Source organism: Pedobacter caeni (genome assembly GCF_900129215.1).
Taxonomy (GTDB): Bacteria; Bacteroidota; Bacteroidia; order Sphingobacteriales; family Sphingobacteriaceae; genus Pedobacter; species Pedobacter caeni.
The window spans coordinates 57672-115342 of the sequence record NZ_FQUQ01000010.1 but is presented as its reverse complement, the minus strand read 5'-3'; the positions used below and the strand labels follow the sequence as shown (position 1 = coordinate 115342).

Here is a 57671-nt window from a genome sequence, read left to right as displayed (position 1 = left end):
AGGGTATAAGTAGTTTTTATCATGTTAGAAAAATCTTGGACTAAGTAAACGTTTGTCTTTTCCAGGGAAGGTCATACCAATGGTAATCTCATGTGTTCCATTCTGGATGCTGCTCAATTTGCTTGTGATGTAATCATATGAGTAACCGATTCTGAACCTTTCGCTCACGTAAAATTGTGTGATGGCCGATATAGAGTTCTGCTGGCTCAGGCTCTGTCCTTTAGTATAGTCCTTTTCCCATAAGGAAATGCCCGTGCGGTAGGATCCACCCAGCCAGAAGCGGTCGCCGAAGATGACCATGGCACTCAGATCCAGACTCGTGGGCCCTTTAAAGTCTTCTTTAACCAACAGACTCGGTCTTAACTTCGTGTCTTCAGACAGGTTCAGCAGGGTTCCTGCGATCAGGTAAAAATGGCGCTTACGCTTCAGGTTACCCGCCGGATTTGAATCCCATTTAAAGATCTCGTTGGATTTATTCCCCGAGAACATGTCCATCACAGAAGCTCCTACATACCATTTAGGACTGCTGTAATACACCCCAAAGCGCATGTCCGGAATAGAGCTGCTGATCTTCCCGATTGGCAATTCCCTATCGTCCGGATCTTTTGCCCTCAACTTGTTGCCATCCAGTCCGAATTGCGTTAATCCAAGGCCAATTCCGAAACTCAGGCGCTGTGTATCTTCCGCATCCAACCTCAGCCGGTAGGCATAATTTGCATAGACCGAGGTCGAAGATTGTGCACCTAGTTTATCAGCAGTCAGCTGTAAGCCCAAACCAATATTTTTGCGTGTTGGGTCTGCAACTCCATCAATAGAAAGCTGCCCCGTTTGGGGAGCTCCATCCAGTCCGCTCCACTGACTTCTTAAAGCCATTTGAGCGAACCATTCTTCTTTGTATCCTGCATAGGCAGGGTTAACACTCAGCGAGTTAAAGATGTACTGGGAGAACTGAATATTTTGCTGGGCCTTTGCCGGAAGCAACGCTGCAACCGTTAATCCAAATGCCAGTACTCCTTTTTTTATAATGTCCTTATTCATGATTTCTGATCAACTATCTTTTTATTAATACCCATCCTTTATAAACCTCCAGTTTGCTGTCCTTTTTCAATCGGATCAGGTAGTAATAGGTTCCTTCATTTAATCCCTCTCCGGTCCAGGTATTCCTGTAATTGCCATTGCGGTATACTTCATTTCCCCATCTGTTGAAGACGGTCAGTTCGGCACTATTGAATTCTTCAAGACCTACAATCACGAACTCATCGTTCTTTCCGTCGCCGTTAGGAGTGATCACATTCGGGATAAAGAAGCCTTTGATGGTGATGTTTGCTGTGGCTACATTAGTCCAGTTTCCGTTTGCATCTTTTACTTTGTAGGTAAAGCTGTCCTTTCCGGTGAAGCCACTGTTAGGCACATAAACTACGGTACCATCCGGGTTTTTCTTCAGCACGCCGTTTTTCGGCTGTTCAATGATTTCTACTGTTGGCCTTTCGAACGCAGCGCCATCCGTTTTATCATTGTTCAGTAAAGGAATCTCTACTTCTTTATTGAACGGTGTCTCTGCCACATCATCAATAGCCACCGGCTTAGAAGGACTAACCTCCACTTTTACAGTTGCAGGATTAGAAATCTGTCCGTTTTTATCGGTTACGGTATAGACAAACTCATCTGTTCCGGTAAAGCCAGGGTTTGGCGTATAGGTTACCGTTCCGTCTGGGTTTAAGGTCAATGTTCCATTTTTCGGCTGGGTAATGATCTTTGTACTTCCAGGAACGATCGGGCTGTTTCCAGGCTCGTCATTTTTCTGTACCTCAATTTTAACCGGTTTATTTTGCTCTGCTTTTGCAAGATCATCCTTCGCTACCGGTGGTTTGGCCAAAGGAATCACCGTTGGGTTATTATTTCCTGCATCTGTTCCGGATATTGCAGAGACCTCTTTGCCTTTAGGGTCTTTTGCAGTTACCGTTGCCTGGTTGGTTACTTTACCAGCGGCAATATCTGCAGCCGTAATGGTATAGTATTCCTTATGACTGATGCTTTCGCCCGGAGCTAAGGATCCCGGAACCGGAATTGCTGAGGCTCCCAATAAAGGATCGTTTAAGCTGATTCCTGTTAAGGTGGTATTTCCTGTGTTTTTGATGATGAACGTATATTCAATCTTATCGTTCAGGACAAAGGCACCTTGTTCGCCACTTCCTGTGTTGGTAATTTTCTTTACCAGGTTGATTCCGGATACCTGCTCCGTTGGGGTAACGGTACAGTCTTTACACCCTGGATCTACTGGTGCTCCCGGTACTGGTGAAGGGTCTTTTGACTCTGCATGTACATCTCCACCTTTAGGATCTTTACCATCTGCTTTGGCCAGGTTACTTACAGATCCTCTGTCCAGATCGGCCTGTGTCAGGGTATGTTTAGCAGTAATGTTTACTGTTGCATTCGGTGCCAGACTGGCAATGTTTGCCGGACTGATGCTTCCTGCATCTGCATTATCATCGGTAATGATGATATTTTTGAGGGTAACGTTTCCTGTATTTTTCAATACCAGTTTGTAATTGATCACATCACCTACTTTATTATGCGTTCCTGCAACAGCAGTTTTCGATAAGCTAAGTGCTCCTTTTTGATCTGTTGGAGTAATCGTACAATCTTTACAGCCTGGATCTGTTGGTGCTCCCGGTACTGGTGAAGGATCTTTCGATTCTGCATGTACATCCTTTCCTTTAGGATCTTTACCATCTGCTTTGGCCAGGTTGCTCACAAATCCTCTGTCCAGATCTTCCTGCGTAAGGGTGTGTTTAGCACTAATGTTTACCATTGCATTCGGTGCCAGGCTGGCAATAGTTGCCGGGCTGATGCTTCCTGCATCTGCATTATCATCTGTAATCAGGATGTTTTTGAGCGTAACGTTTCCTGTGTTCTTCAATACCAGGTTGTAATTGATCACATCACCTATTTTATTATGTGTTCCTGCGACAGCAGTTTTCGATAAGCTAAGTGCTCCTTTCTGATCTGTTGGAGTAATCGTACAATCTTTACAAGCAGGGTCTGTTGGTGCTCCCGGTACTGGTGACGGGTCTTTCGATTCTGCATGTACGTCTCCGCCTTTAGGGTCTTTACCATCGGCTTTGGCGATATTACTTACAAATCCTCTATCCAGATCCGCCTGTGTCAGGGTATGTTTAGCGGTAATGTTTATTGTTGCATTCGGTACCAGGCTGGCAATAGTTGCCGGGCTGATGCTTCCTGCATCTGCGTTATCGTCGGTAATGACGATGTTTTTCACCGTTACGTTTCCTGTGTTTTTCAATACTAAATTGTAACTGATGACATCACCTACTTTTTTGTGATCTCCTGCGACAGCAGTTTTCGATAAAGTGATGGCTGGTTTTTGATCTGTTGGCGTAATGGTACAGTCTTTACAAGCAGGGTCTGTTGGTCCACCGGGAACTGGTGAAGGATCTTTCGATTCTGCATGTACATCCTTTCCTTTAGGGTCTTTACCATCGGCTTTGGCCAGGTTACTTACAAATCCTCTGTCCAGGTCTGACTGTGTCAAGGTATGTTTGGCGGTAATATTTACCGTTGCATTCGGTGCCAGACTGGCAATATTTGCAGGACTGATGCTTCCTGCATCGGCATTATCATCCGTAATGATGATATTTTTCACTGTTACATTTCCTGTGTTTTTCACTACCAGGTTGTAATTGATGATATCGCCTAACTTTTGATGTGTTCCTGCAATAGCAGTTTTCGACAAGGTGATGGCTGCCTTTTGTACAGTTGGCACAGTTACTTCCGGTACTTTAGGGTTTGTCGGATCTTTTGGATCGGTAACTGTTGCCTTATTCACAATTGTTTCCACATTTGTTAAATCCGCAGCAACTTTTAGTGTTAACAAAACTGTTTTGGTTTGTCCAAAAGGAACATCGATGGTCCAGCTCACCTGGTTTCCATTTTTTGAACCGTTCTGATCAGCACGAACAAAGCTCGTACCTACCGGAAGATCATCCGTGATGGTTAGCCCGATCAGGTCTTCACCACCAGTATTGACCACATCAATCGCATACACCAATTCTCCTTCTGCAGGCACTTCTCCATTAACAAGTCCGGAAACTACCCTTTTTGCACTCGTAAAACTACGTTTTGCATCTGTAGGCACTTCCACCTCAGGAGTTACAGGCGTAACCGGTTTTGTCGGATCTGTAACTGTTGCTGCATTTTTGATCGTTGCAACACCAGTCAGGTTATCCGCCACCTTCACCTGGAAGCTCACTGTTTTGGTTTCGCCAAAGGCTAAATTAACCACCCAGTTGAGGGTACTACCTGTCAGGCTACCTCCAAGATTGGCAGTTCCATCAACGTAGGTGGTATGATTTGGAAGGTTGTCCGCAATGGCGATATTGGTCAATGCGGTACTTCCTGTATTTTTTACTTCAATGTTATAAGTGATGATAGATCCGGCAACAATCTTATTGTTTTGTAATCCTCCACTGATCTTTTTAATTGCAGTAAAGCTTCTGACCGGATCTGTTGGCACTGTTACTTCAGGAGTAACCGGAGTTAATGGTTTTGTCGGATCCGTTACTGTTGCTGTGTTTTTAATATCAGCAACGCCAGTCAGGTTATCCGCCACCTTCACCTGGAAGTTTACGGTTTTGGTTTCGCCAAAGGCTAAATTAACCACCCAGTTAAGAGTACTACCTGTCAGGCTACCTCCAAGATCGGCAGTCCCATTAACGTAGGTGGTATGGCTTGGGATGTTATCCGCAATGGCGATATTGGTCAAAGCGGTACTTCCTGTGTTTTTTACTTCAATACTATAAGTTAAGATAGATCCGGCAACGATCTTATTGTTTTGTAATCCTCCACTGATCTTTTTAGTTGCAGTAAAGCTTCTGACCGGATCTGTTGGCACTTCCACTTCCGGAGTTACCGGAGTTAATGGTTTGGTCGGATCTGTTACTATTGCCGCATTTTTGATCGTTGCAACACCAGTCAGGTCATCCGCCACCTTCACCTGGAAGCTCACTGTTTTGGTTTCGCCAAAGGCTAAATTAACCACCCAGTTGAGGGTACTACCTGTCAGGCTACCTCCAAGATCGGCAGTTCCATCAACGTAGGTGGTATGGCTTGGAAGGTTATCCGCGATACCAATATTTGTCAAAGCGGTACTTCCTGTATTTTTTACTTCAATGCTATAAGTGATGATAGATCCGGCAACGATCTTATTGTTTTGTAATCCTCCACTGATCTTTTTAGTTGCGGTAAAACTTCTGACCGGATCCGTTGGCACTTCCACTTCCGGGTTTACCGGAGGGAGATCTGGATCGGTTACTGTTGCGGTATTTTTGATAGCAGTAACACCTGTCAGGTCTTTTGCCACTTCTACATCGAAGTTTACGGTTGTGGTCTGACCAAAAGGAACATCAACCGTCCAGTTTAAGGTATTTCCTGTAAGTGCTCCTCCATGATCTGAGGTCTTATAAGTTGTATGTGCAGGAATCACATCAGAGATCCTGACTCCTGTTAAATCAGTACTTCCGGTATTCTTTACTTCAATACTATAAGTAATGGTAGATCCGGCAACGATTTTATTGTTTTGTAATCCTCCACTGATCTTTTTAGCAGCTGTAAAGCTTTTCACCGGATCAGTTGGCACTTCCACTTCCGGATTTACCGGAGTAGGTTTTGTCGGGTCGGTTACTGTTGCGACGTTTTTAATAGTAACGACACCTGTCAGGTTATCCGCAACCTTTACTTTGAAAGTTACGATTTTAGACAGACCCACCGGAACATCAACCAGCCAGTTTAGGGTACTTCCGGTTAACACACCTGAATTATCCGCTGATGCGGCAACATAGGTGGTATTGGCTGGTATGTTATCCGCGATTGCAATGTTTGTCAATGTGGTACTTCCGGTGTTCTTTACTTCAATGCTATAAGTGATGGTAGAGCCGGCAACAATTTTATTGTTTTGTAATCCTCCACTAACAATTTTTGTTGTCGTAAAGCTCCTGGTAGGATCTGTTGGTACTTCTATCTCTGGATTTACCGGAGGAAGGCCTGGACCCGTTACTGTTGCAATGTTTTTGATGGCAGTAACACCTGTCAGGTCTTTTGCCACTTCTACATTGAAGTTCACAGTTTTAGTTGTACCAAAAGGAACGTCTACGGTCCAGTTTAAGGTATTTCCTGTTAGGATGCCTCCGTTATCTGAGGTCTTAAAGGTGGTATGACCAGGAATCACATCGGAGATTTTAACTCCTGTTAAATCAGTACTTCCGGTATTCTTTACTTCAATACTATAAGTGATGGTTGATCCGGCAACGATTTTATTGTTTTGTAATCCTCCGCTAACAATTTTTGTAGTCGTAAAGCTTTTCACCGGATCAGTTGGCACTATTACTTCAGGATTTACCGGAGTTAATGGCTTTGTTGGATCGGTTACTGTTGCGATATTTTTTATTTCAGCAACACCTGTCAGGTTATCCGCAACCTTTACTTTGAAAGTTACGATTTTAGACAGACCCACCGGAACATCAACCAACCAGTTTAGGGTACTTCCGGTTAACACACCAGAATTATCTGCTGATGCGGCAACATAAGTGGTATTGGCTGGTATGTTATCCGCGATCGCAATACTTGTCAGTGCAGTACTTCCTGTATTTTTTACTTCAATACTATAAGTGATGGTAGAGCCGGCAACGATTTTATTGTTTTGTAATCCTCCGCTAACAATTTTTGTAGTCGTGAAGCTTCTGGTAGGATCTGTTGGCACTTCCACTTCCGGGTTTACCGGAGGGAGACTTGGATCGGTTACTGTTGCGGTATTTTTGATAGCAGTAACACCTGTCAGGTCTTTTGCCACTTCTACATCGAAGTTCACAGTTTTAGTTGTACCAAAAGGAACGTCTACGGTCCAGTTTAAGGTATTTCCTGTAAGGGCTCCTCCGTTATCTGAGGTTTTATAAGTTGTATGTGCAGGAATTACATCGGAGATCTTAACTCCTGTTAAGTTCGTACTTCCGGTATTCTTTACCTCAATGCTATACGTGATGGTAGAGCCGGCAACGATTTTATTGTTTTGTAATCCTCCACTGATCTTTTTAACAGCTGTAAAGCTTTTCAGGGGATCTGTTGGCACTGTCACTTCCGGGTTTGCCGGAGTTAATGGTTTTGTCGGATCTGTAACTGTTGCGATGTTTTTAATCTCAGCAACACCTGTCAGGTTATCCGCAACCTTTACTTTGAAAGTTACGATTTTAGACAGGCCCACCGGAACATCAACCAGCCATTTCAAGGTACTTCCGGTTAACACACCTGAATTATCAGCAGATGCAACAACATAAGTAGTATTTGCTGGTATATTATCCGCGATCTCTATGTTTGTTAATGTAGTACTTCCGGTATTCTTTACTTCAATACTATAAGTGATGGTAGAGCCGGCAACGATTTTATTGTTTTGCAATCCTCCGCTAACAATTTTTGTAGTCGTAAAGCTTCTGGTAGGATCTGTTGGTACTTCTATCTCTGGATTTACCGGAGGAAGGCCTGGACCTGTTACTGTTGCAATGTTTTTGATGGCAGTAACACCTGTCAGGTCTTTTGCTACTTCTACATTGAAGTTCACAGTTTTAGTTGTACCAAAAGGGACATCTACGGTCCAGTTTAAGGTATTTCCTGTTAGGATGCCTCCGTTATCTGAGGTCTTAAAGGTGGTATGACCAGGAATCACATCGGAGATTTTAACTCCTGTTAAATCCGCACTTCCGGTATTCTTTACTTCAATACTATAAGTAATGGTAGAGCCGGCAACGATTTTATTGTTTTGTAATCCTCCGCTAACAATTTTTGTAGTTGTAAAGCTTTTCACCGGATCTGTTGGCACTATTACTTCAGGATTTACCGGAGTTAATGGTTTTGTTGGATCGGTTACTGTTGCGATGTTTTTTATTTCAGCAACACCTGTCAGGTTATCCGCAACCTTTACTTTGAAAGTTACGATTTTAGACAGACCCACCGGAACATCAACCAGCCATTTCAAGGTACTTCCGGTTAACACACCTGAATTATCAGCAGATGCAGCAACATAAGTAGTATGTGCTGGTATGTTATCCGCGATCTCTATGTTTGTTAATGTAGTACTTCCGGTATTCTCTACTTCAATACTATAAGTGATGATAGAGCCGGCAACGATTTTATTGTTTTGCAATCCTGCAGCAACTTTCTTAATTGCAGTAAAACTACGGACCAGGTCTACAGGCACCACCACTTCAGGTGTTAAAGGAGTTGTAGGATCGATCGGATCAACCACACTGGCCACATTCTTAATTGATGTGATGCCTGTTAAGTCTGAGCCAACAGTTGTTGTAAATTTCAATTTTAGCTCTCCATTAGCAGGAACAGTAAGGTTGGTCCAATTAATTGTTGTTCCGGTTAGCGATCCGCTATGTGAAATAGCAGTGGCACCAATTAGTCCTGCCGGAAGTACATCACTGACATTTACGCCTGTTTTATCCGTACCGTTTGTATTTTTTAATATGATGTTATAAATCAGTACATCTCCTGCTTTTACTTTAGCCGGATTCCCTTCTATGCTTTTTGTAGCAGTGATTTTGTTGATGATAGTAGCTGTGTTATTTTTCTTGATGTTATTACAAGGGATAAAAAGGCCACTTAGCGGATCGTACTCCTTGCATTCAAAGTAAGGATCAGTTGGAGGGATATTTGGATCCGGGTTAGTGGCATCTATATCCGTCACATCTCTGGGACGCATAATTGTGGCCCATACCTCCATATTTCCGGAAACCATTGTTGACCCAACAGTTCCAGTGAAAACGTATTGACCTACACATCCGTTAGGCAATGTCAACGTAGACTTGCACAATCCCGTTGTAGGGTCGAAGACCACAGGAACGGTCTCTGTACCGCATGCCGATACATATTCCATTTTGGTCACGGTGAAACCTGCAGGCACTTTAAAACTAAAAGGCGCACCAGTTACATCACTTGGACCATTATTCTTTACAACAACAGTATATGCCAGCTCATCACCTTTCCCCACAATAGTCTTTGATGGGGTAATACTGGTCACTTCCAGATCTGCTACTTTTACCGCTACAGTAATATTTTTTGTTTCTTCCGCTCCAAGGATAAAAGACCAGGTATCCATTGACTTTTCATTACCAAAACTAGAGCTCCCTGTCCCGCTATTGCCACCACCGGAGCCGCCGCCATTGACATAAGTTCCCCATCTGTGACCTTCAGTACCTCCGCTTGAGGTTCCGTTTGGTAACACATTCTGGCTGGCATTAATAGGATTCGATTTTTCAGCAGCGGGTCCGGTTTGTGAAATATCAAAATCATTCCAATACACATAATCTGATTTAACAGTAGTATTGTCTATATCCAGCAATTGTAATTTGATCCCTTTGGGATTAATTTCCATATCAATGTATGGGAAGTGTACCTCCGCCCCCTGAAGCTGAACTACTAATTTAGCGGGAACTGAGCCACTAGGTAATAACTGTCCTGCACCGTCTTTTCCATCCCATAGCACTTTGTTGGTTCCGATAATGGCATTACCTTCCATTACTCTTGTGACAAAAAAATTAGGATTAGGCGCAGTGTAAGGACTTGAAATCGTAATTTTATATCTTCCTGAAAGATTCGCATCGAATTTAATATTTCCGCCTTTATTACTTACTTGCCCATCAGTCCCATCAACTCCGATTATACCGAGATTATCGACCTTTGGTTCAAGCCTGTTATTCTTTAACCAGGTTTGTTGCCCGGGAACGGCACCATTTGCGCTCAAAGGAAGATCATTTCCCGGACGTACATAAAATATTTTATGAGTGATATCTGATTGTGTATCCTCTGCTCTGGGATCCTGAACTAGAGCACCAAGGTCCTTTGATTTATCTAAACTTTTGTAAATAGGATCTCTTTTATTATCCAAAAACCCTTTATTATTAACGAAAAAGGTGAAACCAACTCCATTATTTCCATTGTTATCCACTTTATAGACGTAGCCGTCTTTCGTTAATACCTGCATCAGCCCATAAAAGCCGTTATTCTCTGCAAACGAGCTTCCACTGATGTGTAAATTGAGCACATTAGCATACACCCTTCCCGGTAACCAGGCTGTATTGGTTGGATTTCGAACAGATACATCCCAGGCAGCAATTAATTCAGTATTGCCCCCCTGAGTCCAGTTATCATCAGCTAAAACTGCAGTAACACTGGGTGTAGCTGTGCTGGTTTCACTTCCCGTAGGCAAGAACTCTATTTTCCAAATCCCTTCCTGGGTAGCATTCCTGCTAAATGCAGTGTAATAACTCCCTCCAGACTGGCCGTCAAATCTAGGTCCTGCATTTTCTTCCGTGCGACTAGCAATTTTACCAATCGCATCATTAGCAGAAGTACTCGTTGTTCCATCTGGAGCTGTTAGCCGTATCCTTCCATTACCAACACCCTGAGCACTGGAAGAGGCATAAATCACTTCTCCTGCTTTCAGATAGGCATAATGAACTCCTAAAGATTTAAACGGCCATGATGCCATTGAGCTTCCAGTAGTCCCCGTATAACTATTGCTATACAAAAAAGCCCGTCCCCCTGTTCTTTTTCCCTGAGGATAAAGATCCTTTGAGCCGTCTGCATAACTGTTAAAGTTAACTGCAAATAAAAAGCACATCAGTAATGATGCAAAATGAAAAATTCTGGTAAAGTGTTTCATGCGATAATTTTTGTCCCTATTCTGCGTTGTATCAGAATGGGCGCAAAGATGTATGAAACAAAGCCCTATAATGTGTCTGAAAAGTGGGAAGCACGACACGCCATTTAACTGGCACACCCGAAAAGAGGGTTTTACCCGCTATTTTGCTGGTCTTTATATTCTGAAGGTGTGCAGCCCATGTTCGCCTTGAAATAACGGTTAAAAGAGGTTTTGGAATTGAAGCCACTTCGGAAACCGATCTCTTCTAATTTAAAATCCAGGCTTTCATCTTTCAATAAAAGGCAGGCATAGTTCACCCGGAAGACATTCAGGTACTGGTAAAAATTTTTACCAATACGGACACTGAACAATTGAGTAAGGTGGTGTTTTGGGATGTTCATCAGACGGGCTAATTTCTCCAGTGTCATCTCTGCATCCAGATAGAGTTCATTGTCGGTCATCATTTTTTCGAGACGTAATTCGTAAGTCGCCAGAAGCTCCTCAGCAATTGCTGATTTCCGGTAAGGCAGGTTGTCTGCCTGGCTTTTATCTGCATATATGATAGGCTGCGACAGGATTTGTGTTCTAGTTTCTTTCAAAATCCTATCCACCTGATAGCGAAACGCGAAAATCACAACAACGAGCATCACAAAATAAACGATCATTCTGGTCAGAAAGGCGCTGACTTCCCCTCTCGGGAGTGCACCCGAATAACTGAGTGTTATGAATAATAAAGCCACGATAAAAACAAGGAGCAGGACACTAAAAACAACCTTTTTCCCTTCATGTGCGTATTGCTTATCATCTCTGTCATTGTAAAACAAAAGCAGCCCCGAATAGCTGATCATTGAAATTCCGACAAAAATATAGAGCCACCGAAGAATCTGCAGACAATATGCAGTCCGAAAGGCAGGAAGCAGCAAAAGCATCAGGTAAACAACCAAACCAATACCCACAGGTATCAGGTGCAGAACAACCCTGGTTCTGCCCGGCAATTTGCCGGAGAGGGCATAAAATGAGAAATAACAAAGTGGCCCATAGAGCAGACCAAACGGAGCCCCAATATCCACATAAGGCTTCAGGGAAAAGAACAATTCACACATCAGCACAAAAACCGCGTGAAAAAAAATGACCGCCACACCAACGTTAATCATCTGATCAGAAGGTCCTGCTTCTCCAGCATGGAAGCTCAGATACATCGTAGTCAACGACAACACAATAATGCAGCATACTATTGCTTCTATCATCTGGTCTTGTTAGAGGTTACGGTATTCAGATGGCGTACAACCTACCTGTTTTTTAAAATACCTGTTAAAGGAAGTTTTGGAGTTGAACCCACTTTTATAAGCAAGCTCTTCCAATGTCAGGTCTACCACCGACTTATTGATGAGCTTACAGGCATAGTCAATTCTAAAACGATTGACATAATGATAAAAATTCTCCCCCACCCTTACACTCAATACCTGAGTAAGGTGATGTTTAGGAATTCTTAACTCTTTGGCAAGGGATTGCAATGACAGTTCTGCATTCAGGAAAATCATCTGCCGGATCATAAGCGCATATAGTTTTTGCTCATAACTATCCAGAAGCGCTTCTGAAAGGGTACTTTTCTGATAGCGCTTAACTTCTTCTTTATCCTCCATCTCTGTTCCATTCTCTCCTGTCCCAATGGAGACAAAGCTATTGATCGTATATCGAAAAACAAGGAATACCATAATAAATAAGATCACGTAAATCAAACTTCCTACCGGAACACCATTCCTGTTATCTCCATAAAAGATGTTATTATAAGTAAAAATGATAAAAATCATGGCACAAATGAGCGCCAGAAAAGCGAGCAGCTGAACCAGTTTCTGCTGTGGCTTATACGCTCCCGCGCCATTTCCATGATTAAAAAAGAGAATATATAATGCATAAAAGAGCAAAAACAGTGTTTTTATCGTAAAATGAGAAGCCCTGATCCAGGGAGCATCAAACCATACGGGATAAACACACCGGAGCACATAAAAAATAATTGCCAATAGAAATGGCATCAGGTGAGCCGTTACTTTCCATGGACTAAACTTTCTATCCGAGATCGCATGTGCCGCAAAACACAGCACAGGACCATCAAGAAAGACAAAGGGTAAATAGAGAAGAAGATCCCCTTCCAGGGAAACCTCTTCGGCAGCAAACAGGTAAGTAACGTTAAGCAGGATACTTACCACCAGCAAGTTCATGATTTGCTGAAAAAGAGCATGGCTATTTTTTTTATAGCCAAGATATAACGTTACCAACGTTAATATCAAAATGCAGCAGAGAACGTATTTTACCATTTTTATATCATAACTCGTATCAAAAAAACATCCAATACCATAGTAAGGACATATTTTTTAATATATCCTGTCTCCATCTTAATCTTTAATTAATCTGTGGTGCCGGGAAGGCGCAATTATCCGCCCCAAAGATATTGTTAGAAAATCAAAACTTCGGGTCACTAGTGTGGGACATTAAACACCCCATGTGGGAGGAACGCCCCTTTTTGGGAAAAGTTAACTCATTAACTGGGTATTTTTCACCTCCCGATAATCAGAAGGAGTGAGTCCTGTTTTTTCCTTAAAGTACCTGTTGAAAGATGTTTTTGAATTAAATCCGCATTCATACGCCAGAGATTCTATCGTAAACTGGTCATCGGCCTTCTCCAGAATATCTATCGCGTGATTGATGCGGTATTCTGCAATCACCTGATAAAAGCTCTTTCCAAGGTGGACATTGAGGAGCTGGGAAAAGTGGTGCTTGGGAATATTAGTCTCCTTAGCCAGCAGCTCTAAAGAAAGGGTTGGTTTAAGGTAGATTTTTGAGTTCCTGAGGTGTTCATGTAATTTATGTTCGTAAACATTCAGGGTTTCTTCTTCCAGCGATGATTTAGCGTAACGCGAAGGCATGAACGCGGTATGGTCAGCCTGCAATTCCTTCTTTTGCAATAAAAGATAGCGGGACAAGAAGGCCATCAGCATCACCTGGGTACAATATAACAGCATCAAAGGATTAAATGCAAACTGAAGCCCTACCCCAAAAGAAGCGATCGCTAACAAGGCAACCATGAAGGCCCAGACCCCTTCAATGAGGATGAGCTGATTGATCAACCTGTCTTTTTCCGGATCAGCAGGAGGCTCAGTCCTCATTTTATATCCTACAAAAATGGAATAGAAAATTAAAGAAAGAGACAAGATCAAATGATGAAAGGAATTGATCTGTAAACGGCGGCTGTTCCATAACATCTCTTCGGGCAGACCATAGGTGAGCCTGGTATACAACAAGCTGAGCAACAGAAAAGGAATACAATGGATCAGGACCTGACTGGCAGAGATGCGTTTCTGTAGTGATGTGGAATACAAAAAATACAGTAAAGGCCCATACAAAAGTGCCATAGGACTTGCAATTTCATGGGGCAACCACTGGCTAATCAAATAATGATGCGTTAATTTATAGGTACAATGCAGAAAAGAAAGACAAAGGATAAGCCGAAGGCATTTGTTGAAATTATTCTGTGGTTTGCTTATACTGAGGACATACCCCACTATTAGAATATGAAAAACTATAATTAAGAGTATAAGTTTCATGATTTCGAGCGCAACATCTGATTTATAAGCAAACTTACACAATAATATTCAATGAGTTAACCATATTTATTTACATGGAAAGTCGCGCTTTGAAATTGACGTGCTCATCCACACGAATCAACGATTAAAACTCAACCTACGCAAACGGTTGTGCTAAATAAAACCTCTGACTGAATGCTGATAAGCTAACCCGGTTTTTACTTATAAGATATTTATCCAGAAAAACGCCTGTTTTCCCGGAAACCATTTTAGCCTGGTCAAAATCTCCCGACTCTTCTTATACCTGAAGCCAAATACCTGAATAATTCCTGGCATAAAATCCCTCATCCTCCTCAAAAGAACAAAATCTTTTTTTTTCGACATGAAGACCATCAGGTCAGAAAAAAGCCCGAATAAGCATCATTAACCATTTATATATCTGAATGTTAAACTAAAAAACAGCCTGAAAAATTAAATAAATCAGTCCAGTCATCAATGCCATTACAAATCTATATCGCCACAAAAAAACAGATCAGATTATCAGTAAGTTATCCACTAAAAGACCTCTAATGACATTTATTTGACACAACTAATTCTATTAAACCTACTTTTGCACCCGTAAATTTTACAGTTAATTAACATCTATTTAACAACAAAACACATTTATGAAAAAAGTATTACTATTTTTAGGTATGGCGATTTGCGGAGTAGCAGCAAATGCACAAGATTTCAAACCTGCTGCAGGTGACGTTACTACTGAATTCGGATTAACAGGTGGTATCAACAACACAGATTTCAAATTAAACGATGGCGCTGCTTTATTGCGTTTCCGTTATTTCAACAAAGAAAAAGTTGCTTACCGTTTGGGTTTCAATGTAAGCTCAAAAAATGAAAAAACCAATGCTTACGGAGTTGGTGCTAGCGACGGAAAAAAAGGTACTTATACTGAATCAGCAACTAACGTATTGATCAACTTAGGTATCGAGAAACATTTCACTGGTACTGATCGTTTATCTCCTTACGTAGGTGGTGATATTCTTTTCGGAACAGGATCAGCAAAAACTACTGCAGATAACACTACCGCTAAAGGTGCTGCTTATGTTGACGGAGTTTACAATGAAGTTAAAGGTCCAGGTTACGTATCTATCGGTCTTCGTGGAGTTGTAGGTGCTGATTATTATATCGCTAAACGTTTATATTTAGGTGTTGAAGCTGGTTTAGGTCTTGTTTACGAAAAAGAAGGTAAAACTAAAATCAAATCTACTGTTGCTGGAGTTACTACTTCAACTGAACAAAAATCTGCTGGAAGCTCTTTCAACATCAAACCAAGTGTAATCACTGGTGTTCGTGTTGGTTTCGCATTCTAAATAAAAAACTGATCTGATCAGTTTTTCAATAGAGAAGGCTGTCCGGATGTGATAAAATTCATTACATCCGGACAGCCTTCTTATTTCAGCCACTTTCTGAATACTTCGGCTATTTCATCCTCCACTACAGGCTTCGACAGGAAATCATTCATTCCAGCCAGGATACATTTCTCCTTTTCCCCTTTTACATTTCCGGCCGTTAAGGCGATGATGGGTACTTCTTTCAAAAAGAGCTTCTCCCGAATATATGCAGTGGCTTCATAACCGTTCATTTCCGGCATTTGCACATCCATCAGAATGAGGTCAGGAACCTGAAGTTTGCAATGGTCCAGACATTGCATTCCATTTGAAGCCTCATGAACCTTGGCATTCGGGGCGATCCTTTTGACGATGGTTTTAGCAAGCAGCATATTGATCCCGTTATCTTCGGCTATCAGTACATGGATTGGCTTTCTGCTCGCTTCAGTCTGCTCTGCCAGCTGCTGGTCGCTACCATCTTTTTTGATCTGGTATAAATGAGATAAAGCATAATACATATCCTTCATTTTGACTGGCTTCACCAAACGACAATTGATGTCGAGTTCATCACATGCACGGACCACTCTCTCGTCATCAGAAGAGCTAAACAGCAATACTACAGGTTGTGTATCCGCATTATTATTAAACTTTTCCCGGATCTGCCTGATGGTTTCAATACCATCCATTTCCGGCATATGGTAGTCCATCAGGATCACATCAAAATGTTCCCCTTTACTGAGCAATGTGATGGCCTGGAAACCATCTTCTACAGTCACTGACACAATTCCTCTCAGCAAGAGCATCTGTTCCAGAATTGTTCTGTTGTTTCGGTTGTCATCTACTACCAGCACCCTTTTGACCAGCGACAGATCACCCCACTCCAGCGGTTCCCCTTCTTCAGAATTAAGCCGTATATCAAAGAAGAAGGTACTGCCTGCTCCAGGACTGCTGATCATTTCCAGTTTACTTCCCATCAGGCCTAACAATTGATTGGAGATCGTCAGTCCAAGACCCGTACCTCCATATTTTTTAGTGGTAGAACCATCTTCCTGAGAAAAGGCCTCAAATATCTTATGTTGTTTAGCTAACTTAATCCCTATTCCGGTATCCCTCACCTGAAAACGAAAACAGGTCTCACCTCTTTTAGCTTCCGTTAAAGCGGTGATCTTTAATTCAATTTCTCCCTCGTTCGTGAACTTAACCGCATTACTCAGCAAGTTAATCAGCACCTGTTTTAGCCTGACTTCATCTGTCCATATGAATCGGGGTAAATTCTCGGATATGTTCAGTAACATTTCCAGCCCTTTGCTTTGTGCCTGATAAGTATTGATGTCTACCGCCTGACTTCCCAATTCATAGAGGTCACATTTCTCGATATCGAGCTCCAGTTTTCCTGATTCGATCTTAGAAAAATCAAGAATATCATTAATGATACCCAATAAAGCATTTGCAGACTCGTTAACAATTGTCAGGTACTGTTGCTGTGTTGGACTTAAGGTGGTCTTTAAAACCAGGTCAGTGAACCCAATAACCCCATTCAAAGGGGTCCTGATTTCATGGCTCATATTGGCCAGAAATTCAGACTTCGCCAGACTCGCCTGTTCGGCCTGCTCTTTTGCTTTTTGGAGCTCCACCCCTTGCCTGCTGCTTTCGGTAATGTCCTGGGTAAACATCATGATCCCCCCTACGCTTCCGTCAAACTGATACCAGGGCCTCACTTCCCAACGAAGATACTGATCATGTTCCCAACCTCCCGGTCGCCATATGTCCATATCTTTTTTAATCACCTCTCCTTTCAGGCACCTGTTATGAATGTCCTTCCAGGCCTGGGTAATTTCAGGGAACACCTCATAATGAGACCTTCCAAGGATTTCCACATCCTGCAAATGATATTCTTCTGTCCAGCGGTTGCTGGCCGCAATATAATACAGGTTCTTATCAAACATGGCCACTGCCGCAGGGGCGTGAGTCACGAAGGCAGAGAGCCTCGCTTTCTCTTCAGACAAGGCAATTTCTGCATTTTTCTTTTCCGTAATGTCCTGAAATGTTCCAAATATCCGCTTACAAACCCCTTCCTCAAATTCAGCATGCCCCAGTGCCCGCACCCAGCGCTCGTTTCCCTTTGCACTGATGATGATCAGTTCGAGGTCCCAGGTTTCTCCAGTACTGATGGCCAGTTTTACCGCTTTGCTGATCTTATCTCTATACTCTCCTTCCTTATAAAACTCAAGCGCGGTATCGAGATCTGGTTTAAAATCAAATTCCACTTCATGGACCTGTTTGGTGACCTCAGACCAGGTAATTTTATTCTGAACCACATCCATGTCCCATCCACCGATCTGAGCCATCTGATTCGTCTGTTCCAGCATTTTCTTGGTCCGCTCCAGGGCTTGCTCCAGACGGTGTTTTCCTGTTACATCAATAGAATTTACGATAACATAAGGTTCCCCCACCTGATCAGACTCTACCACATTATTATAAAGCCAGACCTTATGCGAACCGTTTTTATGAAGGGTGGTCATCAAACCGGAGCAGGTTCTGTTCGTTTTTATTTCTTTCAGGTATTCTCTTAGCTGTGGATGATGTTTTGGAGGAATAAGCTCTGATAAGCTCATTTTACAAAATTCGGCTGTAGTATACCCCAGCAGCTCTGCTCCTACAAAATTTACTGCTTTAAAATTGCCCTCAAAATCGTGGGTACACATCAAGCCCTGAGAATTCTCAAAAATAGACCTCAGCTTATTTTCACTTTCCTTAATCTGTTCTGTCCTGAGGCTTTCCAGTGTAATGTCTCTTGCAATGCCGAAGATGTTTCCGGTGCCTGGTTCGGGCGTTGACGTCCATTGAAGAATTTTATAATCCCCGTGAATCGTCTTACAACGACTGGTGAAATTGGTGGTATTTTGTCCGGCAGATAGCTTATCCAACTCTTTAGCACAAGCTTCCAGGTCATCCGGGTGAATCAGACTCAAAAAATTGCGACTCAGAATATATTCCTCGCTCCATCCCAATACCTTTTCGAATGCCGGATTGATACGTTTGAGCTGACCATCCAGGTCGGATATGCAGATCAGATCGTTAGACAACTCATAGAACTTCTCAAAAAAACGGTTTTCTTCTGCTTTCCTTCTCTCCAGGATCAATTCCATAGCCTGGTCGGCGAGCAGAGATAAAGCTTTCTTTTGACTGTCATTCAGCACTTTGGGATTCGGACTCAGCACACATAAAGAACCCAGAGCATACCCGGCAGGGTCAATCAGGGGGTATCCGGCATAAAACCGGATATATGGATCGCCTGTCACCACTACACTATCTTTAAACCGGTCATCTTTGCTTGCATCCTGTATTTCAAAGATTTCAGTATCTAGAATGGTATACTGGCAAAAAGCGATTTCCCTGGGCGTTTCCACCTCAGTAATCCCAACCTTAGACTTAAACCATTGCCTGTTCTCGTCAATTAAAGTAATGAGGGAAACCGGGCTTTCACAAATCAGTGAAGCCAGTTCTGTAATTCTGTCGAACTCCTTTTCTGCCTTAGAATCCAAAAGCCCATACCCCTTTAACGCAAGTAATCGTTCCTTTTCCTTTATAGGCAGATTGGGTATTTTCATAGATATGATGTTCTTTCAGGAGTAATGTGGTTCGCTCCAAAACAAATATAACATTACCCATGAACAATCAATCCATTCAGAATGTTCAAAATACAGGCTACTTTGTAACGATCAGTTCATCAGCAAATAGCCAGGCAGGTTTTCCTTCTCCGCTATGACCTTTAGGTAAAGCGTCCAGCACTTTAGCCGTTACGCGTACAAACCGGGCTTTCTGCTGTGCAAAAACAGCTTTAAAATCATAGATCAAAGTCATCTTATCCTCAGGACTAACCGGGCTGTTTATCGTTTTCAGTGTCCTGAAGTTGACACCATCATCAGAAAGCTCAAACTTTACCCAGCGGGGCATCATGATCCAGTCTTTATAATTCTGCAGGCAGCCCAGACTAATGCTCCCAATGGCCGTTTGTGCGCCCAGGTCAACCATTGCAATCAGGTCCTGTCCGCTGAAGCCATGCCAATATTTATTCACCGCAGCAGTTCCGCGAATCCCATCAGTTAATGCATTCTGACCATCAGCCAGGTAATTCGGGCTTGCCGGATGGGTATACACCACATTTTTTGCCGTTGCCTGATGAAAAACGAAGGATTGTTTAGCAGGAACCAATCCCATTACCGATCCGTTTACCGCATAAACCGCTTTCAGTACTGCAGTCGAATCAATCGCCACTGGTCCTGTATATTTAAGGCTCCCTATCGTTGGTGTCTCCCCGTTAAGGGTATAAAAGATCTCTCCATTGATGGCATCCGACAACAGTTCGGCAGTTAACTTTCCATTGCTGATCCCTGGCTTTATCGCCACGGTATAGTTGCCAGGAGAAAAACGATACCCTTTCTGTTCAAAGCCTTTAAAATGATATTTCAGTCGCCCGGAGAAGCTTTTCCAATCTTTCATTTGTGCCGGTAACCAGACCACTTCTGCCAGGGCCAGCATTCTTGGAAGCAACATGTATTCCAGGTGCTCCCTTGTGGTGATCTGTTCTGTCCAGATATTGGCCTGTGCACCCAATACATATTTTGCCTGTTCTGCATTCAATTCTTTAGGGATCGGTTCATAGTTATAAACCTTTTTCAGCGTGTTAAAACCACCGAAAGCCAAAGGCTCGCCCTCCGGTCCGGCCTGATAATGGTCAAAATACAGTGGATTATCGGGAGTCATGATCACCTCATGTTTCATCTTCGCCGCTTCAATCCCTCCGGCTTCCCCTCTCCAGCTCATTACCGTTGCTTCAGGAGCCAGACCACCTTCCAGAATCTCATCCCAACCAATCATTTGTTTCTTTTTGCTGATCAGAAACTTCTCCATTCTGGTGATGAAGTAACTTTGCAGTTCATTTTCATTTTTAAGGCCAAGTGTTTTCATTCTTGCCTGACAACGCGGACAGCTTTTCCAGGAAGTTTTATCCACTTCATCCCCTCCGATATGGATGTATTTACCCGGAAACAAGGCAACAACCTCATTTAATACGTCTTCCAGGAAGGTAAATACCTCTTCATTACCAGCACAGTAATTCGCTGCCATGCCAGAGTAATTTCCTCCTGTCATAGGAAGCTGAGCTTTCTGACTGCAGCTCAGCTTAGGATAAGCTGCAATTGCCGAAGCGACATGTCCAGGCATCTCAATTTCCGGTACAATGGTTACATTTCTGATCGCCGCATAAGCAATAACCTCTTTGATCTGCTCCTGGGTATAATAACCACCATAAGTGGCCTCCTGACCCGGCATCGCCTGTGGCCTGATGTCCCAGGGACGGTCTGTCTGGTCTACCCGCCATGCGCCAACAGTAGTTAAAGCGGGATATTTTTTAATCTCTATGCGCCATCCCTGATCGTCTACCAGGTGCCAGTGAAATGTATTGATTTTATAAGCTGCAATCAGGTCTATGTATTCCTTCACCATGTCGGCAGAAAAGAAATGACGACCTACATCCAGGTGCATCCCTCTCCATTTAAATCTTGGATAATCTGTAATTTCCATAGCAGGAACCCTTAACTCCCTGTTGGTTTGCACTTGTGGCAAAGTCTGAAACAAACTTTGCATCCCATAAATGATCCCTGCCCTTCCGTTTGCGGAAATCAAAATCCCTTCATTATTGACCGTCAGGGTATACCCTTCCGCACCAATTACCGGGTTTTTGATGATTTTAAGGGCGATTGTATTCGTTCCTTTGTTTTTCAGTTCCAAATGGTAATCAGAAATCCCTTTGACATAACTCTGAAGAAAAGCAGCTGCAGGTTTCAGTTCTTTTTTATCTCCATCCAGAAGGATGGTCGTTTCTTTATTGATCACAAAACCACCTTCCAATAAACGAAGGCTTACAGGTTGAGGGATAATGTTTACTTTTTGCTGTGCAAATCCGGATATCCCGATACTCAAAAGGATCAGGATCAGGCAGGTTCTAAATAAAGGTTTCATGGCCTTAAGGGAAGGATTTTTGACAAGTTATTATTTAACATTTCCTACAAAACATTCAGCGATTTTGGCATAAAAAAGGTTTTAGCGCCATCAAAAAAAGAGGGTGATCATGATTGATGATACACCCTCTTTAAATTTATTCAAAAGAGATATTAACCCAATAAATGAGGTCTTTCTTTATATGTTTTCCAAAGAAATTCACCGAAAATGGTATTCGTCCATGCGAACCATGCACGGGTAAATTTCTTAGGGTCATTTTTATGGAAGGATTCGTGCATAAAACCAGTGTCTCCATGTGTGGATTGCAACATCTGAAGACAGGTTTTGATTTCGTTGTCATCCGAGCTGGTTAATCCGCGGGCAATGATGCTCATTGGCCAGATCATGTCTTTACCAATATGTGGACCACCGATTCCTTCGGCAGCAGATCCCTTAAAAAAGAAAGGGTTATCATCTACTGAATGGATCATTTTGCGGGTATTCTGATAGATAGGGTCATCCGCGGATACTGCACCTAAATAAGGAAGGGCGAGTAAGCTAGGAATATTGGCATCATCCATCAGGTTAAAGCTACCCATTCCGTTTACTTCAAAGGCGTAGACTTTCCCAAATTTCTCCGTTTGAATAACAGCATATTTTTGTAAGGCATCCTGCACTTCTGTTGCCAGCGCATCCAGATCTTTGGCGGTTTGTTCATCTGCTTTAATGGCTCTGAAAATTTCAGCAGCTTGTTTTAAGCTGACCACAGCAAAGAAATTTGAGGGTACTAAGAAAGAAAATAATGTGGCATCATCACTCGGTCTGAAAGAAGAACAGATTAAGCCCACAGGTTTTACCGGATATCCGTATCCCGACATGGCAACCCCGTCAGTAGCCCAGGAAGTTTTGCGCTGGAAAGTGTAAGGTCCATCGTTTTCTTTACGCTGCTGCTCTTTAAAGGTCTTTAAAATCAACTTCACAGAAGCCTGCCAATCGGCATCGAAAGGGGTGGTATCTGCCGTTTCTTTCCAGTAGCGGTAAGCCAGGCGAACCGGGTAACAAAGAGAATCGATCTCCCATTTGCGTTCGTGTAATCCTGGTTTCATATCCGTCACATCATCTTTCCATTCCCCACGTTTATTCGGGTCATTGTAAAATGCATTTGCATATGGATCTTTCAGTACGCATTTCACCTGATGGTTGATCACGCCCTGAACAAGTTTTTTCAAAGGTTTATCTTTTTGTAAAAAAGGAAGATATGGCCATACCTGTGCTGTACTGTCCCGTAGCCACATGGCATCAATATCACCTGTAATCACATAAGTATCAGGTTTACCAGCGGTTTCGGTATAAGTAACTGTGGTATCCAAAGTGTTTGGGAAACAGTTGTTGAACAACCAGGCCAGTTCTTTGTTTTTCACTTTAGACGTAAATTCCGTGATGGCACTTTCTACGGCTTTACTTGTAAAATGACGTTTCGCCAGAGGAACCCTTACCGTAGGGAAGCCTGGTTCAGCAGCAAAAGACACCAGGTCACTGGCCAGTAAGCCCGCACCGAGTAAACCTGCTTTTTGAATAAATGATCTTCTTCTCATTTTTAAATATTTGGTTGTAATTACTTTAAATCAATGGCACAGCTAGGCCGACAAAACGAAGATAGGAAAGATTTAAATAGTTTTAGCAACTATAAAAAGGAAGATTTACTATTGTTTCCGGATATTGATCTGGCGCTTACGTTCGCGGACTTCAAAGATGAGGTGTTCGGATTTTTTGTGAAGGAGGTCGGCATTAAAAGTATCGGAAAGCAAACGGAAATCTTCATCAAAAATATTGCTGCTGATCCTCACTTTATAAGTGTCGGGCGACAGGTTAATGAAGAATTCACCGCTTTCTGTAGTCAGTGTACTAAAACTTTCCCCTCCTGAACCGGTGATATTGATCCTGATATTTTCAGGGCGGAAGACCTGATGGGACCGCGGATCTTTTTGAACATTCAATTTGCCGGAGAGGTAATGGCTCTGGCTAAAAGGAATGTAAAAAGTTTGTGAACTACTCAGTTGATAATGCTGGCGGAAGCCATTTCTGGGCATCCAGCCTTTTACGGTATTCACCTGACTAAGGTCTACATCATATTCTCCGGCATTGATATTTTTATAACTGAGCTCTCCTTTTCTGTTGCTCAGGAAATTCTGCGAAGCAATTCCTACCGCAGCATCCGGGATGGCCTCATCCCCTAAATCGTAGATCCCGTTGCTGTTAAAATCTTTAAAAAGAACCACTTTCATCGTCAGAAAGCGCTTTATTCCGATCAAGGGAAGACTAAAGCTCTTACGGATGCTCATACTCATGTAATCAACCCGGTTTCCAACAACCGTTTTTATGCTCTTCGATCCGAAAACACGAAAAGACAAGCCTTTGCTGTTTAAGTCCAGACTGAGGTCCCCGCGTGCCATAAACTCCGGAGCCGGCAGGGAGCGGTCTCTGGTATAGTCCATTTGCAGCCTGAAATGTACCACTTCGTTAAAAAAGGATCGTTCATAATAGGGCGCCAGTTGAAATCTTCTGGTGGAATACCCATTATTGAGAAAATTTACAAAATCAAAATAATAAGAAGGGCCATTGTCCAGTCTGACAAACAGGCCGTAGTTACGGCTGCTCAGTGTGGCATAAGCATTCAGGCTATAACCTGCCGCTTTTGAAGCATCCTTCGGAGCCTTGTTTCTCAGTATATTTCCCGAAAAAGCAGCGGAGAAGTTTTTACCAAATTCTGTTCCCGCATTAAAATTCAGTTTATAGGATCTCACCAGCAACAGATCGCTGGAAGACTGCACCTGATTAATCAAAGAGCTGATCAGCATGAGGTATCCCTTATCAAATCTCCATCCGGTTTTGATGCCATACTCTGCGATCCGGCCACCCAACAACCTGGCTGATGCATTACCTGTATCTAAAGCAGGGTTTAGCTGACGTTCGTTATAATCAAACAATACACCCAGAGATACCCGCCTGAGGTTAAAGGTAAGCTCATTATTGGATTGCATTAAACCGCGGTTGATCCCCGGATAGCTGGCATCGGTAGCGGTTATCCCAAATCTGCCGGTCAGGCCCGGACTGGTATAACTATAGGCGGCCCCCAGACTACTTCCAATTTTCCTTAAAGGCTTGCGGTAACGGTAAAATTCTTCCCTGCTGACTCCTGCACGAAGAAGGAGATGGCTGTACTTCTTCCAGCTGAGGTCGTAAGTGCTCATATTGAGCAGGCTGTTGATCTTATTTTCGTGGTCAAAACTTGCTACGGTCTGATTTTCCAGTTGCTGATTCCCATTAAAACTGAAAGCCTGGTTTGCCCTGAACAGCTTCGCATCTCCAAGTCTGCTGTCTACCCCAAGAACCTCTGTCCGGTATCCTCTTCCATTGTCGAAACCAAAACGCGCTCCAAGGCCATCAATCAGAAAATCTCCAAATTCAGACTGATCCCCTACCGATATTTTCCATTTCGGAGAATTGTAATTCAGAAAAGCGTACCTCGAAGATCCGTCAGACTGGGAATTAAAATTATCCGTCCTGTAATTGAAATTAAGGGAACGTCCTCTATCTAAATTCAGGCTTCCGTAACTATTGATGTACAATGTTTTCTGAGCAGTGGTAAAATTTTGTGCCACAAACTCAACGCTCATTGGAAAGGTATACCAGCTGGAAGAATTTTCCCTGAAGACCGTCCCAAAGCTGGAAATTCTTTGCAGGAGCAACTGATTTTGCTTTTTCTGATCGGTAACCTGAACAGTCAGCTCCTGGCTTTTAAAATCATCCAGAAATTTAGCAGCGACAATAAAGCTGTAGACCAGCGAAGTGTCTTTTCCGGCAGCCAGCTTAATGGTGTTATTTTTAGCCTGCAGCAACGTCAATGAGGTATTTACACGGATATTCAGTTCTTCTGCAGCATTTCCTTTGTTGCTTAGCAATACACGGAATTGATTTTCCCTCTTTCCCCTCGACAGCAACAGGTTGGCGTTCATCAATGACGCACGCCATTTTGAATTCGTACCAACCTTTGCATAATAGGCATATTCAGACCTTTCGGAATAACCGGCCACATTGATCAGTAAACGGACGCTGTAAGTCATCGCCTCTGTCTGAATAGCGGCCGCAAGCCTTACCGGAAGAGAAAGCGTTTGGTTTGGGCTAAGCTCAAAGACCTTACGGTTATCGAAAAGCAATTGCCATCCTTCGGGTACCTGAGCTTCTATCGTAAACTTACGGGCTACCGCAGAGGTATTCCTTAAGATGAGGGTATTAAAACTATAGGCATTCCCATTTTGCTCTACCGTATCTTTTAGAAAACTAAGGTCAATAGATTGAGCGCTAACGGAACAACACAGAAAAGAAGCAACAGCCATGCAAAGCAGGCAGATACATGGGATCTTATTCATAGGATTACCGGCATTACATAGCAGGGGAAGCCCTTTTATCCGAGGACTTCCCTTATTGAATCGTGCTGATACCGGAAATTTCTTATTGGTTGGTCATGGTATAAACTACACCAACAGTATATTCACCTGTTTGATAAGTATAACCAGGCACTGCTTTATAATCAAGCGTGAAGTTACCTGTTCCACGGGTACCGGAAGCCACTGTAATCGCAGCACCAGTGCTTGGAGGCAGGGCCTGATAGGTTCCTCCGGTTTTACGGATCTGTAATACCGTAGTAGGCATTGGCGAAAGATCGGCAACTTTACTATTTGCTGTAGAAGCATAAGTAAATTCCGGTGCATTGGCGATTGCCGTTACTTTCCATAAATGGTTGGCTTTATAATTCACGGTGTTTGCCGCTGCCAACTCAATACCGCCCGCAGCATCGTAATTGGCCAGTGCATCAAAGCTGATGGTTTGTAATGTTCCCGGGGTTAAAGCAAGGTCGAAAACCTCTTTGATCACGATTTTCATGTTTTGCGTACGGGTTGAAGTAGTACCGGTTGCAACTTGTGCGTTTACTGCGGTGAATGTCGCGCAAAATATTGCAACACTAAGTAAAATTTTTTTCATCGGATAATTTTGTTTGTTGGTTAATACAAACACACAAAGACAAAGCACATGCCAGTAAAATAGGTATTAATACCTGTAAATAAGCCGAAAACAGTGGAAAAATGACACACCTCATTCTACAAAACGGGGATTTTTGAGGAATAAATTGCACACGAAAATGTAACAAGTTTGAGTTAAAGTACTATTGTTGTGACACAGTAAAATAAAAATCTCCAATATATTCCTGAGTTTCATACTGGTAACCAGGGATTGCCCTGAGGTCAAATACAACGGTGTATAAACCAGGATTATTCTGCACAAAAAAGGGTGCATTATTTTGCACAGGTGTGTAAACGGATGAGGTAGATGCCTTGATCCCGATCACACTGGCTGGCATCGGTGTAGGCGTAATTTGTGGCGACAGGGTGTTATTTCCAAGGGTAAGGGTCAATTTCCAGGGTACATTTGCCTTTACTGTAGCCGTAATCATGCCCGGCTTAGTGATCCCATTCTCATAATTGGTCAAGGCAGAAAAGTCAAACACCGAACTTGTGCTGCTTAAAGAAACATCTAACACCTTGTATAACTGAACGGTACGACTTCTTGTGACGTAACGTTGTGCGATTGACACAGAAGGGATAATGACCGTAATCCAGCCAAGAAGAATGATCGTTTTAAGGAAGCTATTCATATTAATAGTGACACAATCTATAGTGAAACTTAAGTGTATAATTGCCCGGAGCCTGGGTATAAGTGTTCATCCCTGAGAGCTTCACCGTCAGGTCAAACACATCTCCAGAGGTACCTGTGGCATTTGTACGCTGCGCAAATTGCTGATAAGCTCCGGAAAGGTTCACATTGCTAACAGTAATCCTGTTCTGGGGATTGGTGCCGACCAATACTGGTAATACCTGGAAATTAGTGAGGGGAATTGCTGTGGATGGACTTCCTGATAAGCTCAGCTCTGCGGCAATATAAACCTTGTACCTGGCAGATCTGGACAGCACATTCAGCCTGATGTTATTGGAATAAGTCTGTGCAGTTTCGAAGCTGTTTAATGTACCTAGTGTGAAGTTTAGCGTACCTTCCGACACCACCGTTAGCTTATTGCTACTTTCCGATCCCTGAGCGTTGCAAACCGCAGGCGCAGGAGGCTGGGCATTTGCTCTCAAAAAGAAACAGAAAAAGAAAATCAAGAGGCATAAATATTTCATAAAACAAAGCGCTGCTGCTCTCTCAGATTTGCAAAAATCGACCCAAAATAAAAATTGCATTATTATTGCATCGTCATCGGCAATCATCAACGATAACAAACCAATTATGAAAAGCCTCTTCTGTTCTTTTGTTTTACTATTGGGCTTACTGACCTGTACTTCTATCACAAATGCACAACGGGTAAACATCAATCCGACCACAGTAACCTTCAATGCTGCTGCCGGAGAAAGTTCCTCACAAACCATCACGGTCTCAAATATTTCAAATGAGAAGCAGGTGTTCCAGTTATCTCTGGGCGACTGGCTAAGGGACAGCCTTGGAAATCATCAGTACCTGAAAGCAGGAGCACTAAGCCGCTCCTGCGCCAACTGGATCAAGCTCGACAATTCTTTTATAGAAATAGAACCCCGCGTTTCCAAAGACATCCGCATTACGTTGAATGCGCCCACAGACTCATTACAGTTAAAAGAAATGAAATGGGCGATGTTGTTTGTTCAAAATGTGAAAGAACAGGAAAACAGCAACAAGAAAAAAGGAAAAGTAAATGCAGTAATCAATGAGATCTTCAGGTTTGGGATCCACCTCTATCAGGTTCCCCCTGGTGTGAACAGATTTGAAGCAAAAGCGATCGACCTGCGTCCCGACAAGACCATTAAAGGCACTTACAACTTCTTAATCAGGAATACCGGCAACGTCATGCTCCAGTGCCGGGCACGCCTGGAACTCACCAATATGGAAACCGGAGAAGAAATAAAGCTGGATGTGGTTGAGTTTCCCGTTTTTCCCGACGCAAAAAGAATGATCGCGCTATCTCTTCCGGGAACGCTGAAAAAAGGCCGCTATTCGGCCCTCGCGATGTTGGAATACCATGAGGACATGCCTTTGGAAGCCATAGAAACCACCATAGAGGTTAAATAAATTAGAATTTAAAGCCGATAGACAAATACATCCTCCAAGGATTCCGATCAAATCCATTGGTTTTTGCAATGGCAAAATTGATAGGTCCCATGAAAGACATATAACCTAATTTTGCGCCATATCCCAAGAGGTAATCATCATTAAAAGCCACATTGAAAGGGTTCAGGCCCCGATTCTCCCAGCCTACATTTACCTGTGGCGTCAGGTACAGGTTCCCTCTGATGTTATATTGAAGCGCTAAGCCAAAAGAGGTTACATTCGCAACTCCATACTCGCCTTTTTTTAATCCGATAAAGCTGGCCTGAGCAAGGTCTTGCCTGCCATCTATCCCTCCCATACTAAATTTTGCATTTTCGTACATATAGGGAGAATTGAACCCATATTTATCTGAATAGCTAAAACCCCATGTCGCAGAAGCATTCAGGGAGATTCTTCTGTTGATCCGCTTTACAAACGTTTCATTGAGGAAGAACCTCGCGATATTGCCAGGAAGACCATCCTTAGGGTTCAGGTAGTCATAAACAAGCTTACCTTTTTCATCATCAGCATCAGGAACTTTGGTACTGAGCTTGTTGTTTACCATATATTTCCCCTGAATGGTCAATGAATTACCACGCTTAGGAAAATACAGGTTATCTAAAGTATTTTGTCTGAAAAGCAACGTGAATGCCTGATTGCTGTGGCTATAAAGTGTCCGGATATCGTTCCCTTCCCCAAAGAACCGCTTAAAAAGATTGGGCCCCCGTTTAACCGCTTCGTTTTCATGACTCACTCCCAGGGAAATGTAACTGGAACGTCCAAGGCTGTAGCCAAGGGACACTTCCGTATTCATCATATTGTTATAATAATTCTCATCAGAAATCAACCGGTAAAGAATAGAATTGTTCTGCAATGCCTGATAGCTAAAAGACGCTTTAAGCCACATCCGATTGTTCTCGTTGATGAACTTATAATAGTCGAACCGCGCTTTAAAACGCTCCGAGAGGTCTACCGTGGCCAGGAGCCTGGATTTACTCAACAGGATGTTCCGGTAAGTATAGTTGATGATCAAACCGGCAGACTGTTCCGTATCGTAATGAACTGATGCTTTGAAGACCCCTGGTTTTCCTTGTTTCAAACGGACATTCATCGTGAGTCCGGTATCTCCTTTGTTCTCAAAAGTATAATAGACCTTATCAAAGAACTGTGTTCCATAAATGTCAGCAACCCCTTCATTCACTGCTTTTACGCTCAGCTCCTTTCCGGTTTTCAGGCCTAAACGCGATGCTGCAAACTGCTCCATCACCGGGAGGTTTAAAGGTTGCCCTTTATCGTTCAGATAGCTGATCTTTGTGACCGGCAATTTCGGATCTTTAATTTCCCTGTTGGTCGTTTCCTTAGGGTATTTCTTCTGTTCTTCTGCAATTTTAATCAGTTGGGGTAAGAATTTACGGGCTTCGTTTTCCCCAATTTCGATGATCCGTCTGTTCTGGTAAAAATCAGCGGTAGAATATCCCGTCAATGCCTGGGTAAAATCGACAACTACGTCTGCCATGGCCTCCTGCTTTTTCGAATCCTCCACAGAGCGGAAGGCATGGGTCTGGTAAATCAGCTTCATTGGATTCTCAATTTCTTTCTCTGTGAACAGACGAAATCCGGTATAACCACCAATCACAATATCTGCCCCCATCTCCTTCACTTCCTGTACAGGAAAGTTCCGGTCCAGTCCGCCATCCACGAGTAAACGCCCGTCGATATATACAGGAGCAAAAGCGGCAGGTATAGCCAATGTGGCACGTATCGCCATTGGCAAAGAGCCTTTGTGCTGCAGCACTAACCCACCATTAACGATATCTGAAGAGGTAATCGTAATTGGAATGGGTAATTTGTTAAAGTCGTTGATGTGTTTTGCCGGGTAAGTAAGGGTATTCAGGATTTCAGAAATGTATTGTCCTTCAATTAAAGCTCCCGGAAGCCTTGGCCTGCCTCCCATGACCGGAAATTCGATCATGTAGTTGTCGTACTCATCTTTTTCCTCGATGTTAATCTGGTTCAGAGGGACTTTATTACTCAGCACTCTCCTCCAGTTGATCCTTAAGGCTATTTTTTTTAAGGTATCAGGCGTATAGCCCATTGCATAAAGACCTCCGAAGATCCCTCCTGCACTGGTCCCTGAGATGTAATCTATTTTTATGCCCAGCGAGTCAATCAGCCTTAACAAACCGATGTGCGCCATTCCCTTTGCACCACCACCACTGAGTGCCAAACCAACCTTTGGCCTGGTTCCTTTATTGGATTGGGAAAAGGAGGGCTTGCTCATTGACAACAATAAGCAAAGCATAGCAGATACGACCAGGGGGTGTTTTGTCAATAACATTGTTTGTGCAATCTCTTTTCAAACTTAACGATTTTTTATTTCTCAAAAGATTAAGAATAAAAAGAGAAAAAGAGATTCCCCTGTTAATAATCCACATGATAATCTTTAGCGAATTTTTTACCGCCCCATGCTTTTCTTGCCGTCCAGTCTTCGGCTGGTGCCGACCAGAACTCATTTGTTGCTGGTAAGCCCAGTGGCAGAAAGGAAAGTGTGGCCATATAGAGGCTTCCTGTTGAAGTATAATAATCGGCGATATCCGGATCATGGCCTACAAAACCCAGCTGTAGCCATCCATTTTTATCAAATGTTCCAGGCACCTCATACATATTTTTCTTGACCAGTGTAAGCGCTGCCCGCACCTGTGCCGGTTTAATCGTCTTTGGCAACTTCTCCATTAATGCAATCTGGCTCAGTGCCTGAAGCGCACCTGTCCGGTAAGTGATAGAGCGCCCGATTGGGGGGAATGTTCCTTCAGGTGAGATCATCCTTTCCTGGCCAACGGCATATCTTTCCATTCTTGAAAGTGCAAGGTCATATTCTTTTTGTGTAGCCATGCTATGATCTACCAGTACTTTCAATGTATCGACCATCATCGGATGAATCACAAAAGAGTTGTAATAATCGAAGGCCAGGTTAGGACCATCGCCGTAATAACCATCTCCTTTATACCAGTCATTTAATTTTTTTATCCCTTTATTGAGCCTTTCCAAATCCGGTTCCTGTCCAACAGAAAGCATAAATGCTTCGGCCATAGAACCAAACAACAGCCAGTTGCTACTAAAGGGCTTCCGGTTTCTCAGCGATTTAAACGCAGTGATGATCCGGTCTTTGGTAAGGGTATCCAGCGGTTCCCATAATGCTTTCGGCGCCCTTAAAAAGGCATGAGCCAGGTAAGCTGCATCTACAATAGGTTGATAATCGGTTTTAAAGTTCAGCTGATCAGGGCTCGCAGGATCAAAACATTTAGTCAGTCCCTGTAAGGCATCATTTCTCATCTTTTTCCGGGATGCTCCCTCTTTAGTCTCGTCGTCTGGTAAGGCCAGCCATGGCGCGATACCTGCATACGTTCTGCCCACTGCTTCCAGATAGGTCACATGAATAGAACGGGAATCAAAACTTGGTGACTTCTCCACGAGCATGTTCTTTTTGAAAGTCCCATTGGCCAGGTTTGAGGTCACAGGATCAGCAATTTTATAGAGTAATTTCCACCAGAATTCCCTTTCATCTCTGGCCTTAACCTTCAGCTCAATGGGCTGATTTTCTGTAGCCATTAAGCTGGTAGGGGTCATCGCTCCGGCAAGTCCGGCCAATGATATTGCTCCTAAAAATTTCCTTCTCTCCATAATTTGTGATCTGCTATAAAGTCCGAATATAAAAGAGAAACGCTGTACCTGATTCAGCTTTCCTTGCGCAAACGTTTGATATCCATTTAAAAGCACAGTTAACAAAAACTTAACTTATTGATGCGCCCGGAGCAATAACATTTGATTCTTTTTGCAGCCGAAATAAGATAATTTATGGGTTGGGAAGATGATCTTATGATTCTGGAATTAATATCGGGCTGCGATCAGGCTTTTGCGAAAGTATACCATACTTACCATCGCCAGGCTTATACTTATCTGCTGCGACGGACAAATTCAGTGGCACTTGCAGAAGAATTACTACAGCTTAGTTTCATCAAGTTATGGAAGAACGCCCAAAATCTCAACCCTCAGATTCCATTAAACGCGCAGTTATTCAGAATATGCAGAACGGTAATGCTGGACGAGATCAAGCGCCTGAACAGCCTCAGGAACATGGAAACACATTATGCCGCACAATCACTTCCCGCTACTGAAGACAACGCAGCCTTAAACCGTCATCTTTCGGAGGATATCCAGGCTGCAATTTCTGCATTGCCACCTGCAAGGAAAAAGATCTTTGTGCTGAGCAGACTGGAAGGATATTCGCATAAAGAGATTGCAGAAATGATGTCTATCTCAGTTCGTACCGTTGAGGATCATATGGGAAAAGCATTAAAACTCCTTAGACGTAAACTGAGGGATAGCATTCTTTTTTTCTTTTAAAACAGGGACAAAATCCTGGTTAAGCCAACGTTAAGCACATTAAGTTTTTGTAAACAGCCCGTGCTTCCGCCCTTCAGCTTCGTATTCCCGGTATCAATACGAAAAGATGGACCAGCAACTGTTTCAAAAATATCTTCAACAACAATGTAGTCCGGCAGAAAGGGATTATGTGATCAGCTGTCTTGAAAAAGATCCTGGCCTGATAGAACGGTTCCTTCCCGAAGAGGAGTGGACCAATGCCGGAATCCAACCCCTAACAGCGCCTAACGCGGCATCCATATTTGCGCGGATCAAACCGAGGCGGATGATCCGTTTCAGAAACTGGACCTCTTTGGCAGCGATACTTGCCTATGCCGTTCTCAGTGCTGTGGTGGTACAATATCTTATTCCTGAAAAAAGAATCCAGCATCCGGTTCAGGCAAGGAATATGGTCTCTCCGGAAATCAAATTTCATCACACCGGAAATACTGCCCGGCTGATCCGTCTTGATGATGGCTCTCTTGTTAAACTGAGCCCTAACAGCAGCCTGCAATACCAACAACCTTTCCCTTCCCATGCACGCCATCTGACCTTAACCGGAGCAGCGACGTTTGATGTTGCTCCTGATCAAAAACGGCCCTTTACGGTGTCCGGGCAAGGAATCAATACCACTGCACTGGGAACATCGTTCCGGGTAATTGCCTGGGAAAGACGAAAAGTCGAAGTACGTCTCTTCCATGGGAAGGTAAGGGTATCAGCTCAGCCAGGTCTGACACAGAAAGTCTTTCCCGATATGGTCCTTTATCCCGGCCAGCAGTTCCGTTATGATGGCAGACTGGCTAAGCTCAGCCGTTTTGATCAGACCAGAAAAACTCAGCTTGCAGTAGTAAAAGATAAGCCAATGCCAGTTACCCCTGTGCCTATGATTGGCGGAACACTTGAATTTGATAAAACGCCATTGGCACAAGCCTGTGCGGAATTGTCCTCACGTTATGGTAAAGTGATCCAATGCGGACAGGTCAGGAAGGTTATTCTGCTCACTGCCCAGTTTAGCGAACACGATCAGCTGAAAGATATTCTAAACAAAATAGCTGCGCTCAACCAACTCAACTTAACTATACTCAAAGATGGCTCTTACCTCTTTACAGAAGAGTCTGCAGCACCTGAACACCAATAAAAAACCACAAATAGAACTTAATTATTAAACACAAAATCATGCAATTAAATTTTACTCATTTCTTCGAGCACCGGGGCAGAAAGCGACTGCTCCTCTTCCTATTCATTCTAAGCATTACCCAGGTGGCACTGGCGCAACAGGGAAGCGGGGTTACCGGGGCAGTGAACGATGAAAAAGGACTTCCTTTAATCGGCGTATCTGTAATTGCCTCCAATGAATCCATTCAGCTGAGGCGTGTTACTTCCAGCGATAGCAAAGGCTTTTTCAGTTTTACAGACCTGCCTACAGGCAAAGGCTATTCCTTTACACTCAGCTATATTGGCTTCCGCACACAACACCTAAAAAATTATGAAGTAAAAGAAGGTGAAAAAATCACATTGATCGTAAAAATGCCCGAAGACCTCAGTGACCTGAATGAGGTAGTGGTAGTTGGCTATGGTACTCAGAAAAAAGTGAACCTGACCGGAGCAGTGGCCAGCATAAATTCTAAAACATTGGAGGATCGTCCTATAGCGAATATTACACAAGGGCTTCAGGGTGCATCTCCCAACCTGAACATTTCTTTTGGTGACGGGAGACCCGGAGCTGCCGGAAAGATCAATATCCGTGGCTTCACTTCCATTAACAGTGGTAAAACAGGAGGCGGACCACTGGTACTGATCGATGGAGTCCCCGGATCGATCAATTCCATTAACCCAAGAGATGTATCAAACATTTCGGTATTAAAAGATGCCTCTTCCGCTGCCATTTATGGGGCAAGGGCAGCATTTGGAGTCATACTCGTGACCACCAAAAATGGGAAAAGCGGAAAAACCACCGTTAGCTACAGCAATAACTTTGGATGGTCCAGGCCAACAATAAGCACTGATTTCATGACAGATGGATATGATGCCGCAAAAATGAACGATCAGGCTTTCTTAAGCTCCGTTGGAGATACCTATACCAAGTATACAGATGAAGACTATGCCTATCTCCTCAGGAGAAAAACCGACAAGAGCTTACCAGACTATATCATCGATAACAGAAAAGGAAAAGACCAGTATGTGTACTATGGCAGCACCGATTGGTGGCACACCATTTTCCGAGACACCCAGACTTCAATGAACCATAGCCTCAGCATAGCCGGAGGCGGAGAAAACAGCGACTTCTTTATTTCTGGTCGTCTCTATCAACAGAATGGGATGATGAAGCTCAATCAGGATCAATACAAAGCCTACAACCTCAGGGCCAAGATCAATACTAAGGTGAACAAATGGTTATCCATTGGAAACAACCTGCAATTCAATGCTTCCAATTATGATTATCCGGGTTGGGGGGTGAACAGCAATTTTGTTTCTGTTTCCGTACATGCACTTCCCTCCTATTTACCGGTAAACCCGGATGGTACTGCTACCTATCGCACAGAGCTCAACAACTATACCATTGGTGATGGTATTTTTGCCGACCTTCTTCATGGCAAGTCAAAGGGTAATGAGAAAAAATATGAGTTCATCAATTTATTCAATGTCACTGCCAAAATTGCGGAAGGACTGGAATTAAAAGGAACCTATTCCTACACCTTTAATCCATATAGCGACTGGAGCCGCAGAACTCAGGCTCCATGGTCAATTTACCCTGGTGTCATCAGTCAATTCGGATATGATCAGCTTGGGGAAACCAATTATACCAAACAAGCCCATGTAGTAAATCTTTATGGAGATTATACCAAAACCCTCGGGGCGCATACGTTTAAAGCATTACTCGGTTATAACCAGGAATTAAACACCTACAAAAGAGTTTTTGCGCAAAGGAAAGATCTGGTATCCCAGGACCTGAATGACCTTGATCTGGGATCCGGTGATGTTCTGGCCAATGGAAACGCAAACGAATATGCGCTTTTAGGTGGTTTCTTCAGGCTCAATTATGACTATGCAGGAAAATATCTACTCGAACTGAATGGAAGGTACGATGGCACCTCAAAATTCCCTCCGGGTCATCGTTTTGGATTTTTCCCATCAGTTTCAGCGGGCTGGAGGGTCAGTCAGGAGTCCTTTTTCAGTCCGTTAAAATCTGTTTTTAATGAGTTGAAGTTCCGTGGTTCCTATGGTTCACTGGGCAATCAGCAGGAAGCCGCAACTTATGGTTATATTCCATTGCTTTCCCGGGGGCCGGCAAGTAATATACCTCCCTATATTATGGATGGGAAAAAGGTAGAATATTTGTCTTCGCCAATCCCAATATCAAATAATCTTACCTGGGAAAAAGCAAGATCGGCCAATTTCGGAATGGATGCAAGCTTCTTTAGCAACCGTCTAAGTGCTTCCTTTGATTATTATGTACGTAATACGATTGACATGCTGACCAATGGCAAAACCGTATCTGCTGTATATGGAGCCGATTCACCAAAAGAAAATGTGGCCGACCTGCGCAGCAAAGGATGGGAACTTGCCATCAACTGGAACAGCAGCGGGACACTTGCCGGCAAGCCTTTCCGCTGGAATGCCGGATTGGGAATTTCTGATTACAAGGCAGAAATCACCAGATTTGACAATCCTAAGAACCTCCTGGATTCCTATTATCAGGGACAGCAAATCGGCTCAATCTGGGGCTACCGTGTCAACGGATTTTTTCAAACAGATGCAGAAGCCCAGGCCTACCCGATCAATCAGGACTACGTGAACCAGCAAAGGTTAAGGGCTCCGGGAAACTGGTCCAAACTGGCAGCTGGAGACATGAGGTTTGCAGATCTCAACGGTGATGGCATTGTCAACAACGGACAAAATACACTGGATGATCATGGTGATCTGGAAATTATAGGAAACTCGCTTCCGCGTTATTCCTATGGCATTAATGCCGGAGTGAATTGGGGAGATTTTGATCTTTCTGTAATCTTCCAGGGCGTCGGCAAACAACAGTGGTATCCAGGAAATAATGCCGATAAATTCTGGGGCCCCTATTCCAGACCCTACTTCTCCTTTGTTCCAAAAGATTTCATGAATGATGTATGGACACCAGAGAATCCTAATGCTTATTTCCCAAGGTTAAGAGGTTATGAGGCACTTAATGACCGCGGACAACTTAATGTCAAGAACGACAGATACCTGCAGAACCTTGCCTACCTGCGTTTGAAAAATCTCACTATTGGTTACTCCCTTCCAGAAAATCTGACTAAAAAAATAAAACTCTCCAGAGCAAGAATTTATATCAGCGGAGAAAACCTGTTCACTTTCAGCAAGCTTAGGTCCAACTATATTGATCCGGAACAAGCTGCAGGCGATTACAACAATTCAACCGAAGATGCAAATGCGAGGGTCTATCCTTTCAACCGGATGTATTCCTTTGGTCTGGATATTTCCTTTTAATTTAAAACCCATAAACAATGAAATTTTCAATTTTATATCTTGCCGTTTTTTGTCTCCTGATCAGTTCCTGTAAGAAGGATTTCCTTGACCGGAAGCCATTGGCCTCCATCTCTCCGGAAGCCTTTTTCAGAACGGAAAGTGACCTTAAACTTTACACCAATTCCTTTTATTATGCCTTTCCATCAGCCGAAGGAATTTATAATGAAGCTGTAGATAATATTGTAAAAACGGACCTGGGCGAACTGATTACCGGAAAAAGAACTGTCCCAATTTCTGATGGTGGATGGAAATGGACCGAGCTGCGCAACATCAATTATTTTCTGGAAAACTACGATAAGAACATGAGCGCTGCTGCTGGTAAAAAATATGCAGGAATTGCCCGTTTCTTTCGTGCCTATTTTTACTTTGATAAAGTATCCAGATTTGGCGATGTTCCCTGGTACACTAAAACCATTAACATCACCGACGAAGGCAAGTTAGCTATGCCCCGCAGCCCTCGTGTACAGGTCATGGATTCTGTAATGGCCGATCTCGATTTCGCCATTGCCAATATGGACGCGACAAAAAATGTGGAACAGGTGACCAAATGGACTGCCCTTGCACTGAAATCAAGAATCTGCCTGTTTGAAGGAACTTTTAGAAAATACCATCCCGAATTTAGTTTACCAGGTGCAGATATTTTTCTGAGAGCAGCAGCAGAGGCAGCAAATACCTTAATGACCAGTGGCCCTTACAGCATTTATAAAAGCAGTCCTGAAAAAGCATATCAGGAACTGTTTGCTTCTAAAGCAGCTATTGATCAGGAGATCATTCTCGGCAGACGCTTTAGCGCAGGATTACAGGTCTGGCATAACCTGAATTATTATACACTTACGGCTTCCTATGGAAGACCAGGACTGAATAAAAATCTGGTCAACACCTATCTGATGAAAGACGGAAGCCGTTTTACAGATAAAGCGGGCTATGATAAAATGCAATTTTTCGAAGAAGTTCAAAACAGAGACCCCCGGTTATCTCAAACCGTCCGGACTCCGGGATATACCAGGATAGGCAACACCAAACAACTTGCTCCTGAGTTTAGCGCCTCCATTAGTGGGTATCAGCTCATCAAATTTGTGACCGGCGAAGCCAATGATTCCAATAATAAGTCGGACAATGATATGCCCATTTTCCGCATGGCAGAGGTCCTGTTAAATTATGCCGAAGCAAAGGCTGAGCTTGGCGAAGCCACACAAGCCGATATTGACCGCTCGATAAAGCTGATCCGCGACAGGGTTGGAATGCCAAATCTTGACCTTGCATTTGCCAATTCACATCCCGACCCTTATCTTGCTGCTCAATATGTACAGGTAAATTCAGGGAATAAAGGATTAATTCTGGAGATCCGACGTGAGCGACGCATAGAACTGGTGATGGAAAGCTTCCGCTGGAACGATTTAATCAGGTGGAAAGAGGGACATTTAAATGCTGCTCCTTATAAAGGGATGTATTTTCCTGGTGCGGGAAAATATGATTTAGACAATGACGGCAAGACCGATGTCGAGATTTATACCGGAACCAAGCCAACGGGATCAGGAATCCAGTTCCTAAAACTCGGAAGTGAGATTATTCTGGAGAACAATACGAATGGTGGAAATGTATTGATCAATCCGAACACCCCTAAAACCTTCCGTGAGGATAGGGATTATCTTTTCCCGCTCCCAATACAGGAACTGTTATTGAATGAAAACCTGCAACAAAACCCCAACTGGGAAGGCAGAAACTAAACATAAACCAACATACAATGAAATCCTATCTTAAATTTTCGGGCACATTTTGTCTCTTGTGCATTTATGGCCTGCTGGCTACTGCCGGACCAGGAAAACCTGCAAAACGGCTGAAAGTCATGACCTATAATATCCATCATGGAAACCCTCCGGCTAAAGCGGGGGTAATTGATCTGCAGGCTATAGCTGATGTGATCAAAAGCCAATCGCCGGATCTGGTTGCCCTACAGGAACTCGATGTGCTTACCCAAAGAGGCGGACAGGTTGATCAGGTTAAAAAACTGGCGGAACTTACCGGCATGTATTCCTTTTTTTCCAAAGGGATAGACTTTGAGGGTGGAGAATACGGAGTTGCCATCCTTTCCAGATTTAAGATCAATCGTACAGAACGCTTCCTTCTTCCTTCTCAGGAAGGTGTTAAAGCCGAACAACGTAGCCTTGCAATCGTTAACGTTACGCTCCCTAACGGAAAGTCAATGGATTTTGCCTGTACACATCTTGATCTGAAAAATGAACACCGCATGCTGCAAGTGACAGAAATCAATAAAATTTTAGGTGAAAGGAAAACTGAAGTGATCCTGGCCGGCGATCTGAACCTGACTTCTGATACACCTGCAATGGGGATCCTGGAAACACGGTTTAGCCGCAGCTGCACAGAAAATTGTGCCCCTACCATTCCTGAAGTTAACCCTACAAAGGAGATTGACTTTATTTTGTTAAAAAAAGGAAGCTCAATGAAAGTATCCGATCATCAGGTACTTCAAAATATCATTGCCTCTGATCATCTTCCTGTCGTAGCTACTTATATACTTCCTTAGCCCGACGCTCAACGATATTAGATGGAAAGCCTGGTTCTCGCAACCGGGCTTTTTATTTACAGGAAAAAAAGTACTTTCAAAACACAATGAAAAAGCTGCCTTTAACACAGCTTAAAAGCACAATATCCCTCCCTTACCTCTCAAAACTTTAAATCCGGCTAAATTAACCAATATATAAAAAATATTAGCCTTTAGTTTAGCTACCTTGTTATTATAATTTTCAACAATTCACCAATCGTTAAATTCTCATTAGGTAGCACCCTATAAAAGATTGGCTTACAGCACCAGTACGGTTTCTTTCTTTCGATTACACCAATATCTCAACTGAAAATAGTCTTTGCAAAGGCTATTTCTTGCGCAATGGCCAAAAAAGATAAAGATGGGCAGCCTTCGAAGGTAAAAGCTGCTGATTTAGAGACGATCAATAAAGTCAAAGAAGCCCGCGAAAAACAAGAGATTTCACACAGAACCCTCGAGAATAAAGCGGGACTTGCCAAAGGTTATATTTCAAATGCGGAAAATCCAAGATTAACCACGAAATATACGTTGGGACACCTGAATAAAATCGTCAAAGCCATTAATCAAACCGGAGAAGAACGGAATAAGCTTCCGGATCTTAATCTTCATGACCTCCTTCCTGAAAAACCGATTCTGTCCAGAAAGAAAACAACTAAGGTCATTAATCCAAGTGTAAAAGATATTGGTCCCAAAAATGCAATTCTTACCCTGATCACCAACGGATTCTTTGATAAAGGATTAGTAAACCTGGATGATATTGAGGCCAACTGTATCCGCCTGTTTGGAAAAAGTTTTATCCGTAAATCTCTGAGCCATCGATTAAATATCCTTTCTGATGAAGGGGTCCTCTCAAGACACAAAACCGGAGAACCAGATACCTACCATTATAGAAAAAACACCTCAAAAACACCTGCTTCTAAAGAAGAAGGTGGGATATAAATGGTCCTAAGTTTTACTATCGACGAAATAGTATGCATATTTAAGAAAATTTAATAGAAATATGCAGACCGTACTCATCTACAATGTTTACGCCATAGATCTGGAGATCATTTATAATATCTGGAGAAGAAGGGTAACCCTGGGCTTCTGGATTGCAGACATGGCTTTTCTCATGGATGAGGTTCCCCTGCATCTGAAAGAGATAGAAAACCCAACATTAAAGATTACCTCCAAGACCGTATTTAAAGATCTTGAGACCGGAATCTATTCCCTTCCACAACGAAGTATTCCGGTATATGATCTGGATCAGATCAATTTCGTACGTCATATTTTCCATGATCAGCCTTTATGGAGGATTTTACCTGCCAAAGCGCTCACTGAAGATGAAATTACAGTTAAGGTGACTTACACTAATAACAAAGGAAAACATCAGCTCCTGATTGAGAAAATAGGCTTTTATGGAGAATTGAAGAAGATGTATATTATGGATGAGGCTGTTGTTCCTAAAAATGCGGTTAAATTCATCACAGATACGGAGAAAGTTAAATCACTATTGCTCCCAATGGTCAATAGTCCCTATTTTGATACCCCAAAGCTTGCAGTAGAGATTTACAGGGATTTCATTGATTTACACCATGCTACACCACAGCCTGTAATACTTGGTGAAGCACTTGGCTTTTATACATCAAGACACAAGGGGCCAAAGTTGAAAAGATTAAAATCTAAAGGAGAATATACTACTTATGGAAGGGCTTAAATTATTTTAAAAAATAATTTGTGAGGAAGCAATATTTTTCTACTTTTGTGGCCTCACCAGAGCATCAGGCGGTATTTATCGCAATGATGATATTAATAAAAGCCTTCTTAGCTCAGCTGGTAGAGCAACTGACTTGTAATCAGTAGGTCATTGGTTCGATCCCGATAGAAGGCTCTTTGTTTTTTCTGCTCCTGCGCGCTCAATCTCATAAGATCATTAGAATAGCTTACATACAATGTTAGGTACATTATATGTAGTTGTACTTGCTGTTGGATCATCAATTAAACGATAAGAACGGATCAATGCCAAAAGTTGTGGAGCAAGCATTAAAAATATAGCTTTGTATTTTTATATAGTTTCAATTTATGCCATCAGCTGCTGCGTCATTGCTCAGATTATTTCTGCCAGATTTTATACTAGAGAATTTTGAATTCAAAGGAGTTATTGAAGATAGTGAGACTTTCCACATTGAACTCGAAGAACTGAATAGTCCTCCTTCGGAATGGGATAACATTAAAGTCTTGTCTAAAGGCTTTTTTCCTCAAATTGTGATTCAGGATTTCCCCATCCGCGGACATAAGGTGTTTTATCATATCAGAAGACGTAGATGGCTCAATACAGAGACCTCCAAGGTGATTTACCGGAATTGGAGTTTAGTAGAAAAAGGGACGCGAATGACAGGAGATTTCGCGGCTTTTTTAAAAGAAATCAATCGATACAGCCCCGAATAGTGTTGATACGATCAGTTCATTCTATGGCGTAAAAGCTAAGAACCTGCTTCGTCAGTACCGTGATTACCGAAGTGATTTTAAGAACTGGGACCAGAAATCACATGCAAAAAAATGGCTGTTATATCCGGAAAACCTGGGTGAACAGCTTTCTATTGATGAAACCAGTCTGTCTCATGGCGAACTCTATACCATCGTCACCAACAAAGCAGCTAAAGGCAAAAAAGGAGCTATAGTTGCCATTGTAGCAGGTACCAAAGCCGAAACAGTCATTTCAGTTCTGCACAGAATTCCGGAAAGAGCCAGGAAAAAAGTAACTGAAATTACCCTGGATATGGCAGGTAACATGGAGTTGATCTGCAAACGCTGTTTTCCTCAGGCAATCAGAGTAACCGATCGCTTTCATGTACAGAAATTAGCTACTGAGGCACTACAGGAGATGCGAATCAAATACAGATGGGAGGCTATGGATGCAGAAAATGAGGCCATAGAACAATCAAAAAGGACGGGTAATCCATTTCAGTCAGAAATACTTCACAATGGAGATACGATCAAACAGTTGTTAGCCCGTAGCAGATACGTATTGTATAAAAAACCTTCGGATTGGACGGCTAGTCAAAAGGATCGTGCTGAACTCTTATTTGGACGGTTCCCTGATCTTAAAACAGCTTACGGACTCAGTATAGGACTTAGCCAGTTATTTGAAAACACTAAAGATAAGGTGTTTGGACTAGCCAATCTGGCCAAATGGCATGAAAAGGTAAGACAAACAGGGTTCAAGGCCTTCAACACGATCGCCAGGTCTATACAAAATCACTATCAAACTATATTGAATTACTTTGATCATAGGTCTACTAATGCATCCGCTGAATCTTTCAATGCAAAAATAAAGGCATTCAGATCACAATTCAGAGGTGTCAAAAACATCGAATTCTTCCTATTCAGGTTAACTCAACTCTATGCTTAAAATCGAAAAAACATATCAGTGCTCCACAACTTTTGGCATTGATCCATAAGAACCTGAATAGTTATAATTCGTTTGAAAAGTATTGATATAACTCAAGTTCAGCTTGTTAGTAATGGAGTCCACATAAATAGAGCGATACTTATTCTTAACATTATTAATACTAGCAGTAGTAATATCCAATATGCTCTTATAGTTAAATAAAAATATTATTCATAAAATTTTAAAAACAAAACTAAAAAGTCCAATATTTTGAATATTGGACCTGATTTATCTTTATAATACATTATTAATATTAAAAATCCTGATATAAATTCCTAAAGGTACTACGTAATCCAAAAGTTATTAATCCAGTACTTTTAGAAATTGTATTACTTTCTTTTCTATATACCCCTCCCAATTCAATCCGAAGATTATACTTTGGGTTCAGCAGGTAAGAAACACGTCCTTCGGCAAAATATAAATTTGTCTCAATGCCTTGTCCAATGTTATTGCCATAATCGCTAACCCTTGTTCCATAAGGTTTAAAAATATCTTTTCCATAATTAGCTCCTTCCGGATCTAAACCATATCTCGCGTACATTAACTGCCCCTGGAAATCAAATCTCCTATAGGAATAGTTCATCATTCCCAGTACCTCTCTAAAATTAGCACCCAGTGGGTGAGCTAAAGGTTGATTCATTGCCGCATAATTCGACATACGATCAAAATGAGAATAAGTGTATGGTCTTGCGGTGTTAAATTCTGCCAAATAGTTTAATCCTTCGACTTTGAATAAATCAGACCCTCTAAATCCTACCTGTAATGCCCATTTATTTGCCCAATAACCTTTATTTCCAAAAAATTCTTTGGCAGTAAATTCGTCAATCATAAACTGACCATAAATGGTAGTTTTATCCAGCACTTCGTATTTGGTATTTATACCTAACCTCATTTTATCAGGGGATGAAGTATTTGATCCTTCAATCGGCCGAAGAAAGACAAAAGGATGTACGTAATTAAAATCAAACCCTCTTTTCCCTTCAACTTCAGCATCAGCCCAGGTAATTGCCTGGAAAAACCCAATAGAGAAACGTTTAGTTGCATTCCAATCTACGTAATGAATCGCAGCCCATTTACCTCTATCTCCCAATCTTTTATCATTGGTCAATTTAGGCGCACCTGGATCAAGCATATAGCCAAATATAGTCTGATAAGTCACCTGACCTAAGCTGGCTCTTATTCTAAAAAAGGAATAGTTTGCAGCGACATCCGACAGCAACATTGAGCGATATCCATCACCAATAAAGTTCTTATCATAGCCTAATGCAAAGTTTAAGTGTTTATTCGGAGTAAATGACAATAATGCGGTAACATAAGCCCAATCCTTAATGCGGTTACCAAGTTTTCCATTCATCTGACTGGGAACCACTTGCTTAGTATCGACAAACTCAGTAATATAATTAGCAAAAATAGCTTGGTTCTCAAACCCATTTGTATAAAAAGAAAACTTGTCTCCAACTTTTCCTCCTATCTGAAATCCTCTTGTATTTAGCCATGTCTGTTTTTTCTCACTGAATTCCCGACCTATTTGAAAATCAGGCAAAAAGTCGGCATAGACTTTAAAATCATCCCCATCAAAATTCAACAAATGCTCTTCCGTTATTTTTCTTCTGACCCATGACCGATGATTCAATGAATCTGTTCCTGCCTTCATCAAACTATCAAACCGGTTTTTCAATAAGGAGTCATCCTCATAGTATCCTTTAATAGAGGAATGAAATCGAGTATTCCTGTCATATACAGATTTATTTAGTTTCTGATAAAACTGGAAGGAATAGGGGATATTTATATTTGGTGTTTGGGCCTTTAGGCCAAAACACAGTGACACTAAGATTCCTAATGAAAAAGAGCTTCGTATTTTAAAATTCATAAAGGGGATTAACTATGGGGCTTATTAGGAATATCTTCTTCATGAGCAAAATCTAACTCCTCAAAGATTGAATTTTTACTTTTAAATTCAGGTACAATGATTTTCATCTGTTGAACAACTTTAGTAACATGGTCAGCACTTGCATACTTAAATAAGATGGTCAGTTGATCCTGTATATTATTGAAATCATACTCTCTTACTTTTCCGATCATTATTTTTTCATGATGAGTTGGCATTGTATTTTCATGATCATTAAGGAGCTCTTCAAATAATTTTTCTCCTGGACGGAGACCAGAATAAGAAATTTTTATATCCTCATTCGGGATTAAACCTGCAAGTCTGATCATTTTTTTTGCCAGTTCTACGATTTTGACTGATTTACCCATATCGAATACAAAAATCTCGCCTCCTTTGCCCATACACCCGGCTTCTAACACCAGCCGACATGCTTCCGGGATTGTCATGAAGTACCTTGTAATTTCAGGATGTGTAACAGTAACCGGACCTCCCTTTTCTATCTGCTGTTTAAACCTTGGAATAACAGATCCATTTGATCCCAGTACATTTCCAAAACGAGTCGTGATAAATTTGGTGATCGGTTTCACGTCTAACTCATTTATATAACTTAACCCGTTACTAAAAATATGATGTTTATCGTGTAGAGAATTGTTTAATGACTGTACATAAATCTCCGCAATTCTCTTAGAAGTTCCCATAACATTTGTTGGATTTACAGCCTTATCTGTAGAAATCATCACAAATTTTTGGACACCGTGTTTAACTGCTTTATCAGCGATAGTTTTAGTTCCAAAAACATTTGTTTTAATGGCTTCAGTTGGATTATCCTCCATCAAAGGGACATGTTTATATGCAGCAGCATGATAAACATAGTGAGGCTTATAAGTTTCAAAAAGAAATTCCATCCTTTTCTCGTCTTTTACATCGCCTATAAATGCATGAAAATTAGTATTAGCATGAGCTTCTTCCAACTCCAGATAAATATTATGTAAAGCAGTTTCGCTCTGATCACAAAGTATGATTAATCCAGTTTCAAATTTGAGAAGTTGCCTAACTACTTCACTCCCAATTGACCCCGCTGCCCCTGTAATAAGAATCCGTTTATCCTTAAGTTGGTTTTGAATACCATCTATATCAATTTGAATAGTTTTTCTATTCAAAAGATCTTCAATGTTTAAGTTCTGAATCTGCGCGGTAGTAACAGGTCCTTTTGCCCATACTTCAGGTGAGGGGATATTCAGGATCTTAACATCGTTTTCGAGACAAATATCTACAATCTGATTTTTTCGGTCAGGTGGAATAGAAAATGAGGCAAAAATAATTTCATCGACTTCATGCTTTAATATGAGGTGTTCAAGTTGACTAGCATCCAGAATCCTAACGCCGTCAATGGTTTTGCCAACTTTGCGCAAGTCGTCATCCACAAACGCAATAATTGTTTTATTTACCTTGGCATCATGATCAAATGTCCTTTTAGTTGCCACTCCAGCTTCACCAGCAGCGTAAATAATAACTCTTATCTTGTCTAGTTTAGCGTTCTTTAAGTACATAAAAAAATACTTTACTATTACTCTGTAGGTTATTAACAACAAAAAGCTAAACAGTGTATAAATTACAATGGCAACGTTACTGATTACTGGTACTCCTGAAACAACAATGATTATGGCATTCGTAAAGAAAAGGACCAATGAGCTTAGAATTACAGAAAAAAGTATTCTAAAGGAATCCTGAGCAGAAGTATATCTAACTATACCTGCAAAAGTCTTCACACTATAAAAAACCAATGAATTAACCGCGATCACCAATAATACTGACTTGTAAAAGGATATAAAATTTATCCTGTCAATTATAAAATTATGCTGTAATATAACCGCAAATAATAGAGCAAATAGGCTTAAACATATATCAATTGTAAAAATAATCCATCGAGAAACAATTTCAAGTTTAGTAAACATAGGGTTATATTAAAAACGTTCGTCAAATTTAACAATAATTAAACCAAAATATGACCAATAAAATTTTAGCACCGCTCTGATAATAATTTCCCATTCAATTATTTAAGACAGAAAGCTTGTTGTTAAAATCCTTTACAGTGATAAGCAATAATGATGCCCAAATGACACAAAAACGAATTAACGAAGAAACCAAACTCCTTTCCTGCTTCCATCCTTAACTGATTAAAACATCGGAATTCATTATTATTATATTTGTATATACTTACCTTAGAGTCGCAGTTATATTAAAAATTTGATCAATAAGTAATGAGGAGTAAGCTTGGAAATACGGGCCTGAGTGTCAGTAAAATTGCATTGGGAGGAAATGTATTCGGATGGACAGTAGATAAAGAAACATCTTTTAAAATACTAGACTACCTTGAAGATCTTGGTGGAAATTTTATAGATACAGCAGATGTATATTCGACCTGGAAGGCAGGTAATACTGGTGGAGAATCTGAAAAAATCATAGGTAGCTGGCAAAAGAGCCGGGGAAACAGAGATTCCTTAGTGATAGCAACGAAAGTTGGAGGCATTATGGATAACAATAACCGGGGACTATCAAAACAATATATTATCAAAGCGGCAGAGGCATCATTAAGACGTTTAAAAACAGACTATATAGATTTATACCAATCTCATTACGATGATGCCACTACGCCAATAGAAGAGACATTAGAAGCATATCAACAACTGATTAAAGAGGGGAAAGTCAGGTATATAGGAGCATCAAATATTTCCCCTCAAAGATTTCTTCTATCCTTAAAAATGTCCACAGACAACACCTTGCCAAGTTACGACACCCTTCAACCTGAGTACAATCTATATGACAGACAGTACTATGAGACTGCATTTGAACAAGATTGCATCAGAAATAAAATTGGTGTGATCACCTACTTTTCTCTTGCATCTGGGTTTCTGACTGGGAAATACAGAAATGTCTTGGATCTCAAAAAAAGTGAACGAGGCAAAAGAGTTCAAAAATATTTAAATGAGCGTGGACATAATATATTAAATGCACTTGATCATATCGCAATTGAGCTAAACTCAAAACCTTCCACAATAGCCATTTCATGGCTATTGTCAAAACCGAGCATAACAGCAGCCATTGTAAGTGCAACCAACTTAACTCAACTTCAGGAGCTTTTCAAAGCGGCTGATCTAAAACTAATGGATGATCATATAGAAACACTTAATTCAGCCAGCTCGTATTAATAAATTGAACTAGATGAACCATTAAGTCAAACCATATATAAATGAGCAATCCGATCTTTGAAGTAAAATCGGATTGCTCATTTATATATTTATCTCATCAGTTTAATCTACAAATTGTCTGAACCAGATTTCTAAATTCACTATAGCTCTCAACTCTCTGGTGTAATTTTTTTCTCCCGAAATATGTTCATTAACCATCTGAATAATCAGATCCTGCTTAAATATCTCTCTGGAGACAAAACGTTCATCGGACAAGGTTTCAATCAAATAACCGCTTAGTTTTGTTTTGAACCACTCTCCTACCGGGACAGTGAACATCTGTTTTTTTCGATAGACATGATCTTCTGAAAAATGTTTCAAAGCCAGCTTTTTCAAAATATACTTCGTGTCATTGTTTTTCAATTTCATGTTTCCTGGAACACGCATCATCATTTCAAAAAAGCGATAGTCTAAGAAAGGGCTTCTCGTCTCCAATGAATTAGCCATAGCCATTTTATCTGGTTTCACCAAATTATTGCCCGGCAATAACTGAACTGTATCAAAATATAAAGCTTGATTTATGTTATCCTTATTTGATGATTTAGATATGACAGTAGAAAAAAGATTAAAAGCTCCTTCGGGATTAATTTTTTCTTTGAATGCAGTGGTATAAAGGTCGTTGATAAATCCACCCTCTCTAAAAAGCGAAATCGAATCAAAGAAAGCTTTGGATGAAACATCATATTTCTCTAAAGACAGGTACTTTGTATAACCTGCAAACAGCTCATCTCCCCCATCGCCAGTCAGCACTAACTTATGATCCTTGGCAGCAAATTCAGAAACGATAAAAGTTGGAATAAAAGAGATATCACCATGTGGCTGATCATTGAACCAGGTTGTTTTCGCCCATAATTCAACTATATCTGCCTCCAGAATCTTTTCATGATAATTCAGACCATATTTATTCGTGATGTATTTTGCATAATCTGATTCATCAAATTCCTTTTCTTTAAATCCTATAGTATAAGTATTGAATGGCTTACCTGTAATTTGATGCATATATGCACAGATCAAACTCGAATCTAATCCACCACTTAAAAAGGCCCCAACCGGCACATCACTCCTCAATCTTATTTTAGTAGCATCAAGCAATAACTCGTCTATATCTTTTAAATATTCTTCGTCGGAACAAACGAGATCTTCCTTAGAGTTTTCCAGCTTCCAATACTGCGTCTTGGCTATTGAATAGTCCCCAAGATCAATTTCATAGAAATAACCTGGTTGAACATGACTGACATATTTAAAAATAGTCTCAGGAATAGGGACATAATTGTAGACTAAAAAATTATGAATTGCCTGATCGTTAATGGTATTATCGAAACCCTGATACTTTGTAAAAGTCTTGATCTCAGACGAGAAAAGAACAGTATCGTCTTTCTGATAAATATAAAGAGGTTTTACGCCCAAACGATCTCTATATAAGGAAATTTTGTTTTTAATTTTATCAATTATAGCAATCGCGAACATGCCGTTTAGCTTATTCACAAAATCGGCACCATATGCCTGGTAAGCGACCAACAAAACCTCCGTATCAGAATTGCTTTTGAAAGCATAACCCAGATCAATCAGCTCCTGCTTAAGTTCTATGTAATTATATATTTCGCCATTTTGAACAAGAGCTATGTTTTCATCATCTGAAATGAACGGTTGATGCCCGCTTTCAATGTCAATTATAGAAAGTCTTGTGTTTAAGATAAAAGCGTTTTCTACTTTATAAAACCCATGATCATCAGGTCCACGATGTTGAATTGTTTTCACAAAACTATCTATCACTGATGAATCAAATCCGTTCTTGCAAACTAATCCTGCTATTCCGCACATATTTTTTATATATATTTGCGAATATACAAGTTTATGATACTATACATATAGTTTTTACTTTTTTTGAATGATTTTATTTTTTGATAAATTAATAGCTTTTTTCGCGCTCATCCTTCTTTCGCCTGTTCTACTTATCGTTGCAATATTTATTATTATTGACTCGAAGGGGCCCATTTTCTTCAGGCAGGTGAGGGTAGGCAGAGATCTCAAAATTTTCAGAATATATAAGTTCAGATCCATGACCCACAGCCCATCCAGATTTACCGGAGAGGTCTCGGAAAATTTAAGTACTGAGGAAAAGCAAAAGCTTCGAGAAAATTTTCAGACAACGGGCACAAATGATAACCGAATTACCAAAATCGGAAAGTTCATCCGAAAGACCAGTCTTGATGAGCTCCCTCAGATCCTGAATGTTCTATCCGGAGATATGAGTATTGTAGGACCAAGACCAGACACCCCGGTTCAGGAAGTCGATTATAAACCTGAGCAATGGAAACAAAGGCACGAGGTCAGGCCGGGAATCACTGGTTTAGCTCAGGTAAGTGGAAGAAGTAACATCACGTTTGAAGATAGAATAAACGCCGACTTGGAGTATGTTAAGAATAAGTCTTTCTTATTATATCTAAGAATAATTTTCCTTACATTTTATCAGGTTATATCAAACAAAGGGACTAATTAAAAGCTCAGCCAGAGGTTTTAATTTTTTTCTCAACGAGATTATTTACAGCTCGGACAAAATCAGCATGAGCCTCTCTAAAATAGGTTTCATTTTGTTTTAAAAGAAAGGCTTCAAAAGCTCTTAATCTCTTAACCTCTTCCCCAATTCCATCCAGGTTATTATTAAATGAATTCGTCATTGATCTGGAAAGAATTGCCATTGACGAGCCCAACCTTACATGTTCTGAAAGTATAGATTTACCTGGTATAAGTCCTCCTTCCAGATTTGCAATTCCACCTATCCCAAATTTCAGTCCTTTTTCTTCAATTTTTTTTACCAGATAATCAACAACTCCAGTAGATATTAACTCAAACATAAAATTCAAACCCATTCCCAGATGGAGATCATTTAATCCAATATGAATCTCTTCTATTCCTTTAAGTGCAAGAATATTGTCTATCCGGCAAAATGCTTCAGGTGTTTCTAAAAGCAAAGTTGTACCAACTCGTCCATCTACAATCGCTAAAAAATGTTCTACTTCAAAATGTGATTTGAAAAAAGGCAGCATAATTATATCTGCGCCCCTGCCAATAATTTCATTAATCTCTGAAGAGGAGTGTTCATGAATGGGATTACATCTAACAAGAAGCTTACTTTGCTGCAGTTCTTTTTTGATAGGATCGATATCTTCAATCTGATGATGCTGACTAATCACGGTGTCTAAATGTCCTTGTCTTTCAATTTTTCCGATAATCTCTAAATCAAGGAATATACGATCAACCCCCATCTCATCGAATGCCCTTGCTCTTTCCGGTTTGTTTTCTATAATTAAGAACTCCATTTCTCTTTTTCTCCCTTTAAACTTAGATACAACATTACTAATCCAACCACCAATTGAATCATCCCTATCAGGGATGTACTATATGGAATATAAACAACATCCATTTCATTAATTAAAATAACAGAATTAAACGCCAGCTTCATCAACACCAATAAAATAGACAAATAAAGTACCGCTTTAAAGTTTTTTATAGCATATAACGAATTTATAACTATAGCATTTGCACCTGACATTACGAGCATAGGAACATAACCCATTGTGACCTTACTTATCTCCCTCATATTAGATTCATTAAGTCCTGCAATACCATAAAAGACATGTACAATTAGGTCATTAAAAATGACAAATATTAAGGCAGTAAAAAGCCCAAGAGCAGATGTTATTCCCAGTATTTCCTTAAACTTACGGATGAACTCCTTTATCTTATGTGTAGTATATAACCTCACAAAGGTAGGAAATGATGTAACCGCCATTGAAGTGAGATACACAGATACAGGGAGTAAATAAATTTTTTCCGAGTATGAAAGAATAGAAAGAGAACCACCGGAAAATCTGGACGCAAACACTTTATCAATCAATGGATTAATAAAAAGTATTCCATTACTTACAATTGAAAGCAATAACATTTTATATGAAAAAGAGGCTCCTGTTTTAACCTTTTTGATTTTTCTTAATTGTAAGCCCTCAAACTTACTATTAAAAACAATCGATCCTAACCGAACGATTGAGGCGACAATTACTCCACAGGCCAGCACATACAACTGCTTTGATAACAATAAAAAAAGTATGATCACACCATTAAAAATAAGCGTTCCCAATGATGGTATAAGAAATTTGTCTTTATGATTTAAGTAGGGAACAAAAACTGCTGTAATTGCATTTGGAATTACAGAAACTAATGAAATAGTGATTAGTAAAAAGGTATCTAACTGATAGATAGAACCCAATACAACAATCAGTATAACAAGAAAAACAGAGGTCAGGAGCAATATCCTTCTAATAGAATAATAAATAACGGCCTCCACTTCGTCTTCAAACTGAACAATAAGCGGAAGAATGATAGCGCCAACAGTTGTAACAGATAACAAATTATTTATAAAATCCGGAATGGTTAAAAGCAATATAATTTTATCAGAAGTGGCTGAAATATGATGTGTACTTGCTATTACAATTTCCCTTATATATCCACTTACCCGTCCTAATAATATTCCTATAGAATATATAATACTTGTGTTAAGCAGTAGTTTTTTTATACGCTCCACTCTTATTCTGTCAGCTTTTTAATCAAAATCTTTATTTTGTTGACAGCGCCTTTTTCAAAAAAACTCGTTAGCTCAACCACCTTTCTATCCTCCATATTTTCGATTAGATTGTTCCTTAACTCAACAAGATCTGAAGAATAAATAAAGGGATCTTTACTAAGTTCAGGCCAGTGATATAATTCGTCTGGATTTTGATTAAAAGTAAAAGACTTCTTATTAGACACAACAGATTGTACAACAATTGTAGAGCTATAGGAGAGCACATAATCTGATATAGCAATAGCCTCATAAATGCTTAACTCAGGGCAAACATTATAATGAGGTTTATCAGCGATAAACTTTATATAATTATCTGCATGGTCAGACGGATGAGGGCGCAGAATAATCTGAATTCCAAATTTCTCAGCAACTTCATCCAGAATCGCAAAAATCGAATTATTCATTTCTGTTCCATCCAGCTCTGCCTTAATGGAAAGATCTTCGTTAAAGACATAGTTTCTCGTCGGCCCAAAAAGTAAGATTTTTTTCCCGGATAAACCTCGGTTTCTTTTTATGCCTTCAATATCCAGTGAGTTAATGGTTTCTATCGTTTCATCCAGAATAGGTTGTCCATATGGATAGAATTTGGACTCAATATTACCTCTTGATCTGAGTTTTTCCGATACCGATTGATTCATGACTACGATATGATCTGCAGATGGTACAGGATAGTCATCACCGAAAAGATCCAGGATCTGAAGACTTTGTATGCCAAGGTCTTTTGCCGCCTTTAAGGCAGCTGATTCGAATCGGGGAGATGTGGTGGTAATCACCAAATCTGGTTTTATTTCACTAAAGATAGTGGTTAATACATTGTATGGATAAAAAGCCTGACGTTTTCGTTTCCTATAAATCTCGGCTGCAGTTTTTTCATCCGTCTGCAGGACCAGATCATAATATGAAAGCCCAAGATAAAACATGGATTCAAATTTGGATAAACCAATATTTGGGTTATAATTTTCAGTTAACAGACTAGATCCATACCCTAAAATCTTATCAATGTCCTTATCAAAAATTGAAGCAAACTTACTGAGTGGACAAAAAACAGCTTCATCGTATTTTTTTTTGATGAATGGAATTGCACCATTTAACGGAAGTATCAATACCTCCACTCCATCATCATTAATAAGACCTTCAGCAATCTTATCCAAAATAGTAATATGCCCCCCTCCGTAACCTACGAATAATACCTTCTTCTTAATAACACCCATTAACGTAACTTATATACTTACGGGGGATAAAAGTAATAAAAAGTTAGCATACGACTATCAACATTATTCATACCTTATTATTTATTATGTTTGCAAACTAAACAAAAATCAATTATTAAATGGATTCCAAAACTAGAATATACTCACTGGATTACCTAAGAGGACTAATGGCTTCTTCAATTATGATATTCCATTTTTGCACATGGCAGATAGGTGAATTTTCCTCTTCACATATCTTGGGGAAATTAGGTATATACGGTGTATCCATCTTTTATATTTTAAGTGGTCTCACGCTCTATAAGGTATATTATAAAAAATTTAACGCGCCTACGTTGGCAATAGATGTTAAGCACTTTTTTATTAAGAGGGTTTTCAGAATAATACCTCTGTTATCGCTGGTGAGTATCATTACATTCTTTGCAGGCAAGCACCACGACATCGAAAGGTTATTATTAAATATAACCGGTTTATTTGGGTTTATCGCGCCAGAAAAATATGTAGCGGTGGGTGCCTGGTCAATTGGGAATGAGTTAGTCTTCTACGCCTTCTTTCCCATAGTTATCATATTATTGAAAAGACATATAAAATTATTCTTTCTTTTCTGTGCGCTCATGATGGTGTTGTCTCTCATATTTAGTGCTTACTTATTAAACCCGGCGAGCCCTCTCGGGGAACCAAATCAATGGAAATTGTATGTTAACCCGTTTAATCAGTTTTATTTATTTCTTTCGGGAATTATAATTGGTTATCTGATAGATCAATCAAAATTTGCCTTTTTAAAGACTTTAGAGACCAGGACCCAGAGTTTTCTTATTATAATTGTAGTCTTTATTCTTGTCGTAATCCCGGTAAGCGGGGGAGAAATAATGCTTGTTACAGGGTACAATAGAATTATATTTTCCATTCTTAGTATCCTTCTATCTGGATTATTTTATGTTTATAGAGGAAGTTTTGGTAGCTTAATCAATGGTTTTTTAAAATTAACAGGAGATATCTCTTATTCCATATATCTGTTACATCCTTTGTGTTTCTTTTTTTTGCAAAGGCTTCTGAAAATTAATTCTATGTGGATTATACCGGTATCAATCATCTTAACCTATATATCCAGTTACCTGATATATAGATTTTTCGAAAGTGTTTTTGTTAAGCTTGGCAATAGATTGTGTTCAAAACAAACAGACAAACAATTAATTTAAGGATTGGAATTTTTAAGAAGCTTCTACAGGAATCAGAGGCTTTGCTTCCTTCCCAATTCTGAGGTTATTGATTACAAATAGAATAAAACAATACTGGTAGGAAATAAAGCCCATTCCTTCAAACCAGAATATAATTAACATAGGAATAAAGAACCCCAGGTATTTATTCTTAACAGCCTCTTTGCTTGCAATCATTAATGCTAACATGACTCCAATGAAATAGAGAATAGCATATGCAACAGCTCGTGCGTATTGTCCTGTTTGAAGGCTAACAATCAAGGTACCACGAACCAGAAGACCCCAAATGGCGTTCAGCCCTGTATAGGACTGACCATCATCCGAAAAGCCACTGGCGCCTTCAGAAACTCCTTCATATTTATTTTGTAAAGCAACACCTATCCCAAGAACAATAAATACGGAAAGGATCTTGAACAGCAAAGGATATGTTTTTGTCAGTGATTTCCTATAAAAAAACAAGATCATAAAATAACACAATAGAGTTCCAGAGCTTAGCAATGCGAAAAGCAGAGACAAAATCAATAAATAAAGTTTCTTCCTTTCTCCAAAAAGAAAAACATAAAAATAAGCGAAGGAAGTCGCAGCCAGTGTGATCCTTATGGAAAAGAAAAAGGGAAGTATTAATATAAATAATGGTAAAAAATTGTTCTTTTTAACTCTGGAGTTGAAAGATAAAACAGGGAGTAGTATTATTGCTAGCAATAGAGCATTATAATAATTAGGAAGCTCTGACAACCAAACAAAGAAAAAAGGGTATACTGAGACAAATCGTACATAATGCATGTAACCAAGACCTTCGATTCCAGAATCAGCATTGGAAATGAAATTGATCTGAGAAAAAAAACCATCTTCCATCAGATCCGCACCAAACAAGTTGAGTTTAAAAAAAAATGATGCTACAATAAAAAAGAGAATACCTATCACAATAAAGAAGTAATTCCTCAGTATATAAACAGGTATTCTCATGTTAGTCTAGTCCTCAATGCCAGTACCAGCTACATTATGTCTTAATTTCCAATCGCCTTTTTCATCCTTACCCCATAGGTGAGGAGAGCGGAACCTGTCAGCCAATTCATTGCGGAAGTAATCAGGATCAATGTCAAGATATTCCATGATTTCGTTAAAATAGCGATCAGGAAACTCTCCATCGAATCGTTTGACTAAAGCAACCCCTTCTTCTCTTGTAATATGACTGTTTCTGATTTCCTGGGCAGCATCATAAGTAGCTCTACCTATTCCGAACTTAGTATAAGTAGTGAAGTAGTGTAGATCATCAATTTTGTCATCGATACTATTATACTTACTGTAAGTCCCTTGAGTTCTAAAAGGGCGTGCCTTAAATCCAGTATTTTCCACTGCATAATAATATACTTCCTGAGGAGTCCATTTAAGGTAATAGCCTAAGTAATGGATTTCTACGTTAGATTTCTCCAATTCAGTGGCATCCGCCGGAAGAAAAGATAATAAATCGTTCAACGGAACATTATATTTTTCTCTGAGTTCACGAATAGAAACCCCTCCAAGAAAAATTTCATCCAGATTTTTATAACTATAATATGATTTGTCTCTTAAAGATGTTGCATTGTCTGCAATTGGATTTCCATACTCAGCTTCGTTTTCTCCATAAAAAATCAATGGAATACCGTAACGTGCAGCAATTTTTGGTGCCAGGTTCTTCTGCCCAAGGATGAAGGTCTGAA

The 57671-nt window shown here is 40.9% G+C and carries 37 protein-coding genes and 1 tRNA gene (2 of these 38 cut by a window edge); 15 read left to right on the top strand and 23 right to left on the bottom strand.

Annotated features, from left to right (window positions below):
- The 6 genes from BUC20_RS33160 to BUC20_RS33135 form a co-directional block, all read right to left on the bottom strand.
- Positions 1-23: the beginning of an OmpA family protein gene (locus BUC20_RS33160; protein WP_073239074.1), read on the bottom strand. The gene continues 1921 nt to the left of window position 1, outside the view; only the first 23 of its 1944 coding nucleotides appear in the window; the start codon lies at positions 21-23; its stop codon lies beyond the left edge, outside the window.
- Between the two features lies 1 nt (position 24).
- Entirely contained in the window at positions 25-1038 is a 1014-nt protein-coding gene (locus BUC20_RS33155) for a PorP/SprF family type IX secretion system membrane protein (protein WP_084529524.1), read from the bottom strand.
- A gap of 13 nt (positions 1039-1051) precedes the next feature.
- Positions 1052-10735, bottom strand: a complete 9684-nt coding sequence (locus BUC20_RS33150; RefSeq protein ID WP_073239072.1) for a DUF7507 domain-containing protein — start codon at positions 10733-10735, stop codon at positions 1052-1054.
- Positions 10736-10866: 131 nt separating this feature from the next.
- Complete coding sequence (locus BUC20_RS33145; RefSeq protein WP_084529522.1) at positions 10867-11961, bottom strand: helix-turn-helix domain-containing protein; 1095 nt, start codon at positions 11959-11961, stop codon at positions 10867-10869.
- Positions 11962-11970: 9 nt separating this feature from the next.
- Complete coding sequence (locus BUC20_RS33140) at positions 11971-12933, bottom strand: helix-turn-helix domain-containing protein (protein WP_073239070.1); 963 nt, start codon at positions 12931-12933, stop codon at positions 11971-11973.
- Between the two features lie 312 nt (positions 12934-13245).
- Entirely contained in the window at positions 13246-14124 is an 879-nt protein-coding gene (locus BUC20_RS33135; protein WP_073239068.1) for a helix-turn-helix domain-containing protein, read from the bottom strand.
- 836 nt (positions 14125-14960) lie between these two features.
- On the opposite strand from BUC20_RS33135, the gene BUC20_RS33130 reads away from it, so the two are divergent.
- Positions 14961-15662: a hypothetical protein gene (locus BUC20_RS33130; protein ID WP_073239066.1), complete on the top strand. Its 702-nt coding sequence runs from the start codon at positions 14961-14963 to the stop codon at positions 15660-15662.
- An 80-nt stretch (positions 15663-15742) separates the two neighbouring features.
- Here the strand turns inward: BUC20_RS33130 and BUC20_RS33125 are convergent, their stop codons facing one another.
- The 7 genes from BUC20_RS33125 to BUC20_RS33095 all read right to left on the bottom strand — a co-directional run bounded on the left by BUC20_RS33125 (position 15743) and on the right by BUC20_RS33095 (position 27877).
- The gene (locus BUC20_RS33125) at positions 15743-19291 is read right to left on the bottom strand and encodes a PAS domain S-box protein (protein ID WP_073239063.1); all 3549 of its coding nucleotides are present in this window, start codon (positions 19289-19291) and stop codon (positions 15743-15745) included.
- A 97-nt stretch (positions 19292-19388) separates the two neighbouring features.
- On the bottom strand, positions 19389-21704 hold the full coding sequence (locus BUC20_RS33120; protein WP_073239062.1) for a glycoside hydrolase family 20 protein: 2316 nt from the start codon (positions 21702-21704) through the stop codon (positions 19389-19391).
- Between the two features lie 152 nt (positions 21705-21856).
- Positions 21857-23278 carry a glycoside hydrolase family 125 protein gene (locus BUC20_RS33115; protein WP_073239060.1) on the bottom strand — a complete coding sequence of 474 codons (1422 nt, stop codon included), beginning with the start codon at positions 23276-23278 and terminating at the stop codon, positions 21857-21859.
- Positions 23279-23386: 108 nt separating this feature from the next.
- A complete protein-coding gene (locus BUC20_RS33110; RefSeq protein WP_143166989.1) occupies positions 23387-26113 on the bottom strand; it encodes a COG1470 family protein in 2727 nt (908 codons plus the stop codon).
- An 82-nt stretch (positions 26114-26195) separates the two neighbouring features.
- Positions 26196-26726: a hypothetical protein gene (locus tag BUC20_RS33105; protein WP_143166988.1), complete on the bottom strand. Its 531-nt coding sequence runs from the start codon at positions 26724-26726 to the stop codon at positions 26196-26198.
- 181 nt (positions 26727-26907) lie between these two features.
- Positions 26908-27396 carry a hypothetical protein gene (locus tag BUC20_RS33100; RefSeq protein WP_073239055.1) on the bottom strand — a complete coding sequence of 163 codons (489 nt, stop codon included), beginning with the start codon at positions 27394-27396 and terminating at the stop codon, positions 26908-26910.
- Position 27397: 1 nt separating this feature from the next.
- On the bottom strand, positions 27398-27877 hold the full coding sequence (locus BUC20_RS33095; protein WP_143166987.1) for a hypothetical protein: 480 nt from the start codon (positions 27875-27877) through the stop codon (positions 27398-27400).
- 148 nt (positions 27878-28025) lie between these two features.
- Between BUC20_RS33095 and BUC20_RS33090 the strand changes: the two genes are divergently transcribed.
- A complete protein-coding gene (locus BUC20_RS33090; RefSeq protein ID WP_143166986.1) occupies positions 28026-28838 on the top strand; it encodes a fimbrial biogenesis chaperone in 813 nt (270 codons plus the stop codon).
- 1 nt (position 28839) lies between these two features.
- Here BUC20_RS33090 and BUC20_RS33085 read toward each other — a convergent pair whose 3' ends face one another.
- The gene (locus BUC20_RS33085; protein WP_084529516.1) at positions 28840-31194 is read right to left on the bottom strand and encodes a patatin-like phospholipase family protein; all 2355 of its coding nucleotides are present in this window, start codon (positions 31192-31194) and stop codon (positions 28840-28842) included.
- A gap of 83 nt (positions 31195-31277) precedes the next feature.
- Positions 31278-32537: a DUF2264 domain-containing protein gene (locus BUC20_RS33080; protein WP_073239103.1), complete on the bottom strand. Its 1260-nt coding sequence runs from the start codon at positions 32535-32537 to the stop codon at positions 31278-31280.
- A 174-nt stretch (positions 32538-32711) separates the two neighbouring features.
- Here BUC20_RS33080 and BUC20_RS33075 point away from each other — a divergent pair, with 174 nt between their 5' ends.
- The 10 genes from BUC20_RS33075 to BUC20_RS33030 all read left to right on the top strand — a co-directional run bounded on the left by BUC20_RS33075 (position 32712) and on the right by BUC20_RS33030 (position 43750).
- The gene (locus BUC20_RS33075) at positions 32712-33260 is read left to right on the top strand and encodes an RNA polymerase sigma factor (RefSeq protein WP_084529514.1); all 549 of its coding nucleotides are present in this window, start codon (positions 32712-32714) and stop codon (positions 33258-33260) included.
- A 106-nt stretch (positions 33261-33366) separates the two neighbouring features.
- Positions 33367-34416 carry a FecR family protein gene (locus BUC20_RS33070; RefSeq protein ID WP_073239048.1) on the top strand — a complete coding sequence of 350 codons (1050 nt, stop codon included), beginning with the start codon at positions 33367-33369 and terminating at the stop codon, positions 34414-34416.
- A 38-nt stretch (positions 34417-34454) separates the two neighbouring features.
- Positions 34455-37757: a SusC/RagA family TonB-linked outer membrane protein gene (locus BUC20_RS33065; RefSeq protein ID WP_073239046.1), complete on the top strand. Its 3303-nt coding sequence runs from the start codon at positions 34455-34457 to the stop codon at positions 37755-37757.
- A 17-nt stretch (positions 37758-37774) separates the two neighbouring features.
- Positions 37775-39523: a RagB/SusD family nutrient uptake outer membrane protein gene (locus BUC20_RS33060; RefSeq protein ID WP_073239044.1), complete on the top strand. Its 1749-nt coding sequence runs from the start codon at positions 37775-37777 to the stop codon at positions 39521-39523.
- Between the two features lie 17 nt (positions 39524-39540).
- Positions 39541-40341, top strand: coding sequence for an endonuclease/exonuclease/phosphatase family protein (locus BUC20_RS33055; protein ID WP_073239042.1), 801 nt, complete (start codon positions 39541-39543; stop codon positions 40339-40341).
- Positions 40342-40701: 360 nt separating this feature from the next.
- On the top strand, positions 40702-41298 hold the full coding sequence (locus BUC20_RS33050) for a helix-turn-helix domain-containing protein (protein ID WP_073239040.1): 597 nt from the start codon (positions 40702-40704) through the stop codon (positions 41296-41298).
- 61 nt (positions 41299-41359) lie between these two features.
- Positions 41360-42055 carry a hypothetical protein gene (locus BUC20_RS33045; RefSeq protein ID WP_073239038.1) on the top strand — a complete coding sequence of 232 codons (696 nt, stop codon included), beginning with the start codon at positions 41360-41362 and terminating at the stop codon, positions 42053-42055.
- 101 nt (positions 42056-42156) lie between these two features.
- Positions 42157-42229, top strand: a tRNA-Thr gene (locus BUC20_RS33040).
- A 212-nt stretch (positions 42230-42441) separates the two neighbouring features.
- A complete protein-coding gene (locus BUC20_RS33035) occupies positions 42442-42786 on the top strand; it encodes an ISAon1 family transposase N-terminal region protein (protein ID WP_200801119.1) in 345 nt (114 codons plus the stop codon).
- A complete protein-coding gene (locus BUC20_RS33030; RefSeq protein WP_073239034.1) occupies positions 42767-43750 on the top strand; it encodes an ISAon1 family transposase in 984 nt (327 codons plus the stop codon). Before BUC20_RS33035 ends, BUC20_RS33030 begins: the two co-directional genes overlap by 20 nt.
- A gap of 292 nt (positions 43751-44042) precedes the next feature.
- On the opposite strand, the gene BUC20_RS33025 is transcribed toward BUC20_RS33030, so the two are convergent.
- Positions 44043-45659 carry a gliding motility protein RemB gene (locus tag BUC20_RS33025; protein ID WP_073239032.1) on the bottom strand — a complete coding sequence of 539 codons (1617 nt, stop codon included), beginning with the start codon at positions 45657-45659 and terminating at the stop codon, positions 44043-44045.
- Positions 45660-45667: 8 nt separating this feature from the next.
- Positions 45668-47632: a polysaccharide biosynthesis protein gene (locus BUC20_RS33020; RefSeq protein ID WP_073239030.1), complete on the bottom strand. Its 1965-nt coding sequence runs from the start codon at positions 47630-47632 to the stop codon at positions 45668-45670.
- Positions 47633-47938: 306 nt separating this feature from the next.
- Between BUC20_RS33020 and BUC20_RS33015 the strand changes: the two genes are divergently transcribed.
- Positions 47939-48886: an aldo/keto reductase gene (locus BUC20_RS33015; RefSeq protein WP_073239028.1), complete on the top strand. Its 948-nt coding sequence runs from the start codon at positions 47939-47941 to the stop codon at positions 48884-48886.
- Between the two features lie 102 nt (positions 48887-48988).
- On the opposite strand, the gene asnB is transcribed toward BUC20_RS33015, so the two are convergent.
- Entirely contained in the window at positions 48989-50746 is a 1758-nt protein-coding gene (gene asnB / locus BUC20_RS33010; protein ID WP_073239026.1) for an asparagine synthase (glutamine-hydrolyzing), read from the bottom strand.
- Positions 50747-50813: 67 nt separating this feature from the next.
- Between asnB and BUC20_RS33005 the strand changes: the two genes are divergently transcribed.
- Positions 50814-51425, top strand: a complete 612-nt coding sequence (locus BUC20_RS33005) for a sugar transferase (protein ID WP_073239023.1) — start codon at positions 50814-50816, stop codon at positions 51423-51425.
- 4 nt (positions 51426-51429) lie between these two features.
- On the opposite strand, the gene BUC20_RS33000 is transcribed toward BUC20_RS33005, so the two are convergent.
- Genes BUC20_RS33000 through BUC20_RS32990 form a run of 3 tightly spaced genes read right to left on the bottom strand, consistent with a single transcriptional unit; the run spans position 51430 to position 54757 of the window.
- On the bottom strand, positions 51430-52245 hold the full coding sequence (locus BUC20_RS33000; protein ID WP_073239021.1) for an aldolase/citrate lyase/malate synthase family protein: 816 nt from the start codon (positions 52243-52245) through the stop codon (positions 51430-51432).
- The gene (locus tag BUC20_RS32995; RefSeq protein ID WP_073239020.1) at positions 52233-53507 is read right to left on the bottom strand and encodes a lipid II flippase MurJ; all 1275 of its coding nucleotides are present in this window, start codon (positions 53505-53507) and stop codon (positions 52233-52235) included. The genes BUC20_RS33000 and BUC20_RS32995 overlap by 13 nt, the downstream gene beginning before the upstream one ends.
- 2 nt (positions 53508-53509) lie before the next feature.
- On the bottom strand, positions 53510-54757 hold the full coding sequence (locus BUC20_RS32990; protein ID WP_073239018.1) for a glycosyltransferase family protein: 1248 nt from the start codon (positions 54755-54757) through the stop codon (positions 53510-53512).
- Between the two features lie 119 nt (positions 54758-54876).
- Between BUC20_RS32990 and BUC20_RS34495 the strand changes: the two genes are divergently transcribed.
- The gene (locus BUC20_RS34495) at positions 54877-55953 is read left to right on the top strand and encodes an acyltransferase family protein (protein ID WP_073239016.1); all 1077 of its coding nucleotides are present in this window, start codon (positions 54877-54879) and stop codon (positions 55951-55953) included.
- Positions 55954-55965: 12 nt separating this feature from the next.
- On the opposite strand, the gene BUC20_RS32980 is transcribed toward BUC20_RS34495, so the two are convergent.
- The gene (locus BUC20_RS32980) at positions 55966-56937 is read right to left on the bottom strand and encodes a hypothetical protein (RefSeq protein WP_073239014.1); all 972 of its coding nucleotides are present in this window, start codon (positions 56935-56937) and stop codon (positions 55966-55968) included.
- Between the two features lie 6 nt (positions 56938-56943).
- Positions 56944-57671, bottom strand: the 3' portion of a protein-coding gene (locus BUC20_RS32975; protein ID WP_073239012.1) for an N-acetyl sugar amidotransferase. 508 nt of this gene lie beyond the right edge of the window; 728 of the gene's 1236 nt are visible here — the last part of the coding sequence; its start codon lies off the right edge, out of view — the gene reads right to left on this strand; it ends in the stop codon at positions 56944-56946.

Bases quoted from the DNA above. Each gene is read 5' to 3' on its own strand.
- BUC20_RS33155 (WP_084529524.1), bottom strand. From the start codon at position 1,038: ATGAATAAGGACATTATAAAAAAAGGAGTACTGGCATTTGGATTAACG.
- BUC20_RS33150 (WP_073239072.1), bottom strand. From the start codon at position 10,735: ATGAAACACTTTACCAGAATTTTTCATTTTGCATCATTACTGATGTGC.
- BUC20_RS33145 (WP_084529522.1), bottom strand. From the start codon at position 11,961: ATGATAGAAGCAATAGTATGCTGCATTATTGTGTTGTCGTTGACTACG.
- BUC20_RS33140 (WP_073239070.1), bottom strand. From the start codon at position 12,933: ATGAACTTGCTGGTGGTAAGTATCCTGCTTAACGTTACTTACCTGTTT.
- BUC20_RS33135 (WP_073239068.1), bottom strand. From the start codon at position 14,124: ATGGCACTTTTGTATGGGCCTTTACTGTATTTTTTGTATTCCACATCA.
- BUC20_RS33130 (WP_073239066.1), top strand. From the start codon at position 14,961: ATGAAAAAAGTATTACTATTTTTAGGTATGGCGATTTGCGGAGTAGCA.
- BUC20_RS33125 (WP_073239063.1), bottom strand. From the start codon at position 19,291: ATGAAAATACCCAATCTGCCTATAAAGGAAAAGGAACGATTACTTGCG.
- BUC20_RS33120 (WP_073239062.1), bottom strand. From the start codon at position 21,704: ATGAAACCTTTATTTAGAACCTGCCTGATCCTGATCCTTTTGAGTATC.
- BUC20_RS33115 (WP_073239060.1), bottom strand. From the start codon at position 23,278: ATGAGAAGAAGATCATTTATTCAAAAAGCAGGTTTACTCGGTGCGGGC.
- BUC20_RS33110 (WP_143166989.1), bottom strand. From the start codon at position 26,113: ATGAATAAGATCCCATGTATCTGCCTGCTTTGCATGGCTGTTGCTTCT.
- BUC20_RS33105 (WP_143166988.1), bottom strand. From the start codon at position 26,726: ATGAAAAAAATTTTACTTAGTGTTGCAATATTTTGCGCGACATTCACC.
- BUC20_RS33100 (WP_073239055.1), bottom strand. From the start codon at position 27,396: ATGAATAGCTTCCTTAAAACGATCATTCTTCTTGGCTGGATTACGGTC.
- BUC20_RS33090 (WP_143166986.1), top strand. From the start codon at position 28,026: ATGAAAAGCCTCTTCTGTTCTTTTGTTTTACTATTGGGCTTACTGACC.
- BUC20_RS33085 (WP_084529516.1), bottom strand. From the start codon at position 31,194: ATGTTATTGACAAAACACCCCCTGGTCGTATCTGCTATGCTTTGCTTA.
- BUC20_RS33080 (WP_073239103.1), bottom strand. From the start codon at position 32,537: ATGGAGAGAAGGAAATTTTTAGGAGCAATATCATTGGCCGGACTTGCC.
- BUC20_RS33075 (WP_084529514.1), top strand. From the start codon at position 32,712: ATGGGTTGGGAAGATGATCTTATGATTCTGGAATTAATATCGGGCTGC.
- BUC20_RS33070 (WP_073239048.1), top strand. From the start codon at position 33,367: ATGGACCAGCAACTGTTTCAAAAATATCTTCAACAACAATGTAGTCCG.
- BUC20_RS33065 (WP_073239046.1), top strand. From the start codon at position 34,455: ATGCAATTAAATTTTACTCATTTCTTCGAGCACCGGGGCAGAAAGCGA.
- BUC20_RS33060 (WP_073239044.1), top strand. From the start codon at position 37,775: ATGAAATTTTCAATTTTATATCTTGCCGTTTTTTGTCTCCTGATCAGT.
- BUC20_RS33055 (WP_073239042.1), top strand. From the start codon at position 39,541: ATGAAATCCTATCTTAAATTTTCGGGCACATTTTGTCTCTTGTGCATT.
- BUC20_RS33050 (WP_073239040.1), top strand. From the start codon at position 40,702: ATGGCCAAAAAAGATAAAGATGGGCAGCCTTCGAAGGTAAAAGCTGCT.
- BUC20_RS33045 (WP_073239038.1), top strand. From the start codon at position 41,360: ATGCAGACCGTACTCATCTACAATGTTTACGCCATAGATCTGGAGATC.
- BUC20_RS33025 (WP_073239032.1), bottom strand. From the start codon at position 45,659: ATGAATTTTAAAATACGAAGCTCTTTTTCATTAGGAATCTTAGTGTCA.
- BUC20_RS33020 (WP_073239030.1), bottom strand. From the start codon at position 47,632: ATGTTTACTAAACTTGAAATTGTTTCTCGATGGATTATTTTTACAATT.
- BUC20_RS33015 (WP_073239028.1), top strand. From the start codon at position 47,939: ATGAGGAGTAAGCTTGGAAATACGGGCCTGAGTGTCAGTAAAATTGCA.
- asnB (WP_073239026.1), bottom strand. From the start codon at position 50,746: ATGTGCGGAATAGCAGGATTAGTTTGCAAGAACGGATTTGATTCATCA.
- BUC20_RS33005 (WP_073239023.1), top strand. From the start codon at position 50,814: ATGATTTTATTTTTTGATAAATTAATAGCTTTTTTCGCGCTCATCCTT.
- BUC20_RS33000 (WP_073239021.1), bottom strand. From the start codon at position 52,245: ATGGAGTTCTTAATTATAGAAAACAAACCGGAAAGAGCAAGGGCATTC.
- BUC20_RS32990 (WP_073239018.1), bottom strand. From the start codon at position 54,757: ATGGGTGTTATTAAGAAGAAGGTATTATTCGTAGGTTACGGAGGGGGG.
- BUC20_RS34495 (WP_073239016.1), top strand. From the start codon at position 54,877: ATGGATTCCAAAACTAGAATATACTCACTGGATTACCTAAGAGGACTA.
- BUC20_RS32980 (WP_073239014.1), bottom strand. From the start codon at position 56,937: ATGAGAATACCTGTTTATATACTGAGGAATTACTTCTTTATTGTGATA.